General features: G+C 67.9%; 57 protein-coding genes (1 of these 57 only partly in view). 19 read left to right on the forward strand and 38 right to left on the reverse strand.

Annotated elements, in window-relative coordinates; translation table 11 throughout:
- Positions 1–175 precede the first annotated feature (175 nt).
- From EV652_RS13395 to EV652_RS13415, 5 genes are all read right to left on the reverse strand, one after another.
- Complete coding sequence (locus tag EV652_RS13395) at positions 176–883, reverse strand: VOC family protein (RefSeq protein WP_132209418.1); 708 nt, start codon at positions 881–883, stop codon at positions 176–178.
- Between the two features lie 96 nt (positions 884–979).
- The gene (locus EV652_RS13400; RefSeq protein WP_132209419.1) at positions 980–1,333 is read right to left on the reverse strand and encodes a GntR family transcriptional regulator; all 354 of its coding nucleotides are present in this window, start codon (positions 1,331–1,333) and stop codon (positions 980–982) included.
- A complete protein-coding gene (locus tag EV652_RS13405; protein WP_132209420.1) occupies positions 1,330–1,548 on the reverse strand; it encodes a hypothetical protein in 219 nt (72 codons plus the stop codon). Before EV652_RS13405 ends, EV652_RS13400 begins: the two co-directional genes overlap by 4 nt.
- Positions 1,549–1,614: 66 nt before the next feature.
- Positions 1,615–2,040 carry a VOC family protein gene (locus EV652_RS13410; RefSeq protein WP_132209421.1) on the reverse strand — a complete coding sequence of 142 codons (426 nt, stop codon included), beginning with the start codon at positions 2,038–2,040 and terminating at the stop codon, positions 1,615–1,617.
- Entirely contained in the window at positions 2,037–2,504 is a 468-nt protein-coding gene (locus tag EV652_RS13415; RefSeq protein WP_132209422.1) for a helix-turn-helix transcriptional regulator, read from the reverse strand. The genes EV652_RS13410 and EV652_RS13415 overlap by 4 nt, the downstream gene beginning before the upstream one ends.
- Before the next feature lie 69 nt (positions 2,505–2,573).
- Between EV652_RS13415 and EV652_RS13420 the strand changes: the two genes are divergently transcribed.
- From EV652_RS13420 to EV652_RS13435, 4 genes are read left to right on the forward strand one after another with little or no spacing between them, the layout of a single operon-like run.
- A complete protein-coding gene (locus EV652_RS13420; RefSeq protein ID WP_132209423.1) occupies positions 2,574–3,887 on the forward strand; it encodes a DUF2254 domain-containing protein in 1,314 nt (437 codons plus the stop codon).
- Positions 3,888–3,931: 44 nt separating this feature from the next.
- Complete coding sequence (locus EV652_RS13425; RefSeq protein WP_132209424.1) at positions 3,932–4,603, forward strand: class I SAM-dependent methyltransferase; 672 nt, start codon at positions 3,932–3,934, stop codon at positions 4,601–4,603.
- 39 nt (positions 4,604–4,642) lie between these two features.
- Entirely contained in the window at positions 4,643–5,239 is a 597-nt protein-coding gene (locus tag EV652_RS13430) for an RNA polymerase sigma factor (protein ID WP_242001738.1), read from the forward strand.
- Positions 5,236–6,096, forward strand: a complete 861-nt coding sequence (locus EV652_RS13435; RefSeq protein WP_132209425.1) for a hypothetical protein — start codon at positions 5,236–5,238, stop codon at positions 6,094–6,096. Before EV652_RS13430 ends, EV652_RS13435 begins: the two co-directional genes overlap by 4 nt.
- A 48-nt stretch (positions 6,097–6,144) precedes the next feature.
- Here EV652_RS13435 and EV652_RS13440 read toward each other — a convergent pair whose 3' ends face one another.
- From EV652_RS13440 to EV652_RS13455, 4 genes are all read right to left on the reverse strand, one after another.
- Positions 6,145–7,089 (reverse strand): glycoside hydrolase family 19 protein, encoded by a 945-nt coding sequence (locus EV652_RS13440; protein WP_199238163.1) that lies wholly within the window; start codon positions 7,087–7,089, stop codon positions 6,145–6,147.
- A 119-nt stretch (positions 7,090–7,208) separates the two neighbouring features.
- Positions 7,209–8,984, reverse strand: a complete 1,776-nt coding sequence (aspS, locus tag EV652_RS13445) for an aspartate--tRNA ligase (protein ID WP_132209427.1) — start codon at positions 8,982–8,984, stop codon at positions 7,209–7,211.
- Positions 8,981–10,312 (reverse strand): histidine--tRNA ligase, encoded by a 1,332-nt coding sequence (gene hisS, locus EV652_RS13450; protein WP_132209428.1) that lies wholly within the window; start codon positions 10,310–10,312, stop codon positions 8,981–8,983. The genes aspS and hisS overlap by 4 nt, the downstream gene beginning before the upstream one ends.
- Complete coding sequence (locus EV652_RS13455; protein WP_132209429.1) at positions 10,309–10,998, reverse strand: MBL fold metallo-hydrolase; 690 nt, start codon at positions 10,996–10,998, stop codon at positions 10,309–10,311. Before EV652_RS13455 ends, hisS begins: the two co-directional genes overlap by 4 nt.
- Positions 10,999–11,192: 194 nt before the next feature.
- Between EV652_RS13455 and EV652_RS13460 the strand changes: the two genes are divergently transcribed.
- On the forward strand, positions 11,193–12,461 hold the full coding sequence (locus EV652_RS13460) for a DUF349 domain-containing protein (protein ID WP_199238164.1): 1,269 nt from the start codon (positions 11,193–11,195) through the stop codon (positions 12,459–12,461).
- 55 nt (positions 12,462–12,516) lie between these two features.
- Positions 12,517–12,666, forward strand: a complete 150-nt coding sequence (locus EV652_RS44020; RefSeq protein ID WP_158441156.1) for a hypothetical protein — start codon at positions 12,517–12,519, stop codon at positions 12,664–12,666.
- Positions 12,667–12,683: 17 nt separating this feature from the next.
- Here EV652_RS44020 and EV652_RS13465 read toward each other — a convergent pair whose 3' ends face one another.
- The 14 genes from EV652_RS13465 to EV652_RS13525 all read right to left on the reverse strand — a co-directional run bounded on the left by EV652_RS13465 (position 12,684) and on the right by EV652_RS13525 (position 27,256).
- A complete protein-coding gene (locus EV652_RS13465; protein WP_132209431.1) occupies positions 12,684–13,157 on the reverse strand; it encodes a hypothetical protein in 474 nt (157 codons plus the stop codon).
- Between the two features lie 5 nt (positions 13,158–13,162).
- The gene (locus tag EV652_RS13470; protein WP_439649056.1) at positions 13,163–15,532 is read right to left on the reverse strand and encodes a RelA/SpoT family protein; all 2,370 of its coding nucleotides are present in this window, start codon (positions 15,530–15,532) and stop codon (positions 13,163–13,165) included.
- Between the two features lie 151 nt (positions 15,533–15,683).
- Complete coding sequence (locus EV652_RS13475; protein WP_132209432.1) at positions 15,684–16,223, reverse strand: adenine phosphoribosyltransferase; 540 nt, start codon at positions 16,221–16,223, stop codon at positions 15,684–15,686.
- Positions 16,223–17,401, reverse strand: a complete 1,179-nt coding sequence (gene secF / locus EV652_RS13480; RefSeq protein WP_132209433.1) for a protein translocase subunit SecF — start codon at positions 17,399–17,401, stop codon at positions 16,223–16,225. Before secF ends, EV652_RS13475 begins: the two co-directional genes overlap by 1 nt.
- Positions 17,401–19,143 (reverse strand): protein translocase subunit SecD, encoded by a 1,743-nt coding sequence (secD, locus tag EV652_RS13485; RefSeq protein ID WP_132209434.1) that lies wholly within the window; start codon positions 19,141–19,143, stop codon positions 17,401–17,403. The genes secF and secD overlap by 1 nt, the downstream gene beginning before the upstream one ends.
- 86 nt (positions 19,144–19,229) lie before the next feature.
- Complete coding sequence (gene yajC, locus EV652_RS13490) at positions 19,230–19,718, reverse strand: preprotein translocase subunit YajC (protein ID WP_132209435.1); 489 nt, start codon at positions 19,716–19,718, stop codon at positions 19,230–19,232.
- Positions 19,719–19,888: 170 nt separating this feature from the next.
- The gene (gene ruvB / locus EV652_RS13495; RefSeq protein ID WP_132209436.1) at positions 19,889–20,935 is read right to left on the reverse strand and encodes a Holliday junction branch migration DNA helicase RuvB; all 1,047 of its coding nucleotides are present in this window, start codon (positions 20,933–20,935) and stop codon (positions 19,889–19,891) included.
- 3 nt (positions 20,936–20,938) lie between these two features.
- On the reverse strand, positions 20,939–21,541 hold the full coding sequence (ruvA, locus tag EV652_RS13500) for a Holliday junction branch migration protein RuvA (protein WP_132209437.1): 603 nt from the start codon (positions 21,539–21,541) through the stop codon (positions 20,939–20,941).
- A gap of 37 nt (positions 21,542–21,578) precedes the next feature.
- Positions 21,579–22,175 (reverse strand): crossover junction endodeoxyribonuclease RuvC, encoded by a 597-nt coding sequence (gene ruvC, locus EV652_RS13505; RefSeq protein WP_132209438.1) that lies wholly within the window; start codon positions 22,173–22,175, stop codon positions 21,579–21,581.
- 75 nt (positions 22,176–22,250) lie between these two features.
- Entirely contained in the window at positions 22,251–23,420 is a 1,170-nt protein-coding gene (locus EV652_RS13510) for a GNAT family N-acetyltransferase (protein WP_132209439.1), read from the reverse strand.
- Positions 23,421–23,479: 59 nt separating this feature from the next.
- Positions 23,480–23,644: a hypothetical protein gene (locus tag EV652_RS44595; protein WP_199238165.1), complete on the reverse strand. Its 165-nt coding sequence runs from the start codon at positions 23,642–23,644 to the stop codon at positions 23,480–23,482.
- Positions 23,641–23,820: a hypothetical protein gene (locus tag EV652_RS44600; RefSeq protein ID WP_199238166.1), complete on the reverse strand. Its 180-nt coding sequence runs from the start codon at positions 23,818–23,820 to the stop codon at positions 23,641–23,643. The genes EV652_RS44595 and EV652_RS44600 overlap by 4 nt, the downstream gene beginning before the upstream one ends.
- 359 nt (positions 23,821–24,179) lie before the next feature.
- Positions 24,180–24,641, reverse strand: a complete 462-nt coding sequence (locus tag EV652_RS13520; RefSeq protein ID WP_132209440.1) for a hotdog fold domain-containing protein — start codon at positions 24,639–24,641, stop codon at positions 24,180–24,182.
- A 767-nt stretch (positions 24,642–25,408) separates the two neighbouring features.
- Positions 25,409–27,256, reverse strand: coding sequence for a DUF222 domain-containing protein (locus EV652_RS13525; protein ID WP_132209441.1), 1,848 nt, complete (start codon positions 27,254–27,256; stop codon positions 25,409–25,411).
- 1,035 nt (positions 27,257–28,291) lie between these two features.
- On the opposite strand from EV652_RS13525, the gene EV652_RS13530 reads away from it, so the two are divergent.
- From EV652_RS13530 to EV652_RS13575, 10 genes are all read left to right on the forward strand, one after another.
- Positions 28,292–29,305 (forward strand): LacI family DNA-binding transcriptional regulator, encoded by a 1,014-nt coding sequence (locus EV652_RS13530; RefSeq protein ID WP_132209442.1) that lies wholly within the window; start codon positions 28,292–28,294, stop codon positions 29,303–29,305.
- Positions 29,286–29,957 carry a DUF1961 family protein gene (locus tag EV652_RS13535; protein ID WP_132209443.1) on the forward strand — a complete coding sequence of 224 codons (672 nt, stop codon included), beginning with the start codon at positions 29,286–29,288 and terminating at the stop codon, positions 29,955–29,957. The genes EV652_RS13530 and EV652_RS13535 overlap by 20 nt, the downstream gene beginning before the upstream one ends.
- Positions 29,958–30,158: 201 nt before the next feature.
- A complete protein-coding gene (locus tag EV652_RS13540; protein ID WP_132209444.1) occupies positions 30,159–30,788 on the forward strand; it encodes a YesL family protein in 630 nt (209 codons plus the stop codon).
- Complete coding sequence (locus tag EV652_RS13545; RefSeq protein ID WP_132209445.1) at positions 30,785–32,332, forward strand: extracellular solute-binding protein; 1,548 nt, start codon at positions 30,785–30,787, stop codon at positions 32,330–32,332. The genes EV652_RS13540 and EV652_RS13545 overlap by 4 nt, the downstream gene beginning before the upstream one ends.
- A 103-nt stretch (positions 32,333–32,435) precedes the next feature.
- Positions 32,436–33,431 carry an ABC transporter permease gene (locus EV652_RS13550; protein ID WP_132209446.1) on the forward strand — a complete coding sequence of 332 codons (996 nt, stop codon included), beginning with the start codon at positions 32,436–32,438 and terminating at the stop codon, positions 33,429–33,431.
- An 8-nt stretch (positions 33,432–33,439) separates the two neighbouring features.
- The gene (locus EV652_RS13555; RefSeq protein ID WP_242001739.1) at positions 33,440–34,339 is read left to right on the forward strand and encodes a carbohydrate ABC transporter permease; all 900 of its coding nucleotides are present in this window, start codon (positions 33,440–33,442) and stop codon (positions 34,337–34,339) included.
- Entirely contained in the window at positions 34,336–36,918 is a 2,583-nt protein-coding gene (locus EV652_RS13560; RefSeq protein WP_132209447.1) for an exo-rhamnogalacturonan lyase family protein, read from the forward strand. The genes EV652_RS13555 and EV652_RS13560 overlap by 4 nt, the downstream gene beginning before the upstream one ends.
- Positions 36,891–39,593: an exo-rhamnogalacturonan lyase family protein gene (locus EV652_RS13565; RefSeq protein WP_199238167.1), complete on the forward strand. Its 2,703-nt coding sequence runs from the start codon at positions 36,891–36,893 to the stop codon at positions 39,591–39,593. The genes EV652_RS13560 and EV652_RS13565 overlap by 28 nt, the downstream gene beginning before the upstream one ends.
- The gene (locus EV652_RS13570; RefSeq protein ID WP_132209448.1) at positions 39,590–40,537 is read left to right on the forward strand and encodes a GDSL-type esterase/lipase family protein; all 948 of its coding nucleotides are present in this window, start codon (positions 39,590–39,592) and stop codon (positions 40,535–40,537) included. Before EV652_RS13565 ends, EV652_RS13570 begins: the two co-directional genes overlap by 4 nt.
- Positions 40,538–40,627: 90 nt before the next feature.
- A complete protein-coding gene (locus tag EV652_RS13575) occupies positions 40,628–41,587 on the forward strand; it encodes a PrsW family glutamic-type intramembrane protease (protein ID WP_132209449.1) in 960 nt (319 codons plus the stop codon).
- A gap of 28 nt (positions 41,588–41,615) precedes the next feature.
- Here EV652_RS13575 and EV652_RS13580 read toward each other — a convergent pair whose 3' ends face one another.
- From EV652_RS13580 to EV652_RS13610, 7 genes are all read right to left on the reverse strand, one after another.
- Positions 41,616–42,290, reverse strand: a complete 675-nt coding sequence (locus EV652_RS13580) for a YrhK family protein (RefSeq protein WP_132209450.1) — start codon at positions 42,288–42,290, stop codon at positions 41,616–41,618.
- A 65-nt stretch (positions 42,291–42,355) separates the two neighbouring features.
- Complete coding sequence (locus tag EV652_RS13585) at positions 42,356–43,072, reverse strand: alpha/beta fold hydrolase (RefSeq protein WP_132209451.1); 717 nt, start codon at positions 43,070–43,072, stop codon at positions 42,356–42,358.
- Positions 43,073–43,266: 194 nt separating this feature from the next.
- Complete coding sequence (locus EV652_RS13590; protein ID WP_132209452.1) at positions 43,267–44,031, reverse strand: YebC/PmpR family DNA-binding transcriptional regulator; 765 nt, start codon at positions 44,029–44,031, stop codon at positions 43,267–43,269.
- Between the two features lie 33 nt (positions 44,032–44,064).
- Complete coding sequence (gene pdxT / locus EV652_RS13595) at positions 44,065–44,658, reverse strand: pyridoxal 5'-phosphate synthase glutaminase subunit PdxT (protein ID WP_132209453.1); 594 nt, start codon at positions 44,656–44,658, stop codon at positions 44,065–44,067.
- Complete coding sequence (locus EV652_RS13600; protein WP_242001740.1) at positions 44,655–45,227, reverse strand: DUF6891 domain-containing protein; 573 nt, start codon at positions 45,225–45,227, stop codon at positions 44,655–44,657. The genes pdxT and EV652_RS13600 overlap by 4 nt, the downstream gene beginning before the upstream one ends.
- Positions 45,224–46,147 (reverse strand): pyridoxal 5'-phosphate synthase lyase subunit PdxS, encoded by a 924-nt coding sequence (gene pdxS / locus EV652_RS13605; RefSeq protein ID WP_132209454.1) that lies wholly within the window; start codon positions 46,145–46,147, stop codon positions 45,224–45,226. The genes EV652_RS13600 and pdxS overlap by 4 nt, the downstream gene beginning before the upstream one ends.
- A gap of 72 nt (positions 46,148–46,219) precedes the next feature.
- On the reverse strand, positions 46,220–47,575 hold the full coding sequence (locus EV652_RS13610) for an aminotransferase-like domain-containing protein (RefSeq protein ID WP_132209455.1): 1,356 nt from the start codon (positions 47,573–47,575) through the stop codon (positions 46,220–46,222).
- A gap of 113 nt (positions 47,576–47,688) precedes the next feature.
- Between EV652_RS13610 and EV652_RS13615 the strand changes: the two genes are divergently transcribed.
- The gene (locus tag EV652_RS13615) at positions 47,689–49,344 is read left to right on the forward strand and encodes a bifunctional 3'-5' exonuclease/DNA polymerase (protein WP_132209456.1); all 1,656 of its coding nucleotides are present in this window, start codon (positions 47,689–47,691) and stop codon (positions 49,342–49,344) included.
- A 12-nt stretch (positions 49,345–49,356) separates the two neighbouring features.
- Here EV652_RS13615 and EV652_RS13620 read toward each other — a convergent pair whose 3' ends face one another.
- Genes EV652_RS13620 through EV652_RS13640 form a run of 5 tightly spaced genes read right to left on the reverse strand, consistent with a single transcriptional unit; the run spans position 49,357 to position 52,952 of the window.
- Positions 49,357–49,641 (reverse strand): hypothetical protein, encoded by a 285-nt coding sequence (locus EV652_RS13620; RefSeq protein ID WP_132209457.1) that lies wholly within the window; start codon positions 49,639–49,641, stop codon positions 49,357–49,359.
- Between the two features lie 5 nt (positions 49,642–49,646).
- Positions 49,647–50,624 carry an RNA polymerase subunit sigma-70 gene (locus EV652_RS13625; RefSeq protein ID WP_242001741.1) on the reverse strand — a complete coding sequence of 326 codons (978 nt, stop codon included), beginning with the start codon at positions 50,622–50,624 and terminating at the stop codon, positions 49,647–49,649.
- Positions 50,621–51,091: a hypothetical protein gene (locus tag EV652_RS13630; RefSeq protein WP_242001742.1), complete on the reverse strand. Its 471-nt coding sequence runs from the start codon at positions 51,089–51,091 to the stop codon at positions 50,621–50,623. The genes EV652_RS13625 and EV652_RS13630 overlap by 4 nt, the downstream gene beginning before the upstream one ends.
- An 11-nt stretch (positions 51,092–51,102) precedes the next feature.
- Positions 51,103–52,239 carry a sensor histidine kinase gene (locus tag EV652_RS13635; protein ID WP_132209459.1) on the reverse strand — a complete coding sequence of 379 codons (1,137 nt, stop codon included), beginning with the start codon at positions 52,237–52,239 and terminating at the stop codon, positions 51,103–51,105.
- The gene (locus EV652_RS13640) at positions 52,236–52,952 is read right to left on the reverse strand and encodes a response regulator transcription factor (protein ID WP_132209460.1); all 717 of its coding nucleotides are present in this window, start codon (positions 52,950–52,952) and stop codon (positions 52,236–52,238) included. The genes EV652_RS13635 and EV652_RS13640 overlap by 4 nt, the downstream gene beginning before the upstream one ends.
- A 101-nt stretch (positions 52,953–53,053) precedes the next feature.
- Here EV652_RS13640 and EV652_RS13645 point away from each other — a divergent pair, with 101 nt between their 5' ends.
- Positions 53,054–53,902, forward strand: a complete 849-nt coding sequence (locus EV652_RS13645; RefSeq protein ID WP_132209461.1) for an ATP-grasp domain-containing protein — start codon at positions 53,054–53,056, stop codon at positions 53,900–53,902.
- Here EV652_RS13645 and EV652_RS13650 read toward each other — a convergent pair.
- Positions 53,899–54,159 (reverse strand): WhiB family transcriptional regulator, encoded by a 261-nt coding sequence (locus EV652_RS13650; protein WP_132209462.1) that lies wholly within the window; start codon positions 54,157–54,159, stop codon positions 53,899–53,901. The genes EV652_RS13645 and EV652_RS13650 overlap by 4 nt on opposite strands.
- A 94-nt stretch (positions 54,160–54,253) precedes the next feature.
- Between EV652_RS13650 and EV652_RS13655 the strand changes: the two genes are divergently transcribed.
- Positions 54,254–55,183, forward strand: coding sequence for a threonine ammonia-lyase (locus EV652_RS13655; RefSeq protein WP_132209463.1), 930 nt, complete (start codon positions 54,254–54,256; stop codon positions 55,181–55,183).
- Here EV652_RS13655 and EV652_RS13660 read toward each other — a convergent pair.
- Both EV652_RS13660 and EV652_RS13665 read right to left on the reverse strand, forming a co-directional pair.
- Positions 55,180–56,631, reverse strand: coding sequence for a glycosyltransferase family 87 protein (locus tag EV652_RS13660; RefSeq protein WP_132209692.1), 1,452 nt, complete (start codon positions 56,629–56,631; stop codon positions 55,180–55,182). The genes EV652_RS13655 and EV652_RS13660 overlap by 4 nt on opposite strands.
- A gap of 43 nt (positions 56,632–56,674) precedes the next feature.
- Positions 56,675–57,302: the 3' portion of a LacI family DNA-binding transcriptional regulator gene (locus tag EV652_RS13665; protein WP_132209464.1), read on the reverse strand. The gene runs 386 nt beyond the window's last position; the window shows 628 of its 1,014 coding nt (coding positions 387–1,014); the start codon falls outside the window, past its right edge; it ends in the stop codon at positions 56,675–56,677.

Consider the following 57,302-nt stretch of genomic DNA (forward strand, 5'->3'; position numbering starts at 1 on the left):
CAGCGTGTACATAGCTCGTTACAACGATGACCCAAGCAATCTGGAATCGTTTCCGGGGACAAGTGATTCCGGGGGCTGGGGGTTGTCCTCCCCACGCGTGCTACGCAGTCACCGTCGCGCCAGCTACGCGCGCTCCCGCCCACCCACCGGACCGCCGGTCAACCGAGTCGGCGTTTCACTTCTTCTTCGCAGCAGACACGTCGACGCAGACGATTCCCTTGTTGCCGTCCTGGTCGGCGATCACGGTGAGCGAGGGCGCGTTGCTGTCATCGACGACGGTCCCACCCGCGGCGACGGCCGCGGCGATCCGTTGCTCGGCCACTTCGGGCGCCACATAGACCTCGAGGTGGAACCGCTGACGCGGGGTCTCGTGCTCGTCGGCGTCCCCGAACCACAGATTCGGTACCCGTGCCGTGGCGTCTCGGATTTCGTCGCTGGGGGTTCCGCGGCCCTGGGCCTCAGCGCTCCCGGTCAGCAGGACGGCCCACACCGGGGCGATGGTCGCAGAGTGCGCCGTGTCGAGGCCGAGCTCGATATCGCTGACCGAGGCCGGGTCGGCGTCGAACTGGTGGTCGGCGGCGATCTCGGTGATCCGTCGCGCGAGGTCGACGTCCTGCTGGGTCACCCATTCGACGACGTGTTCGGTGCCCTCGTCGTCGCGGTAGATGGCGTCGTCGGTGACCAGCTTGAGGTCGACGTACCCATTGCCCATCGACACGCGCGGGTGGTGGCCGAGCGCGTCGCCCGCCTCGCCCACCGCGGCGACGAACCGTGCGCCGGCGCCGAAGTCGTCGACCACGTACCGGGCGTGCAGTCCCTGGGCGAGCTTACGCCAGTCGGTCAGGTTGGCCTCGGCGATCTGTTCGCCCTTCAGCATGTCCATACACGGGGACCCTAGCTCTGATTCAGCCGCAGCGCCCGAGCTCATCGCTTCACCTATCCTGCGCCGGCGGTGAGCCGGTGGGTGTGCGGGGGGAGATCACCAGGCTCGGTGGAGGATTTCTGTGGCTTCGGCGCGGCTGAGGCCGGCTCGGTGGGCTGCTCGGGCGAATACCGTTGCGGCCGCGCGGGTCTCCTCGTCGTCGACGCGGCTGCGTGACGCCAGGACGAACGTCCCGTTCCGGCCCCGCGTCTCCACCAGCCGGTCGGCCTCCAGTTCCTTGTACGCGCGGGCGACGGTGTTCACCGCCAGGCCCAGCTCCCCCGCCAGTTGGCGCACCGTCGGAAGCCGGGTGCCCTGCGCCAGCTCACCACGCCGGATCAGTCCGTCGATCTGATCTTTCACCTGCTCGTACGGCGGTTTGGCCGCACCCGGGTCGACCGAGATGATCACGCGGCCACCCGCCGCAGCCCGAGCTTGCTCACCGAAACCACGCCGCCCACCATCATCCCGATCCGGACACCGACGACCAGAGTCGCCTGGCGGCGCTGGAACCAGGTCTGCGCTGGACCCACCGGCCCACCTCGGCCCGCGCGGTCGACTTCCGGGAGGAACCACGCCCAGACCATCGCGGCCGTCATCCCCAGCATCCAACCCACGACATCCACCAGAACCACGTCCCCTTCGACTCTTTGTAGCAAATGTATTGATACAAAGAGTCGCAGTCAAGTGGGTCAGGCGAAGTCCTCCGGGCTGTACGGCTTCTCCTCGACCAGGACGAGCCAGTTGCCGGAGTTGTCGCGCAGTACCGCCTCCACGCCGTACGGGCGGTCGGACGGCTCCTGGATGTACTCGACCCCGTTGGCGACCAGTTCCTGGAAGGTCTTGTGGCAGTCGTCGGTGGCGATCCCGAACCCGTGCATCGATCCCTTCGCCAGACTCCGCCGGATCACGTCCGCGGCCTCCTCGTCCAGCGGCGGCCCGGGCAGCATCAGCGCCAGCCGCAGTTCGGGGTGGTCGGCCTGGTACACGGTGCACCAGCGGAATTCGCCGAGGTTAATGTCCTCCTTGAGCACGAAGCCCAGCTTGTCGGTGTAGAACGCCTTCGCCTCGTCGATGTCGTTGACGTAGACGGTCACCAGACTGACGTTGCTGATCACGGCCCCTCCTCGATTGTGTCGTCGTCGGTACGACGGTAGGCCCCGGCCGGCTCCGATGGCTTCTCCGGAATTGCGGAGTTCAGCCCGAGCATGAACACGAAGCACCCCGGGATCCGCGCGCCCGCCTGGGTTCGCTGATACTCCGACGGGCTCATGCCGACCAACTCGGTGAACCGCTGCGAGAACGACCCGAGACTGCTGTACCCGACCAGCCCGCACACCTCGGTGACGGTCAGGTTCGTCGCCCGGAGCAGGTCGGTGGCCCGCTCGATCCGGCGCCGGGTCACGTACTGCATCGGCGTCTCGCCGTACTCGGCCGCGAAACACCGCAGGAAGTGGTACTTCGACACTCCGGCCGCGGCCGCCAGCCCGGCCAGGTCGAGCGGCTCCGCATAGTTGCGATCAGCAACATCCCGCGCACGCCGCAGATGCGCCAGCAACTCCACCGGAACGCTGCCCGCCACCCTCCGAGCCTAGACCGTTGACCGGTGCCGGGGCTCGGGCGACCCTGACCTCAGGGAGGGGAGGTCGGCGTGCGGCGGGAAGCGGTGAGCGAGTACCTGCGGGGAGCCCTCTGGGCGATGCCGTCGGTGGCGGTGGTGATCGCGCTGATCGCCGGCTCGGGTCTGTCGTACGTCGAGATCGAGCCGGGGTCATGGCGGGATCGCTTCCTGTTCCAGGGCACCGCCGACGACGCCCGCACCCTGCTGATCGCGATCGCCAGCACGATGGCCACCGTGATCGCCCTGGTGCTCGGCCTCACCGTGGTGGCGCTCCAGCTCGCCTCCACCCAGTTCTCCCCCAGACTGCTGCGCAACTTCCTGCGTGACCGGGTCAACCAGTTCGTCCTGAGCGTCTTCGTCGCGACCTTCGTCTACAGCAGCGCCGGCCTCTACACGGTCGGTGTGAAGGCCGGCGTACGGACCGACCAGTACCCGAGACTGGCGGTCACCGTCGCGCTGCTGCTGCTCTTCGTCAGCCTGCTGATGCTGGTGTTCTTCGTCCATCACCTGACCCACTCGATCCAGATCGACGAAGTCATGCGCAAGGTCGAAAGCACCACGCTCCAGGTCATCGATCGCGACCTGCCGACGGTCGGCGTGACCACCGAGCCCCGGCCGGTACCACCCGAGTGGGCTGTCGACGTACCGGCGTACCGCTCCGGCTATCTGCAGACCATCCATCCCGAGGCGCTGGTCGCCGCCGCGACCGCCACCGGTGTGACCGCGTCGATCACGCGCATGGTCGGCGAGCACGTCATCGCCGGCTCCGCGCTCGTGCAGGTCTGGCAGGACCCGCCCGGCCCGCCACGTGCACTGGACCGGCTCGCGGCAGCCGCTCGGGACTCCATCCGGATCGGCTTCGAGCGGACCGCTGAACAGGACGTCGCATTCGGCGTCCGGCAGCTCGCGGACATTGCGGTCAAGGCGCTGTCGGCCGCCATCAACGATCCCTACACCTCGATCCAGGCGATCGAGCACCTGTCGGTCGTCCTCGCCTCGCTGGCCAGGCGTGAGCTCGGCAGCCAGTTCCTGCGCGACCAGGCAGGCGTGCTGCGGGTCGTCGTACCCGGCCGGGATCTCGAGTACTACCTCGATCTGGCCTGTGGTCAGGTACGGCGGTATGGCAAGGCCGAGCCGAGAGTCGTCCGCGCGCAGCTCCGCACCCTGCACAGCACCGGGCAGTTCTGCCGCGACGACAACGGCCGGCGTCTCGTCATCGACCAGCTGAGGCTGCTGATGACCGACGCCGAACACGCCATCGCCCAGCCCGCCGACTTCGTCGTCGTCCGCGAGCACGCCGACCGGGTCCTGCGAGAGCTCACCGCTCGAGGTCTTTCGGTGTGAACCGAAAGCTTGGCGACCGCGCCATCAGCCGGGAAGCTGTCGGGATGAGAGTCGGACAGGGTGGAAGTGGACCAGGGCCGCACACGCCGGACGGCAGCGCTGTCGAGCTGTACGAACGCGCGCCGGTCACCGGCGAGGACCAGTTGATCAACGCGGCGATCGATCCGGGCAGCAGCATCCTCGAGCTCGGCTGCGGAACCGGCCGGATCACCCGGCCACTGCTTGCCCTCGGCCACCAGATCGTCGCGGTCGACGAGTCGCCGGAGATGACTGCTCGCGTCCACGAGACCGAGACCATCTGCTCGACGATCGGCGATCTCCGGCTGGATCGCCGCTTCGACGTCGTCCTGATGATGTCGTACCTGATCAACGTCGCCGACGACGAGGAACGGCTGCGGCTGTTGCGGACCTGCGCCCACCACGTCCGTCCCGGCGGCTCAGTGCTGCTCCAGCAGCAGATGCCCGGGATGATCCATGCTCCGGCCGTGCGCGAGAAGGAAGGCCGCCGGTTCGAAGTCTCCGACGTCGAGCACCTGCCCGGCAACCGCCAGGCGGCGACCCTGACCCACACCGTCGACGGCCGCTCCTGGTCACAGCGGATCCTGACCCAGAACCTCACCGACGAGCAGTTGACGGCCCAGCTGGCCGAAGCCGGCCTGACGTTGACGGACTACCTCACCCCTGACCAAACCTGGGTGCGTGCCCGGCTCAGCTGATCGCGGCAACCCGACAGGGGCCTGCGGACCCTGTTAGGTATGACCATGACTTCGAGCCGGCAGGACAAGCCGCCCCCTGCCGCGCGCGACGACGACCTGTGGGACGCCCTGCGCCGACAGGAGCCGGCGGCCATCGGCGAACTGTTCAGCCGCTACGCCGACGTCGTCCACGCGTATGCGGTCCGGCACACCGGCTCCTACGCGTACGCCGATGACGCCGTACAGGCGACGTTTGTCACCGCGTGGCGCGTGTTCAGCCGGTCCGATCCTGGTCCGCTACAGCACGACAGTGCACGACCCTGGCTCCTCGCCATCGCACGCAACGAGCTGCGGAACATCACACGGGCCCGCCGACGACTGACGGCCTTCCTGCTCCGGCAGCCGGCGCCACTGCACCAACCGGACCACGCCGAAGCAGTCGCCGCGCGGGTGGACTCGGAGAAGCACATCCAGTCCGTGCGGGCAGCGCTGTCTGCCCTTCCGGCCCACGAACGCGAGACCGTCGAGCTCGTCTATTGGGCAGAGCTTTCACTGGCCGACGCCGCCGCCGTACTGGGTGTTGCCGAAGGCACCGTCAAGTCGCGTCTCTCCCGGGCACGCCGCCGCCTGCCCACCCTGCTGGAGGACAACCGATGAACCTCACCAAGCCCCCACCGGTCGAGAAGCTCGACCCGTCGTACGCCGACGAGATCCGCCGCAACCTGGTCCGCGGCGCCTCCAAAGCCCGACGACCTCCGAAGTGGATCCCAGTCGTCGCCGCCGCCTGCGGAATCGCCATCATCACCACCGGAGTCGTTGTGCTGAGCCAAACCGGCGACGACTCGGGCGCGCCGGCTGCCACGACGTCCCCCACGCCGAGTCCGACAGCCACGGTCGTGCAGGTCCCACCTGCACAGTCGGCCCGCGTCTCCCTCGACCTCGGCCAGGCCACAACAAGTGAGGCGAGAGTGGAAGCCCGCAAGTGCCTGGCCAACCTGAGCACAGGTGGCGGCAACACGCCGGCGAAACCGGAGGACGCCGACACGGCGACCGTGCGCCAGGCCCGCTGGATCAAGACGATGGCCCGGCCCGGCACTACGCCTGCGCCACGGATCCTGATGCAGACCTTCACCACGGCGAACGGCAACTGGTTCCAGTGTCTGGGAGACGAACTGGTGCGGTCTTCGCCGACCAGGGAGTCAGGCATGGCAGGCCTCAACCCGGCTGATCCCGTCTACGGAGAGTGGAGGCTCCAGCAGGGCACCGAGGCAGGCCGCCCGCTGCTGCTGGCTGACTACTCCTTCGTGACCCTGCCGACCGTCGTCCGGATGGAGCTGCGGATCCGGTGGACCGGCGGCGCCTCACCCTGGTACGGCGTGACGTTCTCGGACGGGGCCGGGTACATCGCGGCCTCGCAACTCGGTGCTGTCTTCAAGCGCGGCGAGATGGAGGTCGACGTCCGCGCCTTCGACACCGCGGGCAAGCAGGTCTACAGCGACATCGAGTACGGGTGAGGATCCGGGGCCGGCCGGACCATCGGGGGTTCCGGCCGGCCCTGCTCGTCAGCCGAGACCGCCGCCGTTCTTGGCGAGGGTGTCGAACTGGGTGCGAGTCAGCTGGCTGGTGTCCCCGGCGAGCGGGGCCGGGCGGGTGCAGATGATCCCGCTCGGGACGGACCCGGTGAAGTAGCGGATCGCGTTCTTGAACGAGTCGCAGCGCCGCTGGTCCTCGGTGCCGGCCGGGTAGCCGATCGCCGCGTTGACCCGGCCCATGTCGAGGGCGTCGGCGTACGGATTGATGTTGCGGGCAACGGTCCAGTACCAGCGGGCGATCGGCGCGCTCCACTGCAGCGACATCGCCAGGTCCGGATTGCCGAGCAGGTCGATGCCGAAGTACTGGCCGGCCGGGCCGTAGTTGAAGTCGCCGGTCAGCTGGATGAAGCCGCGGCCGCCGTACGGCCGGGTGTCACCGATCTCGCGGATGTTGTACTCCAGCCGCGACTCGTGCACCAGCGTGGCAAGGAAGGCGGCCTTGCGGTACGGCGTGTTGATGTTCGCGTCCCGCATCGCCTGGTTCAGCGACGGCAGGCCGGTCTGGACGATCGACGGGTTCACGATCCGGCTGCCGAACATGGCCTGGACGTCGGCCAGCGTGACGTCCTCGCCCGGTGGCTCGGGGTCGTCACACTCGGGTACGCCGGGCAGCTTGTCCTCGGGGATGGCGACGTACACGACCGTCACGTAACCGCCGAGTGCGGGCACATGTGCCCACCACCGGCTGGACCCGTCGGAGTTGCTGACCAGGTCGCCCTCCTTCTGGCAGTCGACGTCGACGGACGTCGGGCCGGGAAGGGTGGTGACGACGGGCGACGACAGGTAGGCGTCGGCGCGGACGTTCACGCCACTTCCGTAGGTCTGGAACACGGTCGCGTACGCCGGTGACGCGGCGACCAGGGCGGTGGCGATGATGCCTATACAGGCGAGAAGGGCAGTGAGAAGACGGCGCATGAGCACTCCCGGGGCGGAGAGAGGGGCGGGCGCCGTGAAAACCTGCCGAAGCAGACCCACGACGCCGCCAGTTTCCTCCGAACGCCGGTCGAGCTCAAGCCCTTCGACCGCGGTGCAACTTAGTCGCCCTTCGGCTGGGGCTTGGCGTCGACGCCGGCCTCCTTGCGCTGCTCCGGCGTGATCGGCGCCGGCGCGGCCGTCAGCGGGTCGAAACCGCCGCCGGACTTCGGGAAGGCGATCACGTCGCGGATCGACTCGGTCCCGGCCAGCAGTGCGGTGATCCGGTCCCAGCCGAACGCGATTCCGCCGTGCGGCGGCGCGCCGAACTTGAACGCGTCGAGCAGGAAGCCGAACTTCTCGGTCGCCTCCTCGTCGGTCAGCCCCATCACCTGGAACACGCGCTTCTGCACGTCCTCGCGGTGGATACGGATCGACCCGCCGCCGATCTCGTTGCCGTTGCAGACGATGTCGTACGCGTACGCCAGCGCCGATCCCGGGTCGGTGTCGAACGTGTCCAGCGAGTCCGGCTTCGGCGACGTGAAGGCGTGGTGTACGGCGGTCCAGGCGCCGGAACCGACCGCGACGTCACCGGCGGCGGTCGCCTCATCGGCCGGCTCGAACAGCGGTGCGTCGACGACCCACACGAACGACCAGGTCGACTCGTCGATCAGTCCGCCGCGACGGCCGATCTCCAGCCGGGCCGCACCGAGCAGCCCCCGGGACGACTTGACCGGACCCGCGGCGAAGAAGATGCAGTCACCCGGCTTCGCGCCGACGTGGTCGGCGATCCCCGCGCGCTCCTCCTCGGACAGGTTCTTCGCGACCGGGCCGCCGAGCTCGCCGTCCTGACCGACCAGCACGTACGCCAGACCGCGCGCGCCCCGCTGCTTGGCCCAGTCCTGCCACGCGTCCAACTGCTTGCGCGGCTGGTCCGCGCCACCCGGCATCACGACCGCACCGACGTAAGGCGCCTGGAACACCCGGAACGGCGTGTTCTTGAAGTACTCCGTGCACTCGACCAGCTCCAGGCCCATCCGCAGGTCCGGCTTGTCGCTGCCGAACCGCGCCATCGCCTCGGCGTACGTCATCCGCGGGATCGGGGTCTGGACGTCGTACCCGACGAGCTTCCAGAGCGCGGTCAGGATCTCCTCGGACAGCGCGATCACGTCGTCCTGGTCGACGAAGCTCATCTCGACGTCGAGCTGGGTGAACTCCGGCTGCCGGTCGGCGCGGAAGTCCTCGTCCCGGTAGCAGCGGGCGATCTGGTAGTACCGCTCCATCCCGGCCACCATCAGCAACTGCTTGAACAGCTGCGGCGACTGCGGCAGCGCGTACCACGAGCCCGGCTGCAGGCGGGCCGGCACCAGGAAGTCGCGGGCGCCTTCCGGCGTCGACTTGGTCAGCGTCGGCGTCTCGATCTCGACGAAGTCATGGTTGGCGAGCACCTCGCGGGCCGCCTTGTTGACCTCACTGCGCAGGCGGAGCGCCGTACCCGGGCCCTGGCGGCGCAGGTCGAGGTACCGGTACTTCAGCCGGATCTCCTCGTTCACCGGGGTCGCGTGGTGCTCCTCGACCGGGAACGGCAGCGGCGCAGCCTCGTTGAGGACCTCGACGTCCGATGCGATCACCTCGATCTCGCCGGTCGGCAGGTTCGGGTTCGCGTTGCCCTCCGGGCGGGCGCTCACCTCACCGGTGATCTTCAAGCAGAACTCGGCGCGCAGCGGGTGCGCGACCTCCTCGTCCCGGATGACCACCTGGACGGTGCCGCTGGAGTCGCGCAGGTCGATGAACGCCACGCCGCCGTGATCACGCCGCCGCGCCACCCAGCCGGCCAGGGTGACGGTCTGCCCGGTGTGCTCTGCGCGCAACGAGCCTGCGGAATGGGTACGGATCACTGGTTCTCCTGAGGTGTGTCGATACGGGGAAGAAGGTCTGTGGCCGGCGGCGTCCAGGTGGCGGGATCGGCGGGCACCTGCTCGCCGCTGCGGATGTCCTTCACCTCGGGACCGTTGTCGGTGCTGAACCATACGAACGGGATGCCGCGCCGGTCCGCGAACCGGATCTGCTTCCCGAACTTCGCCGCCGCCGGCGCCACCTCCACCGGAATCCCGCGGCCGCGCAGCTGTGCCGCTGTCCGCATGGCCTCGGCCCGGTCCTCTTCGGCGGTGAGCGCCACGAGGACGGCGGTAGGCGTACTGCGGGAGCCCTTCAGCAACCCCTGGCTCACCAGGCGGTGTACCAGCCGCGAGACCCCGATGGAGATCCCGACACCCGGGTACGTCGTCTTGCCGTCGGACGCGAGCGAGTCGTACCGGCCGCCGCCACCGACCGACCCGAACGACTCCTGGCCGACGAGGTAGATCTCGTAGACCGCGCCGGTGTAGTAGTCGAGCCCGCGCGCGATCCGCAGATCGGCCATCAACAGACCGGGAGCGTGCTCACCGGCCGCGGCCATCACCTGACTGAGCTGCTCGAGCCCCTCGTCGAGGATCTCGTGCTCCACGCCGAGCGCCCGGACCTTCTCCACGAACGACGTGTCCGTGCTGGAGATGCCCGCCAGCTGCACGGCCAGCCGCGCCTGCTTGTCGGTGGCGCCCGCCTGCACGAGGCGCTCGACCACCTTCTCCGGGCCGATCTTGTCGATCTTGTCGACGATCCGCAGCACCGTGGTGACGTCGTCCAGCCCGAGCCCCCGGTAGAAGCCCTCCGGGATCTTGCGGTTGTTCACCTTGATCACGAACTCGGGCACCGGCAGTTTGCGCAGCGCGTCCGCGATCACCAGCGGCAGCTCGACCTCGTAGTGCGTCGGCAGCTCGCCGCTGTCGACGATGTCGATGTCGGCCTGGGTGAACTCGCGGTAGCGCCCCTCCTGCGGACGCTCACCACGCCACACCTTCTGGATCTGGTAGCGGCGGAACGGGAACACCAGCTTGCCGCTGTGCTCCAGCACGTAGCGGGCGAACGGCACGGTCAGGTCGAAGTGCAGCCCGAGCGCCGCATCCTCGTCGCTGTCCGCGGCCAGCCGCCGGACGCCGTAGATCTCCTTGTCGGCGTCCTCGCCCTGATTGGACAGCCGCTCGACCGGCTCCACGGCGCGCGTCTCGATCGACGCGAACCCGTGCAGCTCGAACGTCTCCCGGATCACGTCGAGGAACGTCTGCTCGACGATCCGGTCCTGCGGAAGGAATTCGGGGAACCCGCTCAGCGGGGTCACCTTGCTCATGGTTTCGGTATCTCCAGGTCCTGCAAGTAGGGGTTGGTCGCCTTCTCCCGGCCGATCGTGGTCTGGCCACCATGACCCGGCAGGACGACGATCTCGTCGCGCATCGGCAGGATCTTGGTGGCCAACGTATGCAGCATGGCCGGATGGTCGCCGCCTGGCAGATCCGTCCGGCCGATCGACCCGGCGAACAACACGTCACCGGAGAACAGAACCGCGGGCACGTCTTCCGGCCCGTCGTACGGCGTGGTGAACGTGACCGAACCCCGCGTGTGCCCGGGGGTGTGGTCGACGGTGAAGCTGAGGCCGGCCAACTCCAGGCTCAGGCCGTCCTTGAGTTCGGCGACGTCGTCGGGCTCGGCGAACTCGTGGTTGCCGCCGAGCAGCATCCGGGCCGACTCCGGGCTGATCCCGGCCAACGGGTCGCTGAGCAGGTACCGGTCGTCGGGGTGGATCCAGGCGGTCGCGTCGTACGTCCCGCAGACCGGAAGTACCGAAAACATGTGGTCGATGTGACCGTGCGTGAGCAGGACCGCGACCGGCTTCAGCTTGTTCTCCCGGAGCACCTGCTCGACGCCCTCGGTCGCGTCCTGACCGGGGTCGATGACGAGGCATTCCGCGCCCTGGCCGGTGGCGACGACGTAGCAGTTCGTACCCCACGACCCCGCGGGGAACCCGGCGATGAGCACGACTGACCTTCCTGGAACGGTTCGGGACCACCCAAGGCTACCGGTGCCGGACCGGTGAGTTCGAACCGGATTGTGACGCAACACCGTTGCGTCCGCGCTGTGAGTTTGTGATTGTTCAGGGATAAGCGTCGAGACAGCGGCTCGACGCGCCCGGACAGGCCCTGTACGCGCGGTTGAACCAGGGACTGACCAGAATGGGCAACGAGCGCAGTACATACCGCCGGAAGGGGCGAGTTGTGGCCGGAGAGAGCTGGGGCCGGGTAGCCGAGGACGGAACGGTCTTCGTACGGACCAAGGACGGTGAGCGGGCAGTCGGCCAGTGGCCGGACGCGAACCCAGAGGAGGCCCTCGCCTTCTACACCCGCCGGTACGACGCACTGGCGTTCGAGGTGGACCTGCTGGAGAAGCGCGTTCAGGCGGGCACCGTGTCCCCCGACGACGCCCGCGCCGCGGTGAAGAAGGTGACCAGCACGATCGAGGAGGCCCAGGCGGTCGGCGACCTCGACGGCCTGCAGGCCCGGCTCGCGGCACTCACCCCGCTGGTCGCCCAGCAGCGGGAGAAGCGCAAGGCCGAACGCGCCGCGAAGGTCGAGGAGGCGCGCTCCGCCAAGACGAAGATCGCCACCGAGGCCGAGACGATCGCGGCCGGCACCGACTGGCGCCACGGCGTCACCCGGCTGCGCGAGCTGCTGGACGAGTGGAAGGCGCTGCCGCGACTCGACAAGTCCAGCGACGACGAGCTGTGGCACCGGTTCTCCTCGGCGCGTACGACGTACACCCGGCACCGCAAGCAGCACTTCGCCGAGCTCTCCTCGAAGCGCGAGGAAGCCGCGGTGGTGAAGGAGCGGCTGGCGGCCGAGGCCGAGACGCTCGCATCTTCCACCGACTGGGGCCCGACGTCCGGGCGCTTCCGCGACCTGATGCGGCAGTGGAAGGCCGCCGGCCCCGCGCCACGCGAGGTCGACGACAAGCTGTGGGCCCGCTTCCGCGCCGCCCAGGACACCTTCTTCGGCGCCCGCGACGCGATTCAGGCCGAGGAGAACGCCGAGCAGGTGGAGAACCTGCAGGCCAAGGAGGCCCTGCTGGTCGAGATCGAGGCGATCCTGCCGGTCGAGGACGCCAAGGCGGCCCGCGAGCAACTCCGCGACCTGCTCGACCGCTGGGATCAGATCGGCAAGGTCCCGCGCGACTCGATGCGCGCCATCGACTCCCGCCTGCGCGCCGTCGAGCAGGCCGTCAAGGCCGCCGAGGACGAGGTCTGGAACCGCAGCAACCCCGAAGCCCGCGCCCGCGCCGAGGCCACGGTCAAGCAACTCCAGTCCCTCATCGCCGACCTCGAGAAGCAGGCCGTCAAAGCCGAGTCGCAGGGCAACACCCGCAAGGCCAACGAGGCCCGCGAAGCCATCGCAGCCCGCCGCGAATGGCTGACCCAAGCCCAGAACGCCCTCTCCGACTTCAGCTAGCACACCTGTGGACAACGCCCAGCAGGACTAGGCCTACATCGGCCATCCTGCTGGGATGTTCGAGTACGACCTGCCGTACTACTTCGCCGGCCTGCCCTTCACTAGCCGACAAGTCCCCCGCAAACTCACCTGGCTGCTGGCCCGCGGCGAAATCCGCCAAGTCCTCGTTCTCTGCCAACATCCCTGGCTGCCGAGGCGATGGTGACTACCCAGGCGACCAGCTCACGAGCACAGGCGGCAGTCCGTGTAGTCGCCGAGGTACAACCCGTGCTTGGGGCAACGAGTGAAGGCGGCGTCGACCGGAGTCGGATCCCACATCCGTGGCAGGTCCACCGCCTCCGCAGGCGGCCGATAGGAACGGACTACCTCGGCGTAATCGGCCAGATACCGATCCGCGTACGGCGGTTCGTAGCTGAGCAACTCCCAGTGGAAATGCGCCTGCGCCGACTCGATCACCCGCAGCAGGAATACACGCTCAGCCTCCCAGTCGGCCGACCACGGCAACTCGTCCAGGTCGAAGCCCTCGTTGCCCAGCCCGATCCGCGAGTTGCACAGCAACAACGCGAACCCGCGCTCGAACGGCGTCTCCGCCAGGTCACAAGCAGGCAACGCGAGCACGTCCAGGAACACTTCCGACCCACCGTTGGACAGCTTCAGCCGCGGCCCGGAGGCCGAGCCGCCGAACCAGTTGCCCACCGCCCCTACTGGGTCACGCGGTAGACGTCGAACACACCCTCGACCGAGCGCACCGCCTTGAGTACGTGCCCCAGATGCGTCGGGTCACCCATCTCGAAGGTGAAGCGGGACTTCGCGATCCGGTCGCGAGTCGTGGTCAGCGCCGCCGACAGGATGTTGACGTGGTAGTCGGAGAGCACCCGGGTGATGTCCGACAGCAGCCGCGCCCGGTCCAGAGCCTCGACCTGGATGGCGACCAGGAACACGGACTGGGCGGTCGGGGCCCACTCGACCTCGACGATCCGCTCCGGCTGGGTCTGCAGGTTCTCGACGTTCGCACAGTCGGCGCGGTGCACGGACACGCCGGCACCACGGGTGATCCAGCCGATGATCTCGTCGCCGGGGACCGGCGTACAGCACCGCGCCAGCTTCGACAGGATGTCCGTCGCACCCTTGACGATGACACCGGCGTCGCCGCGAGCGGCCCGCTTCCGGCGCTCCTTCGAGGCCGGCAGTCGCAGACCCTCGGCCAGGTCCTCGGCCGCGCCCTCCTCACCGCCGTACGTCTCGATCAGGCGCCGTACGACGGCCTGCGCGCTCACGTGGCTCTCGCCGACCGCGGCGTACAGACCGGTCACATCCGGGTAGCGCAGTGAGTTCGCGACCGCGGTCAGGGTCTCGTGCGACAGCAGGCGCTGCAGCGGCAGGCCCTCCTTGCGGAGCTGCTTGGCGATCGCGTCCTTACCGTGCTCGATCGCCTCGTCGCGGCGCTCCTTGGAGAACCAGTGCTTGATCTTGTTCCGCGCCCGCGGGCTCTTGACGAACGAGAGCCAGTCCCGCGACGGACCCGCGCCCTGCGCCTTCGAGGTGAAGACCTCGACCACGTCACCGTTCTCGAGGGTGCTCTCCAGCGGGACGAGCCGGCCATTGACCCGGGCGCCGATACAGCGGTGCCCGACCTCGGTGTGGATCGCGTAGGCGAAGTCGACCGGTGACGACCCGGTCGGCAGCGACATCACGTCACCGCGCGGGGTGAAGACGTACACCTCGGAGTTGTTGATCTCGAACCGCAGTGAGTCGAGGAACTCCGACGGGTCGGAGGTCTCCCGCTGCCAGTCGACCAACTGGCGGACCCACGGCATCTCGTTCGGGCCGCCGATCTCGGTGGTCGGCGGGCCGGCCACCTCGGGTGCCGCCGTGGTCGGGTCCTCCTTGTACTTCCAGTGCGCGGCGATGCCGTACTCCGCCCGGCGGTGCATCGCGAACGACCGGATCTGCAGCTCCACCGGCTTGCCCTGCGGGCCGATGACGGTGGTGTGCAGCGACTGGTACATGTTGAACTTCGGCATCGCGATGTAGTCCTTGAACCGGCCGGGCACCGGATTCCATCGCGCATGCAGGATGCCGAGCGCCGCGTAGCAGTCGCGGACCGACTCGACCAGGACGCGGATACCGACCAGGTCGTAGATGTCGCCGAACTCGCGGCCGCGGACGATCATCTTCTGGTAGATCGAGTAGTAGTGCTTCGGCCGGCCGGTGACGGTCGCCTTCACCTTGGCGGCGCGCAGGTCCTCGTGGACCTGGTCGATCACGGAGGCGAGGTACTCATCCCGCGACGGGGCCCGCTCGGCGACCAGGCGGACGATCTCGTCGTACACCTTCGGGTGCAGGGTCGAGAAGGACAGGTCCTCGAGCTCCCACTTGATCGTGTTCATACCGAGCCGGTGGGCCAGCGGGGCGTAGATCTCCAGCGTCTCGCGGGCGATCCGCTCCTGCTTCTCCTGCCGCAGGAAGCCGAGCGTGCGCATGTTGTGCAACCGGTCGGCGAGCTTGATCACCAGCACCCGGATGTCCTTGGCCATCGCGACGACCATCTTGCGGATCGTCTCGGCCTGCGCGGACTCGCCGTACTTGACCTTGTCCAGCTTGGTCACGCCGTCGACCAGCATGGCGATCTCTTCGCCGAACTCGCCGGTCAGTTCCTCGACCGTGTACGGCGTGTCCTCGACCGTGTCGTGCAGCAGCGCGGCGCACAGGGTCGGCGCGGTCATACCGAGCTCGGCCAGGATGGTGGCGACGGCGAGCGGATGGGTGATGTAGGCGTCACCGCTCTTGCGCAACTGGCCGGTGTGGTACTTCTCCGCGGTCCGGTAGGCGCGCTCGATCATGCCGAGGTCGGCCTTGGGGTGGGTGGCCCGGACGACCCGGAACAGCGGCTCCAGCATCGGCGCGCGGTTCGGGTGCCTGGTGCCGCCGAGCCGGGCGAGCCGGGCACGGACCCGGGCCGGCGCGATCCGGGGAGGCTGGGCGGCAGGCGGTGACGCGGGCGCCGGGCGCGCCGGTGCCGGCGCGCGCGGAGGCTCGGGCGGCACCACGTTCGGTACCGCTGACGTCATCGCCGGGTCTTCGCCCACGTTTGTGTCCCTCCGCCGACAGACCACCAGTCTAGGGGGAACCGTCCAACGAGGTTGAAACGGCCTGTGGACAACACGCCGGGCCAGGCTCCGATCGCGGAGAGTTATCCGATTTCAGACACGCCGTACACGCTCAGACGGTGAGGAGCGACGTGACCTGCTCACCGGCCAGCCGCTCCCGGCCAGGCAGGAAGGACAGCTCGAGCAGGACCGCCGTACCCGTGACTTCGGCTCCACAACGACGAATCAGCCGCAGACACGCCTCGACCGTCCCGCCGGTGGCGAGTACGTCGTCGATCACCAGCACCCGGTCCCCCGGCGCGAACGCGTCCTGATGCACCTCGATGGTCGCCTCGCCGTACTCCAGCGCGTACGACTCCTCGTACGTCGCCGCCGGCAGCTTCCCCTGCTTCCGCACCGGCACGAACCCGGCGCCGAGGGCGAGCGCGACCGGGGCGGCGAGGATGAACCCGCGCGCCTCGATCCCGACCACCTTGTCGACCACCGGGTTGCCGTCGTCGTCCGTACCGGCCGCGGCCAGCGCCTGGACCACCAGCGCGAAGCCGTCGTGGTCGGCCAGCAGCGGGGTGATGTCCTTGAACACCACCCCCGGCTGCGGGTAGTCCGGGATGTCGCGGATCCCGTCCTTCAGCACCTGCTCGAGTGAGCGCATCACTTACCGCGCTTCGATCGGGGCTTGCGCGACGGCTGCGGCCGTCCAGCACCGGTCGCCTTCATCGGGCGAGCAGCCGGCGTGGGCGCCGTACCGGAGGGCCGGTCCTGCTTCCGGGGCTCGGCCTTGACCGCACCGGCTCCCACCGCGACCGGCGCACCGCCGGCCGGAGCCGGAGCCGACGCCGCGGCCGCAGCCGCGGCCCGCTTGGCCATGACGCGACGGCGCAGTGCCTGCATGCCCGGCTCACGCTCCTTGAACGCCGCGAGCAGCGCAGGCGCGATGAAGACCGAGGAGTACGCACCGACGGCGATACCGACGAACAGCGCCAGCGACAGGTCCTTCAGCGGCCCGGTGCCCAGTACGACGGTGCCGACGACGAGGATCGATCCGACCGGCATCAGCGCGATCAGTGTGGTGTTGATCGACCGTACGACGGTCTGGTTGACCGCGAGGTTGGTCGCGTCCGAGTAGGTGTACCGGTTGGACCCGGTGATACCCCGGGTGTTCTCCCGGATCTTGTCGAACACCACGACCGTGTCGTACAGCGAGTAACCCAGGATCGTCAGTACGCCGATCACGGTCGCCGGCGTGACGTCGAAGCCGATCAGCGCGTACACACCGACCGTGATCAGCACGTCGTGCAGCAGCGCGATGATGGCGGCCATCGAGGCTTTGGGTTCTCGGAAATAGGCCCAGATGACCAGGAAGACCAGGCCGAGGAAGACGATCAGCGCGAGGATCGCCTTGTTCGCGATCTGCTTGCCCCAGGAGGCGCCGATCTGCTGCGACGTCACCTGATCGACCGAGACCCCGGCCTCGGCTGCGATCGCGGCGCGGACCTTGGTGATGTCGTCCTGGCTCAGCGGCTTGGTCTGCACCCGCACCTTGTCGGCGCCGATGGTGGTGACGACCGGGTCGCCCAGATCCTTGGCGTTGGTCGCGGTCACCACGTCGGTGAAGTCCTGGACCGTGCTGTCGGTGACCTTGACGTTGGTCTGGTACTCGACACCGCCCTTGAACTCGATGCCGAGTGCGAGGCCGCGGGTGAGCAACCCGATCAGCGACACGGCGACCAGCACCAGGGAGACAGTGAACCAGAGCTTGCGCTTGCCGATGAAGTCGTACGAGACCTCACCGCGGTGCAGCTTGGCACCGAGCTGTCCGAGCTTCGACATCAGACCTCCCCTCCCACCGGCTTGCGCGTCGATGACGGCTTGGCCGGCCGCGCGGTCGGCTTCATCTGACCCGGAAGCCGCTCCACCCCGAGATGCTCAGGATCCAGGCCGGACAGCTTGTGGCCGTGGCCGAAGAAGTCGGTCCGGGCCAGTAGCGTGACGAGCGGCTTGGTGAAGATGAACACCACGAGCAGGTCGATCAGCGTGGTCAGGCCGAGCGTGAACGCGAAGCCCCGGACACTGCCGATCGCCAGGATGTACAGCACCACCGCGGCGAGCAGCGAGATCGAGTCGGCCGCGATGATCGTGTGCTTGGCCCGGGCCCAGCCGGTCTCCACCGACGACCGCAGGCTGCGGCCCTCCCGGACCTCGTCTCGGAGTCGTTCGAAGTAGATGACGAACGAGTCCGCGGTGATACCGATGGCCACGATCAGACCGGCGATACCGGCCAGCGTCAGGGTGAACCCGATCGCCTTGCCGAGCAGAACGACGGACGCATACGTCAGTACGGCGGCCACCCCGAGCGACAGCACCACGACGATTCCCAGGCCGCGGTAGTACAGGAAGGAGAACAGCACAACCAGGGCGAGGCCGATGAGACCGGCCCAGATGCCCGCGGAGAGCTGGTCGCCACCGAGCTGCGGTGACACCGTCTCAACCGAGGAGATGTCGAACGACACTGGCAGCGCACCGTACTTCAGCACGTTCGCCAGGTCCCGCGCCTCCGCCTCGGTGAAGGTACCGGTGATCTGCGCCTGACCACCCGGGATCGGCTGATCGACGCTCGGGGTGGAGATGGTTTCGCCGTCCAGCACGATCGCGAACAGGTTCTGGCCCTGACCGCGGGCGGAGATGTTCTGCGTCGCCTTGAGGAACTTGTCGCCGCCCTCGCCGGTGAACTTCAGGTTCACCTGCCACTGGAACCCGCTCTGCGGGATCCCCGCGCTGGCGTCGGCCAGGTCGGTGCCCTTCATGATCGCGGGACCGAGCAGGTACCGGTACTGGCCGTTGCGGTCGCAGGAGAACAGCGGCTTGCTCGGGTCGTCGGTCTGCTTGTCACCGCACTTGAACGCCGCGAAGGCGGTCTGCGTGGCCGCGTCCGGGACGTACTGCAGCGGGTCCGCATTGGCCGCCGGCGTCGACGGAGTCGCCGCCGGGGTGCTCGGCTTGGCGGTCGGCGTCGGGGTCGGCGTCGGGTCGGCGTCAGCCAGCGCGCTGCTCCAGGCCCGGCCGTTCGGCGTGCTGGTCGGCTTCGCGGTCGCGGTCGCACTCGGCTTGACCGTGGTGCTGGGCTTCGGCGTCGTACTGGACTTGGCCGTCGGTGTCCCGCTCGGCGTCGGCGACGGTGTCGCCGGCGGCGCGGCCGCCTGGGCGTCGTACACGATCCGGAAGTAGAGCAGGGCGGTCTGGCCGACCTGCTTCACCAGGGCGTCCTGCGTGGCACCCGGAACGGCCACGTTGATGTGGTTCGCTCCGGAGGTGGTGATGTCAGCCTCCGCGACACCCGCACCGTTGACCCGCTGAGAGATGATGTTCTTCGCCTCGTTCAGCTGGTCGGCGGTCACCGAACCGCCGCCGGCCAGGGAATTGGCGGTCAGCGTGATGGTGGTGCCACCGCGCAGGTCCAGGCCGAGCTTGGGCTTCCAGGTCTTGGTCAGCCCCATGATCCCGAACAGCAGGACCACGATGACTCCCAGGACGATCAGTAGCCGCCCGGGCCGGGATGTTGTCGTCGTTGCCACGTCAGATTCAACCTTCGTACTTCTGGGCGCGGCGCATCGTCTGGTGGACGCCGGTCGGCGCGCCGCAGGCCGCTAGGAGGGGTAAGTCAGTTCTCGGTGTGCGTCGGCGGCAGCTTCGGCGCGTCCTGCGTCTTGCCGTCGGCCTTGTCGCCGGCCTTGTCACGACCCGCGTCCGGTACGTCGACCGGGTCCTTGGCGGGCTCCTCCTCGGCGACCGGCTCGTCCGCGTCGGCCTTGTCCTCGACCACCGGCTCGGCCGGGGTCTCGACGGCGGCGTCCTCGTCCGGGATGACCCGGCCGATCGACGCCTTGACCACCTGCACCAGGACGCCCTCGGAGATCTCCAGCGTCACGTAGTCGTCGTCGGTCTCCTCGACGATGCCGACCAGCCCACTGGTGGTGATCACCTTGGTGCCGGGGCTGAGGGAGGCGACGGTCTCGGCCTGCCGCTGGCGCTGCTTGCGCTGCGTGCGGCTCATGAACCAGATCATCCCGACGATCAGGATCAGCGGCAGCAGCAGCGTGAAGCCAGAGCCACCCCCGGAAGAGGCCAAAGGTACGGCGATCAGTTGCATCGGGACTCAGAATCCTTCGTCGTCGGGAGTACGGGGCATCCGGCACGCTCTGCTCAAGCGCGCAGGTCGCAACGGAATGACCTGAGGTCAGGCCACCGGGGAGTCTAACCCTGCGTGGCAACAATCACCTCATGACACCGGGTCACGTTTGCGTTACTCGGGCCTTGTGTTCACTCTGTGTCGAAGAGCGTGTCCGCGAACGTGGCGCCCTTCGGGACTTTCAGCCCGATATGCCGCCAAGCCGCGGGCGTGGCAACGCGGCCGCGCGGCGTACGAGCCAGATAGCCGGACCGGACCAGGAATGGTTCGGCCACTTCCTCCACAGTCTCACGTTCCTCGCCGACCGCAACCGCCAGCGTCGAAAGACCCACCGGTCCGCCGCCGAAACGGCGGCACAACGCGTCCAGGACGGACCGGTCCAGCCGGTCCAGGCCCATCTTGTCCACCTCGTACAGCTCCAGCGCCGCCCTGGACAGCGCGAGCGTGATGATCCCGTCGGCGCGGACCTCGGCGTAGTCGCGGACCCGGCGCAGCAGCCGGTTCGCGATCCGCGGCGTACCGCGGGACCGGGACGCAATCTCGGCCGCGCCCTCAGGAGTGATGTCGACCTCGAGCAGCGCGGCCGACCGGTTCACGATCTTCTCCAGCTCGGCGGACTCGTAGAACTCCAGATGCCCGGTGAACCCGAACCGGTCCCGCAGCGGCCCCGGCAGCAGTCCGGCCCGCGTGGTCGCGCCGACCAATGTGAACGGCGGGATCTCCAACGGGATCGCGGTCGCACCGGGACCCTTGCCGACGATCACGTCGACCCGGAAGTCCTCCATCGCCATGTAGAGCAGTTCCTCGGCGGGCCGGGACATCCGATGGATCTCGTCGAGGAACAGCACCTCGCCCTCGCTCAGCCCGGACAGGATCGCGGCCAGGTCGCCGGCGTGCTGGATCGCCGGACCGCTGGTGATCCGCAGCGGCGCCGACATCTCGCTGGCGATGATCATCGCCAGGGTGGTCTTGCCCAGGCCGGGCGGACCGGACAGCAGCACGTGGTCAGGCGCCCGGTTGCGGCCGCGGGCAGCGTGCAGGACCAACTCGAGCTGCTCGCTGACCCGTCGTTGCCCGCCGAACTCGGCCAGCGTGCGCGGCCGCAGCGCGGACTCGATCTTGCGTTCCTCGAGATCCACCGCGTCCGCGGAGACCAAGGGCCGGACGTTGTCCTCCATCTGCTACGCCTTCGACAGCACGCGCAGCGCGGCGCGGAGCAGGTCGGGAACGGACGGGTTCGCGTTGTCGGCGGCGAGCGGTGAGACCGCGGTGACCGCGTCCTCCGCATCGCGAGTGGACCAGCCGAGCCCGACCAGACCGGCGTGCACCTGCTCCCGCCAAGCCTCCTGCGTCTGCAGTGGCCGGCCGGTCACTGTCCTCGACGGCGCACCGATCTTGTCCTTCAGCTCCAGCACGATTCGCTGCGCGCCCTTCTTCCCGATACCGGGCACCTTCACCAGCAGGTTGAGATCCTCGGTCGCGACAGCCTGCCGCAACTGATCCGGACTCAGTACGGCGAGCGCCGCCTGCGCCAGCTTCGGCCCAACCCCGGACGCCGTCTGCAGCAACTCGAACAGACTCTTCTCGTCGTCGTCGGAGAAGCCGTACAGCGTCAGCGAGTCCTCCCGCACCACCATGGAGGTGGACACCCGCGCCTCCTGCCCAGGCCGCAGCCCGGCCAGCGTGCCGGGATGGCAGAACACCTGCAGGCCGACTCCCCCGACCTCGATCACGGCACTGTCCACCCCGATGGCCGCCACCGGCCCCCGCACGAACGCGATCATCGCCAACCTCCCGACGACCGGACCTGTCCGACCGCCCTCATCGCTTGCTCTCCTGTGCTGCCACCGCGGCACGCAGTCGTGCCACCTGCAGGCGGGACTGCGCCTGCGCCAACGCCTCGAGGTTCGCGCGGCTCCCGGCCGCCTCTTGCAGGCGTGACGTCGTACCGCCACGCCAGACCTGACAAATCGCGAGCGCCAGCGCGTCCGCGGCGTCGGCGGGCGTCGGCCGCTCGGCCAGCTTCAGGATCCGCATGACCATCGTGCTGACCTGCTCCTTGCCGGCCCGACCAGAGCCGGTGACAGCGGCCTTCACCTCGCTCGGCGTGTGCAACGCGACCGGCAGACCCCGCCTGGCCGCAACGACCATCGCTACCCCGGACGCCTGGGCCGTGCCCATCACCGTCCGCACGTTGTGCTGCGCGAACACCCGCTCCACGGCGACCGCATCCGGCCGGTGCTTGTCTATCCACTCCTCCAGCTCGGCCTCGATCCGGACCAGTCGCTTGGACACGTCCAGGTCGGCCGGTGTCCGGATCACCCCGACGGCGACCAGCGCCGGCGGCTTGCCGGGTGAGCCCTCGACAATGCCGAGGCCGCACCGGGTCAGCCCCGGGTCGACGCCGAGCACCCGCATGGATCACCTCCGAACGTTTGTTCGACAACCCTAACGGCCGCCGAGGACAGCTCGGAAATCGACGCGCGGGACGGCTCAGAAGTAGTCGAGCATGTACGCCGTCGGGCCCGCGAACACCGGATCGAGCGAGGCATCCGCCGTACTCGATCCACCTGATGCCAGGCCCGATCCACGGAGCGTGGCAAGCGGCGTACCGGAGTACAACGCAGCAAGCCCGCGTGGCCCGAGCTGCAGGACGTCACCGGACGCCTGGGTCGGCGTGAGCTCTCCAGCCCCGTCTGCGACCGACAGGTGCCAGTCACCGCCGTTGCCAGGTACGTCGGGGTCCTCGAGTCGCAGGTCGATCTCTACAGCGGCGTCAGGCGCGAACCCACGTGCGGCGATCGCAGCAGGCGCGTCGAGCAACCGCAGCATCCAACGCTGATGCTGTACGTCCTTGTAGGCCTCATGCTCGACCATCAGGTGCACCGGGTCGTCCGGAGAGATGTACGCCTGCACAGTGCTGGCGATCGACGAGCCGGAGCCGACTGTGGCCCACAGAGCCCGAGCGGTCGCCTCGGACCCGGCCACGATCTCGTCGATGCACAGGTCGGAGCCGGACCAGCTGTAGACGACAAAGCCGTCGTCAGCGAGGTACGCGAAGTTGTCCTCGTCCGCGAGCCACTCAGTCACTTCCTTGAGCGGCCAAACGAGCGGACCGCTGGTCCGTCGCCGCTCATGCGACTGTCCTACCAGCTGCAGGACCCGCTCAGCGTCCTCCGGACCAGCACGCCGTACGCCGACCTCCTTGCCACCCAGCGCCCGCAGATCGGCCGCAGCGAAGGAGAACCGGTAGCGGCCACCGCCGAACTCGTACCCGAGATGCCGATAGATCACCGTGGTCGCCGGGTAGAGCGCGGTCAGCGGGAACCCCCTGTCCACCGCGCGCTGCAGCAGACCCCGCATCAGCTTGCTGCCCACACCACGGCCCCGGTACTCCGGTGCCACGACAACTCCCGCGACACCCGCCACCGGCACGCGTCGACCGCTCCACCACTGCTCGAAGTCCCAGAACCGGGCCGCCGCGACCACCTCGTCACCGTCGGCCACACCGACGTACCGGCCGTCCTGGATGAACACCCGGGCGTCCTTGAGCCACTGCTCCCGATCACCGGCCGCCATCACCCCGAACGACCGAGCCCGCACCCGCATCACCGCGTCGAGCTGGTCCTCGGTGATGTCCACAAACCGCAACGCGTCACTCACGCGGAAGACCCTACGTCCTGCCACTCACCCGAGCGACACCAATACCGGTACGACGCCGGTCACGCCATCCACCGTGACCAACGACCACATCCGGCGGTAACGACTCCAGCAACTGCTGCCACCTCGTCTGCAGCCAGCGACGAGTAGAAGTACTCCTCCAACACGCTGCTGGCCAGGACGCCGACCAGCATGGCCAGCGCGAGCTCCAGCGCCGGCAGCGTCACTCCCCTTCAGGAGCCAACGGAGCCTCGCAGCTCAGCACCAGCCACACTGCGACCGGGATAACCGACTCCCACCGCACAGTGGCCGGCCAGTTGACTGTCGGCTTTGCCTCCAATCGTGGCGGCAGGAACCGGATCAGCGAGATGCCGACACCGGCCAGGATCCAGCGGAGCCACATCGACTCGGTGCTGTCGTGATCCGCCAGCTACCGGACCTACGTGTTGCCCGCGGCAACCAACACGACGGCGGCAGTGAGCAGGCGTGGACGCCACAGGCGAGGACCAGGCGCCGCGGACGGCGAGCGCGGACAACTGACGGCGAGCGCAGACAACTGACGGCGAGTGCGGACTGCTGACGGCGAGCGCGGACAACTGACGGCGAGCGCAGACAACTGACGGCGAGTGCGGACTGCTGACGGCGAGTGCGGACTGCTGACGGCGAGTGCGGGCAACTGACGGCGAGTGCGGACGGCGGACGGCGGACGGCGGACGGCGGACGGCGGACGGCGGGATGATGCTGCTTCATCACGCGGCCGTGCTATTTCCGGTCGGTCACCCAGAGGTGGATAGTCCCCTCGACCACCACGGTCCCGTCATCACGAGTCGCCTTCACGCGGACAGGGACATCGGGGCCGGCAGTCCAGGCCCGCGGGTCCGTCTCGGCCGAACAGGTGAGGTCAGTGGTGGACTTGGCCAGATAAGCAACCTCCATCCCCTTCGGCAGCCAGCGCTTCCCGGACGGAATGGTTGCCTCAGCCAACGCACCCATCGCTGCCTCCAAACCGTTGCACACAGCAATCGCATGCACGGTCCCGATGTGGTTCTGCACTGCCCGCCGCTTCGGCAGCACCAGCGCGGCGTAGTTAGGACTCACCTGGACGAAGCGCGGCCGAATCGACCGAAAGTACGGTGCCTTCCAGGTGAACCCCCGCGAGAACACCCGATCCCCACCCGGAACCGCCCGCAACCTCTCCCACGTCCCCAACACCTGATTAGCCATACCCCAAATGTTACTCACCAGTCACTTACCCGTCGAGCCCCAGACACCCAAACATCACCGCTTCGCGGCGACTGTTCTTTCGGCCACCTCCGGCGCAATCGCGCACCGGCGGTGCAGGCGGAGGTACTCGGCAAACGAACGTCCTCCGCGGACGAGTCACGCCGACCCGGCCGCCGAATGGGCCGAGCCAGGGGCACGACGACCGTCGGCATCTTTGGTCGGTCCAACCTGAGCAAGGACGCCGCGGGCGCGAGGTGAGGACCTTCTCTCCCGCGCGGCAAGTCCCCGGACACCGCCGCACGCCAGGGCCTACTTGGTCACGAGCAAGACTCGTCGAACGCTGCTAGACCCATGTCGCGGTCTGCGACGGCGGCGACTCGAGTGAACCAGCGAGGCCGGTGCCTTTCGCAAGGCGATGCGGCCGAAATGTCGTCGTCTGGCCGCCGGGAGCGCGGAGAGGCTAGGCCAGCCCATCCCCCGCAGACATGACCGAGCGCACATCGTACGTTGGCACATCAGTTCACTGATCGCCGAACAGGAAACACATGCCGCTCAGTGACCCGTTGGCCGATGCATCGATACTCGGCCGCGCGTGAAGGTTGCTCCAGTGGGCAGCGACTCGGGATGAGCGACTCGGGATGAGCGACTCGGGATGAGCGACTCGGGATGTCTGACGCTAGACACACATCGAAGGAGCAGCGAAGCGAGCACGACGGGACTCCACCGTGCCCCACTTCGCGAACCGTCTGCGCCGCGGCCTTGACCGTTCATGCGTCTCGGTTTGGTTGTGGAGCACGGTGGGTGCCGGTGGGGTCGACGTGAAAGGCGAACCCGTTGGGCGTGAGCCACTCGAGCGTCCTGGGATCGAGTCGGCGCACCTTCCAGCGACCGTGGGTCTTCACCCTGTGCGGGAAACGGCGCAGGGGTGCGAGGTTTGCCGGGGTGGTTTGGCCGGGCGGGCCGAGGGGGTCGTAGGGCTCGATGTGGTCCAGATCCATGGCGGCGTGGGTTTCGCGGGTGCCGTACGGGAACAGCTCGACCGGGTGGATCAGCTTGACGCGTTCGCGGATCCGGTCGGGGATCTCGTAGGCGTCGACGCTGACCGCGTCGTTGAGGTCGATGACCGGCTTCACCACGTACGGCCCGTGGCCGACGAGCTCGCTCAACTGGCCGGCGAGCAGTGGGCCGAGGTCTTCGACCCGGAGGACGCCGGTGCCGGTGGCCAGGGTGTGGTCGGTGAGGTGCACGTAGATCTCGGTCTGCCCAGGCCGCAACGGCCGGCCCGATCGCGGGTCGGTGTGCGCGTCGCGCCTGATCTGGGCGAGCCGGGCGTCCAGCGCACGCCGTGCCTCGGCGTCGACGGTCGCGGTGTCGAGGGCCTCGCCGTCGTCGTCGTGGTCGAGCCGCAGGCCGGGGTCGAACGGCTCGACCGGGTCCTTGAACGGGGCGTCGAGCGGGTCGGGGAGATCGCTGTGGCTGGGGTGCGGCGCGTCGCGGTCGGCTTCGTCGTCCAGACCAGGTTCTGCCCAGTCCTCCAGCAACCCCTCATCCCCCGAGTAGGCACCGCAGTCCTCGCCTGCTCGCGCACGCCCACCGCACTCAGCACCACGCTCCGGCTCGGCTGTTGACGCCGTGTCCCGAGTAGAGGCCGGGACGGCGGTCGACACATCACCGCGCTCGGACTCGTCCTTGGTCGCGGTGGCGTCTGGCGCTGCGTCCGGGCCGGTGGCTGCGGCGATGGCTCGCGCGGCGGCGTTGGTGGCCGCGCCAGCTGTATGGGTGCCGTTGTCGGTGGGCGCGGGCGGTTCTGGTGGGTTGTTACGGAGGTATTGGTGGGCTTGGTGGAGGAGTTCTTCGGTGTAGCGGGGGTCGGCGATGATGCCGACCGCGTCGGCGCGGCGGGACTGCAGCGGGTTGGTGTCGCCGAGGACCTTCAGGGCCTCGGCGATGCTGCCGATGCGGGCGTTGAACCGGATCGCGTGACCGGAGCCGGTGCGGATGTGGATCCGTTTGGTGCCGTGTTCGTCGGAGCGGGCCAGGTAGACGCCGCGTTCGCGGGCCTTCTCGGCGGCCTTCTTCCTCGCGGCGTCGGGGTCGGCGTGGTGCTTGGCGGCGTCGACGATCTTGTCCAGCCGGATCGGGGTGAGCGAATCGACCACCCGGCAGACTCGCCGGTCGACGGACCGGGCGGCGTCTTCGGACAGGTCGAGGCAGGCGGTGGCGATCTTGCGCGCCTTCCACGGGGTCGCCTGCCCGGCCTGGACGCGGGCCCAGGTGAGCGGGAGGCGGTGGCGCAGTGCGAGTGCTTGGCCGATGAAGTCCGCGGCCGCACCGGCCGAGATGCCGAGCATGACGCCGAACTCGGCCGGGGCGAACTCGGCGATCTCGGGGCAGCCGTCGCCGCCCAGGACGATGGCGCGTTCGCGGCCGTCGCTGGTGGAGCGGCCGGGGCGGTGTTCGGGGCGGGTGGGGCTGGTGTCGGGGTGGTGGCGGTCGGCGTAGGTCTGGGCGTGTTCGAGGAGTCGGGTGTCGAGGCGGTTGGCCTCGGCGCGGTGTTCGGCGGCCGACTCCAGCAGGTCGGGCGTCGACAGCGTGGTCAGATCTCCTTCGAACATGTGTTTGATTCTACGCCATCTAGAGCGGCGATCCAAACCCCGCAGAAACCCCAAAGTCCTTATTCACAAGGGGAAACGTCACACTCCCGGCCGCACGAGGAACGGGTATGCATCAGCACAGAGGCTGAGTCACTGGTTGACGGCAGCGGCAGCTCGGCGGACGAGTCGACGGCCCGCTCGGCGGACGGGCCGACGGGAGGACGCGTGGACGGGGGTAGACGCGTGGACCGGTAGACGGGTGGACGCGTGGACGGGGGTAGACGCGTGGACCGGTAGACGGGTGGACGCGTGGACGGGGGTAGACGCGTGGACCGGTAGACGGGTGGACGCGTGGACGGGGATAGACGCGTGGACCGGTAGACGGGTGGACGCGTGGACGGGGATAGACGCGTGGACCGGTAGACGGGTAGACGGGATGAACGGGTGGACGGGTGGGTGGCCGCGTGGACGGGGTGGACGGGTGGACGGCGCCGGTGTGTGACAACGCTGCTGGCAGCGAGCGCGGGCGAACGCGGTGGCGCTCGGGAGCGATGGCGGACGGCAGAGAGTCACGGTCGTGGCACTCAGCGGATGTCTTCGGCTGGCTTCGCTATCGGCGTGCAGACGTCATATGCCAGCGCTGATGGTCACTGCGTGGCTCCGGAACGATCTCTTGACCCGCCGTGCCGATCGGATGACCTCGTGGTCGGGCCTCTTGTCGCACCAGGCTTGCAAGCACTGGTAGTTCATCGGGCTGACCGGCACGCCGCTTGCCGTGCTGAGGAGCGCGGTCGTCATTGCCGTAGGCACCGCAAGCCTCCAACGCACCCATGCTTGAAGCAAGGAACTCGGACACCGGATCGTCGCCTCGGCTCCGTCGACGGGTGTTGTAAGAAGTCCGATCCGATCACCTCCCACCGTTCGACAGTGCGCGAGCGCCGCCGGACGAGACCAGGAGGGACCCCAACCCCCCGCAGAAGCGTCCGATTTAGACGATTCAATTGGGGCGGATAAACTGGGGGTCCTTGACGGCCCGCGACCGCTTCACGAGGGACGATGGCAACGCCCAGCATCAAAGAGGTCGCGCACCGCGCCGGCGTCTCGGTCGGCACGGTCAGCAATGTGCTCAACCGGCCATGGATCGTGGCCCCGGCCACCCGGCAGCGGGTGCAGGACAGCATCAGCGCGCTCGGTTTCGTCCGCAACGAGGCCGCCCGCCATCTCCGCGCCGGCCGCAGCCGGACCGTCGGCCTGGTGGTGCTCGACGTCGCGAACCCGTTCTTCACCGACCTCGCCGAGGGCGCCGAGTCGCTGGCCTACGAGCACGACACCGTGGTCATGCTCTGCAACAGCAAGACTGACCCGGTCCGCGAAGGCCATCACCTCGACCAGCTCGAGCAGCAACGGGTGCTCGGCATACTGATCACGCCGTTCGACAGCAACGATCCACGGCTGACTGCGTTGGTTGCCCGCGGTACGCCGGTCGTTCTCGTCGACCGCGCCGCGGACCGCGGACTGTGCTCGGTGTCGGTCGACGATCAGCTCGGCGGACGACTGGCCGGGAGTCACCTGATCGAGTCCGGTCATCGCCGGATCGCCTTCGTCGGCGGGCCGTTCACCATGCAGCAGGTGTCCGACCGGATGGCCGGCATCACCACGGTCGTCGAGCAGGCGGGCGACGTCGACCTGCAACTGTTCGAGGTGGACGTGATGGGCGTGGTCGAGGGTCGCACGATCGGCGAGAGGATCGCCGCCATGCCGCCGCAGACCCGGCCGACCGCGGCGTTCATCGCGAATGACCTGCTGGCATTGGGTTTCCTGCAGGCGATGTCCGTCGCCGGGCTGCACGTCCCCCGGGACATGGCGATCGTCGGGTACGACGACATCGACTTCGCCCGCGCGGCCGCCGTACCGCTGTCATCGGTTCGCCAGCCGGCCGAACTGCTCGGGCGGTCGGCGATGGAGTTGCTGCAGGAGGAGGTCGAGTCGGCCGACCGGCATCGCCATCGGCAGGTGATCTTCCAGCCGGACCTGATCGTCAGGGAGTCGAGTGCCTACAAACGCTCCTGAAGACGCAGCATCCGCCGCTGAGCCGCTGTACGAGAACCCGTTGGCCTCGCCCGACGACATCGAGGGCTTCCGCCTCGAGGGTGACGGCGCCGTCTCGTTCCCGCTCGGCCGGCTCAGGCTCGAGAGCGTGCGCCCGCCGGAGGACGGTCAGGACGCGAACGTGGTGCTGTGGTGCCCCGAGGACTTCCCGCCGAACATCACCGTCGAGTGGGACTTCTGGCCGATCCGCGAGCCCGGGCTGTGCATCCTGTTCTTCCACGCCAAGGGACGTGCCGGCGAGGATCTCTTCGACCTGGCGCCGCGGACCGGGCCGTACGAGCAGTATCACCACGGCGACCTGGACACCTATCACGTCTCGTACTTCCGCCGCCGCTGGCCGGCCGAGCGCGCCTTCCACACCTGCAACCTGCGCAAGAGCTACGGCTTCCACCTCGTCGCGCAGGGACCGGACCCACTCCCCTCGGTCCTGGACGCCCAAGGTCCTTACAAACTAAGGCTTACCGTCGACCAGGGGCACATCACCTTCGCCATCAACGACGTGACCAGCTTCCAGTGGTACGACGACCAGCCGCTGACGGGCGGCCGGATCGGCTTCCGCCAGATGGCGCCCCTGATCGGCGAGTACGCGGACTTGCGAATTTCGCAGCCGTAGACGCTACTTCGGGCAGTCCGCGGACCGACGGACGCGACTTCGTGACCAGTCTCTGACAAACGCTTTCCAAGGCGTTGACATTGAGACGATTCAACCATATGGTCACAACACTTTTCGCCCGAAACGCATCTGTCACAAGGCAGGGACTCCCGTGAAATACTGCCGCTCCACCGCAGTCCGCCCGCCGGCCGAAGGCTCCTGATGAGCTCGCCCGGTTGGTCCATCAAGCTTTACGACGCCGCGGACGAAGTCGTCTGGGTGATGAAGTTGAACGCCCTGTGGATCGTCTTCACGCTCCTCGGCGGTGTCGCGCTGGGTGTCGGCCCGGCCACGCTCGCAGCCTATTCACTGGCCAGACGCAGGTCATCCGGTGAATCGTTTCATGCTCTGCCTGCCTTCCGCGTCGCGTTCCGGCGCGAGTTCCGCCGCGGCTCGATCGTCGTCCTGCCCCTGGTGGGGGCCGCGGTAGTGCTGATCGGCAACTATCTGTACTTCGCGTCGCTCGGCGCGAGTGCGTCGGTCCCCCGGCTGGCCAGCCTTGTCGCGCTGGTCGTCCTCGGGGTGATCGCCGCCTACCTGCTCCCGATGGCCGTGCACTACGACCTCCGGGTCCGCGAGTTGTTGCCCAAGGCATCGTTGGTCGCGCTCGCGCGGCCGGCGTCGTCCCTTGTCCTGCTCTTCGTCGCGGTGTCCATCGCCTACGTGTCCGGCAAGTTCCCCGTCCTGGGGATCGTGCTGGCCGGCGGCGGCTGGATTCAGATCGACACCTGGCTCTGCCTGCGCTTCTTCGCCGAGAACGAGGCGCGCCTGCACCTGAAAGGGAACTCATGACCATCTTCTCCCGACGGCGGATCGCCGTCGCCGTCGCCGCCTCGACGGCACTGCTCGCCTCCGCCTGTTCCGGCGGCGGCGACGACAACGGGGACCAGGCGGCCAGTAACGAACTGACCGTGATGGCACCGCTGTTCGGCACCGCTCCGGATCCGAACGGCGAACTGCAGCAGGCGGTCGAGAAGCACATCGGCAAGAAGCTCAAGGTCACCTGGGTGCCGAACGCCGAGTACGGCGACAAGTCCAACGTGACGCTTGCCTCCGACAACATCCCCGACGTGATGGTGGTGAACGAGAAGGGCCCGTCGTTCGTCAAGGCGGCCGAGGCCGGCGCGTTCTGGGACCTGACCGGCAAGCTGGACAAGTACCCGAACCTGAAGCCTGCCAACGAGCAGACCGCCAAGAACACGATGACCAACGGCAAGACCTACGGCATCTACCGGGTCCGGCCGCTGCTGCGCTCCGGCATCGTGATCCGCAAGGACTGGCTGGCCAAGCTCGGCCTGAAGGAACCGCAGACCGTCGAGGAGCTCTACGCGATCGCCAAGGCGTTCACCGAGCAGGACCCGGACGGCAACGGTAAGAAGGACACCTACGGCCTGATCATCCCCAAGTGGCCAGGCAACTACGCCAGCGCCAGCCCGTACGACGTCGTCGAGACCTGGTTCGGCGCACCGAACGGCTGGGGTGAGCGCGACGGCAAGCTGGTGCCGGGCTTCGACACCCCGGAGTTCCTCGAGGCCAACCGCTGGCTGCGCAAGTGGGTCACCGAGGGCCTGGTCAACCGCGACTTCGCCACCTTGGACAGCGCGAACTGGAACGACCCGTTCGTGCAGGGCAAGGGCGGCATGATCATCGACGTGAACGTGCGGGCGACGCAGTTGCTCGACCTGTTCAAGGAGAAGAACCCGAAGGACTTCGACAAGGTCACCCTGGTCGGGAACCTGAAGGGCCCGGACGGTGAGAAGCACTCCTACCCGTTCACTGGCTACAACATGGTGATGGCGGTCTCCAAGCAGCACATCCGCACCGAGGAGCAACTCGACCAGGTGCTGCAGACGCTGGACAAGCTGCAGTCGAAGGAAGGCTCGATCCTGCTCACCAACGGCATCGAGGGCCGCAACTTCAAGGCCGACGGGAAGTACGCCGTACCGATCAACCAGGACGACCCGAAGGTCAAGGCGATCCAGAACGACGTCGACAAGGCCTTCATCCAGCTCGGTACCCGGGCCAGCGTCGGCCTGGGAGCTTACGCCCTGCGGCCGAACGACGCGGCCAGCCGCCAGATGCGGGAGAAGTTCGACGTCCTGATGAACGAGGACCTCAAGACCGCCGTGTTCAACCCGGCCCTCGGCGTGATCGCCCCGACGGCGGTCTCGAAGGGCCAGACGCTGGACACGATCGTCCCGGACGCCCGGATCAAGTACCTGTCCGGCGCGATCACCGAGGACCAGCTGAAGGCGCAGATCAAGCGCTGGTACGACAGCGGCGGCACTCAGATCGCCCAGGAGGTCAACGACCTGGCCGCCAAGGTCGGCGGCTGACCCCTCCAGGTACCGCACAGCCGGTACGACGTCCGTGCGGTCACAGCACGGACGTCGTACCACCGCCCCTGTCCCCCATCTCCTAGCCCGAAGGGAGGCCACCGTGGCCACCGATCTGGTGCCGAACCAGGTGGTACCCCCAGCCGCCGAGGCCGCACCGCAGACTCCGAAGCGCAGACGCAGCGGCCGGCCGGTGCCGCTCTGGCGCGACCTGCTGCGGTACCGCTGGCTGTACCTGCTGTTGTTGCCCGGCCTCGTGTACTTCATCGTCTTCAAGTACCTGCCGATGTACGGCCTGACCATCGCGTTCAAGGACTACGTGCCGTTCCTCGGCTACTCGGGCAGTGAATGGGTCGGTCTCAAGCACTTCCAGGAGTTGTTCACCGGCCCGGACTTCGGCCGCCTGATGTTCAACACGCTGCTGCTCGCGCTGCTCACGATCGTGTTCGTCTTCCCGGCGCCGATCGTCGTCGCGCTGATGCTGAACGAGCTGCGGATCAACGTTCTGAAGCGGTCGGTGCAGTCGCTGATCTACATCCCGCACTTCCTGTCCTGGACGATCGTCGCGTCGCTGACCTACCTGTTGTTCTCGGTCGACTTCGGCGTGATCGCGAACTGGATCCACGGCCTGCTGGGCGGTCAGAAGACCGACTACGTCGCGCAGGCGGAGTGGTTCCGGCCGCTGATCGTGCTGCAGTTGCTGTGGAAGCAGACCGGCTGGGGCACGATCATCTACCTGGCCGCGCTGGCCGGTGTCGACTCGCAGCTCTACGAGGCGTCCCGGGTGGATGGCGCCGGCCGGTGGCGGCAGTTCTGGCACATCACTCTGCCGGCGATCCGGCCGACCATCGTGGTGATGGCGATCCTGACGTCGGGCAACCTGTTGGACTCAGGGTTCGAGCAGATCTGGCTGATGACCACCTCACTCAACCGCGACGTCGCGGACGTGTTCGACACGTTCGTCTACTACATCGGCATCACGCAGGGCGCGTTCAGTTACGCGACCGCCGTCGGCCTGTTCAAGGGCCTGGTCGGTGTCCTGCTGATCTTCGGCTCGAACTGGCTGGCCAAGCGCCTCGGCCAGCGCGGCCTGTTCTGAGGAGGCTGATGATGCTGAAGAGAAAAGAATCCGTCCGGTACTACGACTCGGCCGGCAGCCGGGCGTTCGACGTACTGAACCTCGTGCTGCTGACCGGTCTGGGGCTCGTCACCGTCCTGCCGCTGGTGTACGTGCTGGCCGGGTCGTTCGCGACCGAGTCGGAGATCAGTTCGCGGCCGTTCTTCCTGTGGCCGGAGAAGTTCGTCACCGACACGTACCGGTACATCTTCTCCACCGACACGTTTGTCCGGGCGTTGCTGACGACGATCTGTGTCACCGCGGTCGGCACGGTGGTGCAGTTGCTGCTCACGTTGACGATGGCGTACCCGTTGGCCAAGCGGTTCCTGCCGGGCCGGGCGCTGGTGCTGAACCTGGTGGTGTTCACGCTGGTGTTCAGCGGCGGCATGATCCCGACCTACCTGGTGGTGCGCGACCTCGGGCTGCTGGACAGCTACTGGGCGCTGATCCTGCCGCTGGCGATCAACCCGTTCTACCTGATCGTGGTGAAGAGCTTCTTCCAGGAGTTGCCGGAGGCACTCGAGGAGGCGGCCCGGATCGACGGCTGCAACGAGCTGAACGTGTTCCTGCGGATCGTGCTGCCGTTGTCGAAGCCGATCATCGCGACGTTCTCGCTGTTCTACGCGGTCGGGATCTGGAACGACTACATGTCGCCACTGCTCTACATCGACGACAGCAAGAAGTGGACGCTGCAGATGATCGTCCGCCAGCTGACCGCGGCGAACGCTGACTCGGCGAACGTCCTGCAGCAGCTGGAGACGGTGAGCTTCCCGGAGCAGGGGCTGAAGTTCGCGGTCGTGGTGGTCGCAACGCTGCCGATCCTGTTCTTCTACCCGTTCCTGCAGAAGCACTTCGCGAAGGGCGTCCTGATCGGATCGGTGAAGGAATGACAACGCTTCAATGGCTCGAAACACCTTGCAAACAAGGCGTTACCTGGGGCGTCCCCTGGCCTCGCGGAACAGTTGCCGAAGGCACCACGTTCGCCCTGGCCGACGGTACGCCGGTGCAGAGCTGGACGACCGCGACCTGGCCGGACGGTTCGATCAAGTGGTCCGCCCACGCGATCGGCCCGTCCGAGCAGCCGGAATCGTCGTACGAGCTGGTCACCGGCTCCCCCGCGACGCCGGCCGCGCCTGTGCAGGTCGTGCAGACCGACGACGAGGTCCGGGTGACGTCAGGCGAGGTCACCTGGGTGCTCAAGGCACCACACCTGATCTTGTCTATCAAGTACTACGACCAGACCGTCGTACAAGACGTTCGACTTGTCAGTCTGCGGCAGGACGGTCCGGATGAGGACCTGGGCCGCGGACGGCAGCAGACGACCGCGACGGTGGAGACGATCACCGTCGAGCAGGACGGGCCGGTGCGGGCTGTCGTGAAGCTGGACGGCAAGCACGGCGACTGGCTGCCGTTCAGTGTCCGGCTCTACTTCTACGCGGGTGCGACCGACGTACGGATCGTGCACAGCTTCATCTGGGACGGCGATCCGGACCGCGACTTCCTCGCCGGCCTGGGCCTCAGCGCCGACGTGGTGATGCGCGACGAACCACACAACCGGCACATCCGGTTGGCCGGCCCGGCCGGCTTCCTCACCGAGGCAGTCCGCGGTCTGACAGGTCTGCGTCGCGATCCAGGTGAACATGTAAGACAAGCGCAGGTGGCTGGCGATGCGGTCGAGGAGATCCCCAACCCCGAGGTGTCCACCCGGCTGCGCCTGATCCCGCAGTGGAACGACTACACCCTCGACCAAAGCAGTGTGGATGGCTTCACCCTGCGCAAGCGGACCGGGCCTGGCCACGCCTGGGTGACCATCCCAGCCGGCACCAGGTCGCCCGGCTACGGGTACGTCGGTGGTGTCAGCGGCGGACTCGGCTTCGGCCTGCGTGACTTCTGGAAGCTGCACCCAACTCGGCTGGACATCCGCAACGCGGCCACGGACTTTGCCACCGCCACCGTGTGGATGTGGTCGCCGAGTGCACCGGCCATGGATGTGCGCTACTGGCACGACGGTATGGATCAGGACAGCCATGCCGAACAGCTCGAAGGCCTCGAGATCACGTACGAGGACTACGAGCCTGGCTTCGGCAACGCACACGGCATCGCCCGCACCCATGAGCTGACGTTGAGAGTCCACGACAGCACACCGTCGGCGGACGAGCTGGCAGAGCACGCAGCCCTGCTCAACTCCCCCGGCCTGCTTGCTGTTGCTCCAGCCCGTCTGCTGGAGGCGGGTGTGTTCGGCAGCTGGAGTCTGCCCACTGCCGACGACCAGGACATCGAGGCCCGGCTGAACTTCCTCTTCCAGTACTACGTCGGCCAACGCGAGCAGCGTCGTTGGTACGGGTTCTGGGACTACGGCGACGTCATGCACACCTACGACCGTGACCGGCACACCTGGCGGTACGACGTCGGCGGCTACGCCTGGGACAACTCGGAGCTGTCTCCGGACCTGTGGCTCTGGTACCAGTACCTGCGGACCGGGCGTGCCGATGTGTTCCGGTTCGCCGAGTCGATGACACGTCATACCAGTGAGGTCGACATACACCACCTCGGCCGGTGGAAGGGCCTTGGGTCGCGGCACAACGTGCAGCATTGGGGCTGCAGTTGCAAGCAGGTCCGCATCTCCAACGCGATCTACCGGCGCTTCTTCTACTACCTGACCGCCGACGAACGGACCGGCGATGTGATGGACGAGGTGGCGAGCGTCGAGGAGACGTTCCTGGTCGTCGATCCTCAGCGCAAGGTGCGGCCTGATGTCTACTCCGTCGACCCGCATGCACTGTCGATCGAACTGGGAGTGGACTGGGGTGCACTCGCCGCGGCCTGGCTGACGCGGTGGGAGCGGCACGGGGACGAGCGGGCCCGTGCGCGGCTGGTCGGAACGATGACCGACGTCGCAGCACTGCGTTATGGCTTCCTCACCGGCAATGCGCGGCTGGACCTGTCCACCGGGCGCTTCGACACCAGCCGCCGGAGCATCGCGGTGTCACACCTGTCCTCACTCTTCGGGCTACCCGAGATCTGCTCCGAGCTCATCGACCTGGACCTCGACGTACCCGGGTTCGAGAAGGCGTGGCTGGACTACTGCCGGCTGTACCTGCTGCCACCCGAGCAGCAGGCGGCTGAGGTCGGCCAGCCGCTGCAGGGCATCTCACTCGTCCAGGCTCACAGCCGGCTCGCCGCGTACGCCGCCGCACGCACAGGCGACGCGGAGCTGGCCCGACTGGCCTGGCGCAAGTTCTTCATCGACGACGGCGACCAGCTCAATCGCAATGCCTTGCAGCGCGAGGCGGACTGGAAGACGACCACGATCGACGGCGGCCTCATGCCCATCGAGGAAGCCGCTTTCGTCAGCACCAACGGCGCATCGCAGTACGCGCTGGCAGCGATCCAGAACCTGTCCCTGATTCCTGAACACCGAAATGACAGAGGTGGAACGGCATGGAGGTCTCCCGACGCACCGTCCTAGCAGGTATGGCCGCCGTACCGGCGGTGTCCCTGCTGGACTCCCCCGCCGCTGCGGCTTTCACGCAGCAGGCCGAAGCAGAAGAAGTGAAGCTCACCTGGCTGGAAGGCAAGCCGACCACGGCGGCCGTCACGACGTGGGGTACGCCGTGGCCGAAGGGCGCCGTACCGGCGAACCAGTCCTTTGCGCTGAAGGCTGCCGACGGCAGCGCTGTACCGCTGCAGAGCTGGCCGACGGCGTACTGGCCGGACGGGTCGCTCAAGTGGAGTGCGCACGCCATCGCGGTGGACGCACCGGCCGAGTCCTACACCCTCGGCCCTGGTACGGCGGCCGCCCCGACGCAGGCCGTCACGGTCAAGCAGGAGACGACCTACATCGACGTCGACACCGGCGTGATCAAGGCGCGGATCCGGAAGAGCGGGTCGGAGCTGATCAGCCAGATCTGGCGTGGTGACGTGGTGATCGCCCGGAAGGGCCAGTTGGTCAATCTCAAGCAGGACAAGATCGCCGAGGACGAGGAAGGCGGCGGCGTCCGGGAACGCTACGAGAGCGACATCCAGAAGGTCACCGTCGAGCAGGCCGGTCCGGTACGTGCTGTGGTGCGCATCGAGGGCCGGCACAAGTCCCGCAAGGGAAAGACGTGGTTGCCGTTATCGGTCCGGCTGTACTTCGCTGCGGGCGCCGAGAACGTGCGGATGGTGCACACGTTCGTGTACGACCGCGATGGCCAGCAGGACTACATCGCAGGGCTCGGTGTCCGCTTCCGGGTGCCGCTGCGCGATGCGGCGTACGACCGTCACGTCCGGTTCGTCGGTGAGGGCCACGGCATGCTTGCCGAGGCGGTGAAGGGCATCACCGGGTTGCGGCGTGACCCGGGTGCCGTCGTACGGGCTGCACAGGTCGCTGGGACCAAGTTGCCCGACCCGTCGACGTGGGACCAGCGGGTGACGACCCGGCTGCGGTACATCCCCGAGTGGGGTGACTACTCGCTGAGCCAGCTGACCGCGGACGGCTTCACGGTGAAGAAGCGGACCAAGAAGGGGTACGGCTGGATCCCGGTCGACCAGGGCAAACGCGCATCCGGCCTCGGGTACGTCGGTGGGGTCAGTGGTGGCTTCGCCTTTGGATTAAGGGACTTCTGGCAGCGGCACCCCACCCAGCTCGACATCCGGGGCGCTGCGACTGAGGAGGCCGAGGTCACGGTGTGGCTGTGGTCGCCGGAGGCCGGTCCGATGGATACGCGGTTCTACCACGACGGCATGGGCCAGGACACGTACCCGGAACAGCTAGAGGGCCTCAACATCACCTATGAGGACTACGAGCCGGCGTTCGGTACGCCGTACGGAATCGCGAGGACCAGTGAGCTGACGTTCTGGGCGCTGGCGGCGACACCGTCGGCTGATCGCCTGGGTGACATGGCTGACCAGGTGCGGACTCCCCCGCAGCTGATCAACCCGGTGGACCAGTTGGTTTCCACGAAGGTGTTCGGTGGCCTCGTCACGCCGGTGGACCGGTCGGTGCCGGCGAAGAAGTCGATCGAGGACCATCTGGACTTCTTGTTCGACTTCTACCGGGGTCAGGTCGAGTCGCGGCACTGGTACGGGTTCTGGGACTACGGCGACATCATGCACACGTTCGACGAGGACCGACTGGTCTGGCGGTACGACGTGGGCGGGTACGCGTGGGACAACTCGGAGCTGTCGCCGGACCTGTGGCTCTGGTACGCGTTCCTGCGATCCGGCCGGGCCGACATCTTCCGGTTCGCCGAGGCGATGACGCGACACACTGGTGAGGTCGACGTCTACCACCTCGGGCAGTGGGCCGGTCTGGGTACGCGGCACGGCGTACAGCACTGGGCTGACAGTGCCAAGCAGCAACGCATCAGTACGGCGATCTACCGGCGCTTCTACTACTACCTGACGGCTGACGAGCGTACTGGCGACCTGCTGTCCGAGCTGGTCGACTCCGACCGCACGTTCCTGGTGCTGGACCCGCTGCGGAAGATCAGGACCGAGCCGTACGAGCCGGACCCGCATGCACTCGCCATCGGCCTCGGCACGGACTGGAGTGGTCTGGCTGCTGCCTGGCTGACCGAGTGGGAGCGTCAGGGTCCCAAGGCTGCGACGGCGAAGGCCAAGCTGCTCGGAACCATGGAGACGATCGGTGCGATGCCGAACGGCTTCGTCACCGGCGGCGGGCTCTACGACCTGGACACCGGGCGGTTCGCACCGGTCACGGAGAAGACGGTCAGTGTGTCGCACCTGAGTGCGATGTTCGGCCAGGTGGAGATCTGCGCCGAGCTCATCGACTTGGTCGACATGCCGGCGTTCGAGGCGGCGTGGCTGCAGTACTGCCGCCTCTTCAACGCCACCCGCGCCGAGCAGACCGAGGAGTGCGGTGCGTACTTCGGCAACCTCATCCTCCGCCAGGGTCACAGCCGTCTCACCGCGTACGCCGCTGTCCGCCTGGACCGGGACGACCTGGCCGCCCGAGCCTGGAAGGAGTTCTACACCGGCGACGGCTACGCCCCGAGCCTCCCGTGGACCGCTGAGGACGTGGAGTCGACCCTCAACCCGACACAGGCCGCCAAGTGGGTCTCCACCAACACCACAGCGTTGTACGGCCTGGCCGCCATCCAGACCCTGGCCCTGGTCGGCGACCAGATCGTGAACCCATGATGCTGACGGCAGGAGTCGCCGGCCTCGCGTTGCTCATGCCAACCACCTACACCTACGACGTACCACCTGGCGACTACGACGTGAAGGTTGTCCTAGGCAATATCCAGGAACCTGCCGAGGTACTCGCGGAAGCGCGGCGGCTGATGGTGTCGAACAGCTCTGATCATGTCCTGCGCTTCACCGTCAACGTCCGTGATCCAGAAGGTCAGCAGAACGGGTTCGGTGGTCCGGGTACGCCCGGCCTCCAGCTCACCGCTACCGGAGCTGAACGGATCACGGTGACACCGGCGTCGCGTCGTACTCAACGGCTCTTCCTGGCCGGGGACTCCACGGTCACCGATCAGGAGACCGCGCCGTACACCGGCTGGGGGCAACGACTCCCCCGGCACTTCCGGCAAGGGTTGTCCGTGGTGAACCACTCGGGCTCGGGTGAGAGCTCGGGGTCGTTCCTGGAGAAGCCGGAGCTGTGGGGTGCGATGCGACCACAGTTGCGGCCGGGTGACGTCGTACTGGTGCAGTTCGGCCACAACGACAAGCAGACGACGGCTGAGCAGTTCCGGGCCAACCTCATCGAGATCGTCTCCGGTATCCGCACCACCGGGGCGACGCCGGTGCTGGTCACGCCGATCGTCCGCCGCTGGTTCACCGGGACCAAGCTCAACTCGACCGGACTGATCGTCAACGGCCTCGGCGTCGATCTACCGGCCGAGATGCGCGCGGTCGCCGCGTCCGAGTGCACGCAGCTGATCGACCTCACCGCACGCACACAGGCCGTCGTCGAAGGCCTCGGCCCGGAAGAGGCCGAGGCCCTCTACCTGACCCGGGAGAAGCGCGACGACACCGACACCTCGGAGTACGGCGCCACAGTCTTCTCCGACTTGGTCGCAACCGACCTGCGCGGGCTTGGCCTGGTCACCAACCGTTACTGGAGGTCTACGGCGTAGTACGCAGCCGCCGGGGCGGGCGAATCACCCTCTCGGGAGGAGGCTACGTAGCTTTTTGCCTGTCAGGGTCTGATCGTGGCCAATCAATCAATGAGGTTCCCTGTTGGCGCTGGGAAGCGCGCGTGGGTCGCGGTGCTGCTGACCGGCGTGCTGGTCTGGCTGCTGGCGGCCGGAGTGACGGCGATCACCGACGACCTGATCCTGATTCCGACCCTGTTCCTGATCGGGAGCTTTCTGGTGCCGGTCACGGTCGTGACCTTCGCGCTGGCTCGTCTGGACGACTGCCGCCTGACCAGCAACGTGGTCCTCAAAGGTTTCCTCGCGGCCGGGACGATCGGGGTCGTCGTGTCCGCGGTGACGGAGATCTACCTGCTGCCGACCGGGGCCGGGCCGGTCGGGAATGCGCTCGGGTTCTTCGGCGTCGGCCTGATCGAAGAAGTCTCGAAGGGTGCGGTGCTCGTGGCGGTCGCTTGGCGGGTCGCCGAGCGTACGGTGCACGGAGGAATGGTCCTGGGGGCCACGGTCGGCGCCGGCTTCGCCGCCTTCGAGAGCACGGGATACGCGTTCTGGGCGTATGTCCAGCACACCAATGACCACCCCGAGATGAGCATTCTGCAAACCGAGGTGTCGCGAGCCATGCTCGCCCCCTTCGGCCACCTGACCTGGACCGCGCTGCTCGGTGGTGCGCTGTTCGCAGCTGCCGCGCCGGCCAGGGGCGGGTTCCGCGTCACTCCGCGGGTGATTTGGACGTTCTTGGGGGTCTCGGCACTCCACGGAGCGTGGGACGCGTCGTACGGCTGGGGCATCTGGGTCACCCAGGGAATCACCGGCAACGGATGGATCGCCGACTGGCCGGACGGCACCTACTGGGAGGGTGTCCCGACCCAACGAGAGCAGTGGACCTTCCAGGGGATGTACGACGGCGCCCTCGTCGTCATCGCCCTCGTCGGTATCCTCTGGGTCGTCCACAGCTGGCGCCACGGCAGACATGCCGCCACCAGCGCACCCGCGGCATCCCCACCGGTCAACGCGCCGCCTCGCCAACCATGAGCGCTGCCGCGATGCCAGGGAACTGCACCTAGCTCGCCACGGCCGGGTGGGCGTCAGGCGAAGGGAACAGGCTCAGGACAGCACCGATGAAGAAGCACAGGGCGCCGAGCGCAGTGCACCAGTTCGCGGCGGCCAGGTCGAGTATCGTACCGGTGGATGGGACGACGAATGAGGCGACGGCCGAGATCCCGAACAGCACGCATCCGAGCAGATTCACGGCGGAGGTCGTCCACGCCCGGTCCATCCGCCCCGGGCGGAGGCCCGGTCCGGCCGTGACTCGGTAGGCCAGCGCGCCGGACACGAGAAAGCATGCTGAGCCGAACACATCGGGCGTCCAGATCAGCCGGTTCTCCTGCTGCGTCGACAGGCTTTCCTGCAGGGCGGAGAACGTACTGAGGTTGAACAGCAGAGTGCCGGCGAACTGAATCGCTGCACTCCACCAGGACGGGTCACGACCCCAGCGATGCCCGCGCCGGACGGTTCCCTCCCGCAGTTCCATGGCGGCGGCGAGGGTGAAGAAGACGGAGCCGACGAAGAAGACCATGCCGTCGGCCGCGGCACCCACCAGCTGGACGAACCCGGGGAACGGCCCGATGAAGAAGCAGGCCGACCCGACCGCGAACCCCACGGCGATCGAGCGGTCCCAACCGATCCGGGTGGCCGGCCTCGGGACGGAAACCAGCGCGTGACCTATCACGTGCACACCACCCCCACGCGCCGACCGTAATGGCAGTCCCCGGCCGCGCTCTTCCCCCGGTGTGGATGAACTCAGGCCTTGAGGAGGGCTTCGGCCAGTTCGGCCGGGCGGGTGAAGCACGCCTCGTGGCTGCCCGGTACCGGCACGGGAGCTACTCCGAGCCGGTCGGCGAAACGGCCCCAGCCGAACTCGCCGGGCGGCAGCGCGACATCGTCCTCACCCAGCAGGAAGGCAACCGGTACGCCGAGGGTCTCGCGATCCAGCGGTACGACGGTCTCGGTGAAGTACTGCATCGGCTGCGGCACGAGCAGGCCGTGCGCCATCCGCTGCACGTCCTCCGACGCGTCCGGCATGAACGCGGCCTGCCACACCTCGAAGGGCATCGCGACCGAGTTGTTCCCCGACGCCTGCGCTTGCCCGTCGAACAACGCCTGGTAGTTCGGCGGCACCTCGTCGTACAGGCTCCTGCCCTCGGCCGGCACGAACGCGCTCCAGAACACCAGCTTGCGCAACCGCGCCGCGAGCCGCGGCGCCGCGCCGGTGATCACGTAACCACCCCAGCTGTGCCCGACCAGCGTGACGTCCCGCAGATCCTCGCCCTCGACGAGATCGACGACCGAGTCGACGACATCGGTCAGCGTGTACGGCGTGGGGTCCGCACCGTCCCGCAGTCCGGGCAGGGTCGGAGTCAGTACCCGATGACCCGCGGCTCGGAGCTGCTCGGCGACGGGCCGCCAGGCCCACCCGCCATGCCAGGCACCGGTGATGAGGACAAACGTTCCAGCCATGGCGCACTCCTTCGCGGGGCCCGAGATGCCACGAATCGTGCCACTAGCTCCGACGCCCGTCAATAATTTGACACGCTTTATCGAAGACCGGACGCTCGCATCCTGTGCCTCGGCCTCGGGGAGTCCGGCCAGGACATCGCGTGGCTCGACGCAGGCACCGCGCGGCTGATCCAGCTGGATCAGCCGGGGGTGACTCAGGCGTTGGCGGCTTCCATGATCTCGTCGCTCACGTCGAAGTTGGCGTAGACGTTCTGGACGTCGTCGCTGTCCTCGAGTGCGTCGATCAGCCGGAAGATCTTGCTGGCGCCGTCCGCGTCCAGCTCGACCGTCATCGACGGGACGAACTGCACCTCGGCCGACTCGTAGTCGATCCCGGCGTCCTGCAGTGCGGTCCGGGCCACGACCACGTCGGTGGCCTCGGTGATGACCTCCCAGGACTCACCGAGATCGTTCACCTCGTCGGCACCGGCCTCGAGCACGGCCTCCATCACGTCGTCCTCGGACAGCGACTTCCCGTCCTGCTCCTTGACCAGCACGATGACGCCCTTGCGGTTGAACATGTAGGCGACCGAGTTCGGGTCGGCCAGTGAACCGCCGTTACGGGTCATCGCCGTCCGCACGTCGGCTGCCGCCCGGTTGCGGTTGTCGGTCAGGCACTCGACCAGCATCGCGACACCGTTCGGGCCGTAGCCCTCGTACATGATCGTCTGGTACTCGGCGCCACCGGCTTCGGCGCCGGAGCCACGCTTGACCGCGCGGTCGATGTTGTCGTTCGGGACCGACGACTTCTTCGCCTTCTGGATGGCGTCGTACAGGGTCGGGTTCCCGCCAGGGTCGCCACCGCCCATCCGGGCGGCCACCTCGATGTTCTTGATCAGCTTCGCGAAGAGCTTGCCGCGCCTCGCGTCGATGACGGCCTTCTTGTGCTTCGTGGTGGCCCACTTGGAGTGGCCTGACATGGCGAAACCAACCCTTCTACCGCTTCCAGCGTCTCAGAGTTCGCGCACCAGCTCAGCGAAGTAGCCGTGCAGCCTGGCGTCCCTGGTCATCTCCGGATGGAACGACGTGGCCAGCAGCCGATCGTGGCGAACCGCGACGATCCTACCCGCGGCCGGGCCCGAGCTCACCGTCGAGAGTACCTCGACGTCCCGGCCGACCCGCTCCACCCACGGTGCCCGGATGAACACGGCGTGGTACGGCGTGTCGAACGCGGCGAAATCCAGGTCGGCCTCGAACGAGTCCACCTGCCGCCCGAACGCGTTCCGCCGTACCGTCACATCCAGTCCGCCGAGGGTCTCCTGGCCGTCGATCCCGCCGGTGATCTCGTTCGCCAGCATGATCATCCCGGCGCAGGTGCCGAACACCGGCATCCCGTCCGCGATCCGCTTCTGCAGCGGCTCGAACAGCTCGAACGCGCGGGCCAGCTTGTCCATCGTGGTCGACTCGCCACCCGGCAGCACCAGCGCGTCCACCTGCTCGAGCTCAGCAGGCCGCCGTACCGGCCGGGCCTCGACGCCGACCTGGTTCAGCATGGCCACGTGCTCACGCACGTTGCCCTGCAATGCGAACACACCGATCACGGTCACAAGGTCACCCTTCGCTGCCAGTCGAGCGTTACCTCGATCCGGCCTTCGTCGAAAACGGCTGGGAGGTCGTTGTCGTTGAGGAGCGCGAGTACGTCGTCCAGCAACGGCTCACCCGGAGCGACGTTGGCGGTGTCGGGATGCCAAAGCTTGAGCTCGAGCATCCCGAAGTCCACGGCGTGCCAGACGTCGGTGTCGGTGAAGAACACCAGGCCCTTCGGATCCGCGGCAGCCACGAGCGCCTTCTTGGCCGCGTGGTGGTCCGACGTGTAGCGGACCACCACCACTCCCCGCTTCTCGAGCTCGTCCAGTACGGCGTCCAACCGGTCGGGATCCGTGGTCGCCGGCCACGCCTTGGCGTCCGCGTCGAGGTCGATCACCGCTTCACCGATCAGCAGCGGCACCAGGGCGGTCGCTTCGATCGACGGCGCATCCTCCTGGACGGCCTCGGTCAACGCAGCCGTGATGGCGGCATGATCGGCGTACCCGGACCGCACCAGGACGCGGGCCAGACCCCGCAGCTCCCGGGCGGTCCGCTCGTCCACCGCCAGCAGACCTTCCGGCGTCGTCACCAGCCGCGCTCGGCGAGACGGTGCGGCTGCGGGATCTCGTCGACGTTGATGCCGACCATCGCCTCACCCAGGCCGCGGGACACCTTGGCGAGCACGTCCGGGTCGTCGTAGAAGGTGGTCGCCTTGACGATCGCCTCGGCGCGCTGGGCCGGGTTGCCCGACTTGAAGATGCCGGAGCCGACGAACACACCCTCGGCGCCGAGCTGCATCATCATCGCGGCGTCGGCCGGGGTGGCGATACCGCCGGCGGTGAACAGCACGACCGGGAGCTTGCCCGCCTGCGCGACCTCCTTGACCAGCTCGTACGGCGCCTGCAGCTCCTTGGCCGCGACGTACAGCTCGTCCTCGGGGAGGCCCTGCAGCTTGCGGATCTCCTGCCGGATCTGGCGCATGTGGGTGGTCGCGTTGGAGACGTCACCGGTGCCGGCCTCGCCCTTGGAGCGGATCATCGCCGCACCCTCGGTGATCCGGCGCAGCGCCTCGCCCAGGTTGGTCGCACCACACACGAATGGCACGGTGAACTGCCACTTGTCGATGTGGTTGGCGTAGTCGGCCGGGGTGAGCACCTCGGACTCGTCGATGTAGTCGACCCCGAGGCTCTGCAGCACCTGCGCCTCGACGAAGTGACCGATCCGGGCCTTGGCCATCACCGGGATCGAGACGGTGCTGATGATGCCGTCGATCATGTCCGGGTCGCTCATCCGGGAGACGCCGCCCTGCGCACGGATGTCGGCCGGGACCCGCTCCAGCGCCATCACCGCGACGGCACCGGCGTCCTCGGCGATCTTGGCCTGCTCAGGGGTGACCACGTCCATGATCACGCCGCCCTTGAGCATCTCGGCCATACCGCGCTTGACCTTCGCGGTGCCGGTCTGAGGGCCGGTCTGAGGGCCGGTCTGGGGGGTCTGGTTCTCGCTCACTACATCCTCCTGGTCGTGGGGCTCAGTTCCAGGTTAGGGGGCAGGAGGCACCAATCTTCAGTCCACCTCAGATCAAGTGGACTGAGTGATGGCCTCCGACAGCCGGGCGACGACCAGCCTGAGCGTGGCCGGCGGTGCGGTGAACGGGATCCTGATGTGCCGGCGGTCCGTCCCGTCCGGTGTGAACAGGTCCCCGGCACCCAGCAGCAGCCCGTGTTCACGGGCCTTCTCCAGCACTCGCCGCGACCTGGTCTCCGTCAACTCCAGCCACAACGTCATGCCACCTGTCGGCGTGGGCCACGCCACACCGTCGAGTGTCTTGAGTCCAGTCTCCAGGGCGGCCAGGTTGGCCCGCAGCCGGGTCCGGCGCCGACCGATCACCCGGTCGAGGCGGCCGAGGATCGCCTGTGCGAGGAGGTCGTCCAACGCGCTGGGCGACGCCACACTGAGCTGTGCGGCGGTGTTGATGCGTCTCCTGAGCTGTTTGCCGGTGCGAACCCAGCCGACGCGCAGTCCACCCCACACCGTCTTCGAGAGTGACCCAACACTCACAGTCCGCGGGTAGCGACTCAGTGGCTCGGCCTGCTCGCCACTGGCCAGCCAGAGTGGCCTCATGGTCTCGTCACTGATCAGAGCAGCGCCGTACCTGCGAGCGATCTCTACCACCGCCGTACGACGGTCAGCCGGGAGGCTGAGACCGGTGGGGTTGTGGTTGTCCGCCTGGAGGTAGATGACCTTGGGGCGGTGCCGTCTGCAGAGGTGCGTGAGTTGGTCCGTGTCCCACACACCGGCAGGCCAGCCGGCCACGTCCAGGCGGTGTTTGCGGAGTAGGTCGAAAGCAGCCGGGTACGTCGGAGTCTCGGTGATCGCTACACCCGGTCCTAGGTCCAGACCGGCCAGTGCGGCGTTGAGGCCTGCTGCGGCTCCCACGGTCAGGGTGAGCTGGTCCGGCTCGGTCGGTACGCCTTCTGTGGTGAGTCGCTCGGCTAGCGCCGTACGGAGGTCCAATGAACCGCCGGGCGGTGGTCCGTCGCCACCCATGGCCTGCGGCAGGCTGTCCTCGACGATCTGCGCGGCCACCTCGGCCACGTCGTGCGGCGCAGCGGTCGTCGCGAACCGCAGGTCCAGCAGCGGCTGGTCCCCCGCTGTCACGGTCGACGCCGGCGCGATCGGGTCCAGCAGCCGGTCGAGCGGTCGCACGACTGTCCCGGAACCGCGTTTGGTCTCCAGTACGCCGTCCGCCCGCAAGTGATCCAACGCCCGTACGACGGTCACCCGACTGAGCCCGAGCCGCTCCGCCAACACCCGCTCCGACGGCAACCGCGAACCGATCGACAGGTCGCCACGCTCGATCCGCCGCAGCACGAGCGCCTCGACCTGCTCGGTCTTGGTCCCGTCCACCGGATCGAGATCACCCTCGCGCCACATAAGTCCAGTCTGACACAACTGGCCTGACACCCAGGGCGCATGAGGTCACTCTCACGACTCCAGGAGGTGCTGTGCGCGGTGGGACTGTCGGTGGTGGGTGTGAAGATCTAGGCATGGACGAGCGGTGGGCGATTGCGCCGGAGGAGGGTGGCGGGGCGGTGCTCGTCGCCCTGCAGCCGGACGGTCAGCCCGCCGGTCCTCTACTGCATGAGCCGGACCTGGCGGCCGCCGTAGGTTCACGTCCGCAGGTGACCCGATGGGTCTGGCGGTCGACCTCGGAGATCTACCCACGCTTGCTGCAGAGCGGCGTACGCGTGGAGCGCTGCTACGACATCGAGAACAGCGAAGGCCTCCTCCTCGGCCACGAAGGCCGGCTGGGTGAGCCACGCTCGGCGGCCGCAGCGTGGGCACGGCTGAGCGGCGCGCCGGTGCCACCAGATCCGCCGTTGCGCGCCGTCGTACCAGGTGAGCAGTCGTCGCTCTTCGAGATTCAGGGGGAGCCGGTCTCCTTCGAAGGCTTGTTGAAGGTGTACGCCGACCAGCTGCGGCGGCATCACCTCACTGAGCACCCGGATCGAATGCGGTTGCTGACGGCATCGGAATCGTCCGGGATGCTGATCGCCGCGGAGATGGATCGGGCCGGGTTGCCGTGGAGCGCATCGGCGCACCGTGAAGTGTTGGCCGAGTTGCTCGGCGAACGGTTCGGCGGGACTGGGGAGCCGCGACGGTTGACCGAGTTGGCGGACGAGGTGTCGGCCGCCTTTGGTCGGCGGGTGCGTCCTGACCTGCCGGCCGACGTACTGAAGGCGTTCAAGTCGGCCGGGTACCAACTGAAGTCGACTCGGCGCTGGGAGTTGGAGACGATCGACCATCCGGCGGTCGCGCCACTGGTCGAGTACAAGAAGCTCTATCGCATCTACACCGCGAACGGCTGGTCCTGGCTGCATGACTGGGTCCACGACGGCCGCTTCCGGCCCGGCTTCCTCCCGGGCGGGACAGTCTCCGGCCGCTGGATCACGAACGGCGGTGGCGGTCTGCAGATCCCGAAGGTCATCCGCCGAGCGGTCGTCGCCGACCCGGGCTGGCGCCTCGTCGTCGCGGACGCCTCCCAACTCGAGCCACGCATCCTCGCCGCGATCTCCCGCGACCAGGCCTTGATGGAGGTAGCGAGCTCAGCTGGCGATCTCTACAAATCGGTCTCGGACCAGGCGTTCTCCGGTGACCGTGCGATGGCGAAGCTCGCCGTACTCGGCGCCATCTACGGACAGACCTCCGGCGACGGCCTCAAGAACCTCGCCATGCTCCGCAAGCGATTCCCGCAAGCAGTCGCGTACGTCGACGATGCCGCCCGCGCCGGCGAAGAAGGCCGCCTCGTCCGCACCTGGCTGGGCCGCACCTGCCCACCCGCCGGCGCACCCCTGGACGACGCCCTGCTGGAAGGCCCACCAGCCGACGAACCTCAGACTGACGCCCGCCACGCCCGAGCCCGTGGCCGCTTCACCCGCAACTTCGTAGTCCAAGGCTCCGCCGCCGACTGGGCCCTCCTCCTCCTGGCCGCCCTCCGCCAATCAATTGCAGACATGAAAGCCGAGTTGGTCTTCTTCCAACACGACGAAGTCATCGTCCACTGCCCCGCCCAAGAAGCCGACCAGGTAGCCGCCGCAATCCAATCCGCCAGCAACCTCGCCGGCACCCTGACCTTCGGCCCCACCCCCACTCACTTCGCCTTCACCACCGCCACCGTCCAAAACTACGCCGACGCGAAGTAGCTGCCGCGGGTGTCAGTCGAGGTCGGCGAAGTCGGTTGCTGCCAACGCATTCAACGCAGTGGCGATCGCGTCTCGGGTGACCTCGGGGACCACCAGGAGGTTCGGCAGGGCGAAGTAGCCCGAGATGCGGAGCTCGTCTGCGACCTCCTGGCTCAGGCGGGTCGGATCGTAGACCGTCAGGTTCCACCGGCGCGGACCGCTGCGAACGACGAGGTCGACCAGGTACCCCTTGGCCTCGGTCTCCAGTTCATACCCATCGAGAGACGCCGGGTATTCAACCTCATAATCAGCGGACACCACATTCACCCTGTTTCTTTCGTCGGCAGGTGGGCCGGGAGGCCATAGGCGGGGAAGTCGGTGAGCTGGAAGGCGGTCATTTCGGCGATCAAGCCGCCTTCTATTCGGAAGACGTCGAAGCCGAAAGGGTGGTAGACGGTGTCGCCGGGGGTTTGTACGTAGGTGGCGAGGGTGGGTTGGTGGTTGAGGGTGGTGGGGAGGAAGCGCCAGTGGCCTCGGTAGGCGTTGCCGGTGGGGTCCAGGTTGGCGGCGAGCGAGCGGACGGCGTCGCGGCGGCCTTGGAACCAGAACGGGTACGGCGGCATCGTGATGCGGATGTCTTCGTGCATGAGGGCGGCCAAGGCGTCGGGGTCGGCTGCGTCCCAGGCGGCCATGTACTTGCGGAGCAACTCTTGCTCGACGGCGGTTGACGAGGTGGCTGACCACTCCAACCGGTGAGGTGGGAGGTGGTCGCGGAGGACCGGGCGGGCGCGTTGGAGGGCGGAGTTCACAGCTGCAACGGTCAGCGAGACGGCCTCGGCGGTTTCCCGGGCCGACCAGCCGAGGACGTCGCGGAAGATGAGTACGGCACGTTGGCGGGGCGGCAGGTGCTGGATCGCGATCAAGAACGCCAGCTCGATGGTTTCCCGTCGTACGACGACAGCGTCCGGCTCCTCCGAGCGATCCAGGAGTACGTCGGGGAACGGCTGCAGCCAAGGCACATCCTCGCGGGGTGGCAAGGCCGTGGCCGGGAAGGACGCAGGCTCGAGCTGATATGGGAGGACTCGTTGCGGACGTCGTACGTCGTCGATGCAAGCGTTGGTGGCGATGCGATACAGCCAGGCGCGCAGCGAAGAGCGGCCCTCGAACCTCTCCCGAGACTTCCAGGCACGGAGGAACGTCTCCTGGACCATCTCCTCGGCGTCGTCGTACGAGCCGAGCATCCGGTAGCAGTGCACCAGCAACTCGTGCCGATAGCGCTCAGCCAAGTCCTCGAAGTTCAACTCCCGTCCTCCAACTCGATCGTGCCGGGCATCGGCGCGTGACCCGCCAACCGCAACCAACTGACCAGCCGCCGCCGGCGCAGATCACGCGTCGACACCACGATGTCGTTGTGGAACCGACGCGCCAACTGGACCCGCCGCATCGCCAGACTCAGCTCCCCGGCCCACGGTTCCACCTCGGTGCTGGTCGCATTGATCGCCCGGGTCAGCGCGGACTCCCGCTGCTCACGCTCGTCCACCGACGCGGTCCGCGCCCGATGGGCAGCGTCCAGCAGCAACAGCGACGACGCCGGATCGAGAATCCCGGCACCCGCCAACTCCGCAACCAGCGCCGCCCGCCGAGCCAACTCCATCTCCAATGACGCCCGCGCACTCTCGACCCGGTGATGCAGCCGATCCAACCGCCCGGCCGTCCAACTCGCATACGCCCCGAGCAAAAGCAGCCCGACGGCAACCACGACCAGCACCCACGACAGACTCACGGCCGCGCGGCAGGGAGCTCGATCTGGAAGGTGCACCCGCCGGGAACGTTGCTGACAGCAATAGTTCCGTCATGGGACTCGACGATGCCGCGGGCAATGGCGAGGCCCAGACCGGCGCCGCCGTCGGTCGGGGTTCGGCCCGCGTCACCGCGCCAGCCGACGTCGAAGACCCGTTCCAGATCCTCGGCAGGTATGCCCCCGCAGGCGTCGGTGACCGCGAGACTGACGTCACCGTCCGCCGAGCGGTCAACGGACAAAGTGACCGTTTCCTCCGGCTTGGTGTGGCGGATCGCGTTGTCGACCAGGTTCGTCACCGCGCGGGTCAGCTCGTCCGGATCTCCTTGTACGGCGAGCCGATCGTCATCCGCCGGCGTCGACACGACGAGCCGAACACCCGAGACCCGCGCGTGCTCACCGCTCTCCCCCGCGACATCGTCCGCCAACTCTCGCAACGACACAGCCGCCCGCCGCCGGGGCGCCGGGGCCGACGACAATCGCGACAGCTCGAACAGGTCGTCCACCAGCCCGGTCATCCGATCGACCGTCGCGCGCATCTGCCGCAATGCCACCGGTACGTCGTCGATCACCCCGTCCTCGAGTCCCTCCGACACGGCCCGCAAACCGGCCAGCGGCGTACGCAGGTCATGAGACATGAAGGCGACCAACTCGCGCCGGCTGTCCTCCAACGCATGCTCACGTTCGCGCGACGCGGCCAGCCTCATCCGCGTCATCTCCAGCTCGTCCGTCAACGCCGCCAACTCGGCCGGCACAGTCCCGGTCGACGCAGCAGCAGGAGCGTCGTACGACGTACCAAGCTGACGCAACCGTCGTCCCACATCACGTGAGCCGGTGGTGATCCAGTGCCCGATCAGCACCGACAACGCCACCCCGAGCAGGGCCGAGAACGCCAATGTCCACAGCACCACGAGCGAGTCGTGGGCCGAGATGAACATCGCCCGCACGCTCTGCAGTACGGCGGCCAGCGCGGCGGCCATCGGCACCAGCGCCGCCACGATCATCGCCGTCCGCAACGAACGACGCCGGAACTGCCACAGGATCGCGGCCCCGATCGCCGCCACCACAAGAGTCCACAGGGTGGTCAGCGCGAGGATCGTGACGGTGTCGCGGTTCATCCCGATTCACCCGCGAGGCCGGGTTCACCGACGAAGCGATAGCCGGTCCGCGGGACCGTGAGCACCAGCCGGGGATCGGACGGATCGGCCTCGATCTTCTCCCGCAGCCGCCGGACGTGGACCGTCACGGTCGAGGAGTCACCGAAGTCCCAGCCCCAGACCCGGCGCAGCAGTTCGGCCTTCGTGTACGCCTTGCCTGGATGCGACACCAGATACGTCAGCAGATCGAATTCACGGTGCGTCAGCGACAACTCCCGACCGTCCAGGTAAGCGATCCGCGCCGCGGTGTCGATCGTGACCGGACCGGCGCTCAGCTTGGTCGGTCTCAGGTCGAGCCCGGCCAGCCGCTCCTCGCGCCGCAGCATCGCCTGCACCCGCAACGTCAGCTCCCGCGGACTGAACGGCTTGACCACATAGTCGTCGGCCCCGACCTCCAGCCCGACCAGCCGATCCTCCTCCTCGCCGCGCGCCGACAGCATGATCACCGCGGCACCGTCATCGGCCGCGCGCATCCGCCGCAGCACCTCCAGCCCGGACAGGCCGGGCAGCATCACGTCCAGCACGACGACCGACGGCTTCCACTGCTGCCACACCTCGACCGCCGCGACCCCGTCGGCGACCACGCGGGCGTCGTACCCGGCCTTGGTCAGGTACGCCGAGACGACGTTGGAAACGGTCGGGTCGTCGTCCACCACGAGCACTCGAGTAGCCACGGCTAGAGCGTAGATCGTCCGGGCGGAGATCACAGTGCGTCACGACCCGGTTGTGGATACCAGTTTGACGAGGCGGTGGACGCACACCAACACTGAGCGGCGTGACGAAACGCATCGCCCTCGCGACCTCGGCCGCCCACCCCGAGTTGCACGAGCACGACCTCCCACTCGTCGACGCGCTCCGCGCCACCGGTCTGGACCCGGTCGCCGAGGTGTGGACCGACCCGTCCGTCGACTGGTCGGCGTACGACGCAATCCTGCTGCGCTCGGTGTGGGACTACCACGTCCGGTACGACGAGTTCACCGAATGGCTGAGCCAGGTCGACAAGGCCGGCGTACCGGTGTTCAACGACAGCGGCCTGGTGCGCTGGAACGGTGACAAGCAGTATCTGGTCGAGATCCGCGAGCGCGGAGTGGCGATCGTGCCGTCGCAGATCGCGGCCGGCGCGTGCCTGCGGGAGGTGGTCGCCGGGCTGGACGGCCAGGAGATCGTCATCAAGCCCACGGTGGGCGCCGCCGCCCTGCACACCGTCCGCGGTGTCGCCGGCTCCGACGAGCTGAGCCGGGCGATGGACGACCTCCCGGACACGGTCTACCTGGTGCAGCCGTTCCTGTCCGAGATCCTGACCGACGGCGAGTGGTCGCTGATGTTCATCGACGGCGAGTTCACCCACGCCGTCGTCAAGCGCCCGGCAGCTGGTGACTACCGGGTCCAGGTGATGTTCGGCGGCGAGGCGACCGTGACCGACCCGTCGCCGGCCGTGCTCGAGAGCGCACGTACGGCACTGGCCGCGGCCGGCTCCCCGCCGCTGTACGCACGCGTCGATGGCGTGGTCGTCAATGGCCGCTTCCTGCTGATGGAGCTGGAACTCATCGAGCCCTACCTCTTCCTGCCGGAGTTCCCGGAAGCGACGGAGAAACTGGCCGCGGCGGTCGCCAAGCGCGTCTAACTTGCTGCCGTCTCCGGGTGCCCCCGGCGGCGGCCGTACAGGAGGGTCTCGCCGGCCGCGGTGCCGGTGAACTTGGTCCGGCGGGCCCACTCGCGGCACTCGGCCAGCACCGGGCACGAGGTCAGACAGAGCTGGCGGGCCTTGCGCTGCTCCCAGGGCGTCGCCGTCTCGTCGTAGGCAGGTGCCTGACCGATACAGGCGGCCCGGCTCATCCAGCGGTCGGCGGGATCAACGATCACTGTCAGGGTCGGCCTCATGACAAAACGGTAGGCGCCACCGCGACCGGTCTGGACCGCGTCTCGCCATATGAGAGTTTGTTGACTGATTTAATAGACAAATAGAGTCGGAACCATGCCGACGCTCGAGGACATCCAGCAGGCCGCCGACCAGCTCCAGGGCCGCATCCACCGCACCCCGATCCTGACCTCGAGCGCTCTCGACGAACGCTTCGGTGGCACGCTCCTGCTCAAGGCCGAACTGTTCCAGAAGACCGGCAGTTTCAAGGTCCGCGGACTGCTCACCAAGCTGCTCCGGCTCAGCCCCGAGGATCGCGACCGCGGTGTCGTCACCGTCTCGGCCGGGAACGCGGCCGGCGCCCTCGCCTGGGCTGCGCGGAATGCCGGCGTTCCGGCCACCGTGGTGATGGCGACGACCGCCGTACCGGCGAAGATCGACGCGGCCCGCGGGTACGGCGCCACGGTCGAACTCGTCGAGGGTGACCTGATGGCGCAGTACGAGTTGATCCGGGACGAGCGGAAGCTGACCGGTGTCCACCCGTTCGACGACGAGGACGTGATCACCGGTCACGGCAGCCTCGGCCTGGAACTGCTCGAAGAACGCCCGGACATCGACACGGTCCTGGTCCCGATCGGCGGCGGCGGACTCATCTCCGGCGTCGCGCTGGCGGTGAAGCTCGTGAAGCCCGAGATCCGCGTGATCGGCATCGAGCCGGAGCAGGCCGACGTCGTCAGCCGCAGCCTCGCGGCCGGCGAACCACAGAAGCTGCCGACCGCCCGATCGATCGCCGATGGCCTGGCCGCACCGGTCTGCGGCACGCGCAACTTCCCGCTCATCCAGCAGTACGTCGACACCGTCGTCCGCGTGAGTGAAGAGGCGCTCCTGGAAGCGACCCGACTCGTCATGTCCCGCACCAAGCTCGCCCTCGAGCCGGCCGCTGCCGCACCCTTCGCGGCGCTGCTCGAAGGCAGCATCCACTTGGAGGGCACGACCGCCTCCGTCGTCAGCGGCGGCAACCTCGACGTGTCGAAGCTGGTGCTCTAGGCAGGAGCCAGCGCACGTGCGTCGGACTTGACCCCGTCGCTCGGGTCGTCGATCACGTCGCCTTGGCGGACCGGGTCGTTCTCCGGCAGCAGGATGTCGCGTGACACCACCAGCATCAGCCAGAGCGTCCCGGCCATCCGCAGGATCACCGACAACCAGTAGATCCGGTCCGGCTGGTCCGGATTCCCGGGCGCCAGGAATTGGGCCAGATGCATCCAGACCAGCATCCAGTAGAAGCATTCGCACGCCTGCCAGATCAGCCAGTCCCGCAACCGCGGCCGGGCCAGCGCCACCAGCGGCAGCAGCCACAGCACGTACTGCGGTGAGTACACCTTGTTGACCAGCAGGAACGCCGCCACCACCAGGAACGCGAGCTGTGCGAACCGAGGCGGCCGCGGCGCCATCAGGCCGAGGATCGCGATCGACAGGCAGAGCCCGGCGAAGATCACGATGTTCAGCTGGTTCACGTCCGCGACCTCGTGCTTGGCCAGCTTCAGCACGTACCAGATCGAGCCGTAGTCGCTCTCCCGCTGATCGTTGAACGTCCAGAACGACATCCACTCGTTCTTCGCCAGCAGGTAGATCGGCGCGTTGACCAGACCCCAGGCGACGATTGTGGCCACAGTCGCCTGGAACCACGGCCACAGCTTCCGGCCCCGGATGCACACGATCAGCAGCGGCCCGAGCAGCAGGAACGGGTAGAACTTCGCCGCCGTCCCCAGCCCGAGCAGGATGCCGAACCAGATCGGCCGGCCCCGCGACCAGGCGAACATCGCACCGGACGTCAGCGCCACCGCGAACAGGTCCCAGTTGATCGTCGACGTCAGCGCGAGGACCGGCGCGGCGGCGACGTACAGCGCATCCAGCGGCTGCCCACGGGCCGCGCCGGGACGTGTCTCCACCCCGCGCGCGGTGGCCACGGTCAGGCCGACGATGAGCAGCGCGCACAGGAACAGCATGATCACGTTGACCAGGAAGAAGACGCCCGCGGTGTCGCGCTTCTCCTCGGCGGTCAGATCCTTCTTCGGGTCGCCGGTGATCACCCAGGTGGCCCGGGCCGCGACCTCCATGAACCCGCCGGTCAGCACCGGGTACTCGAGCACCGGGTAGTTGCCGGTGTCGAGGAACGGCCGGTTGCCCTCGGCGAACCCGCGCTCCTGGTACAGGAACCCGATGTCGGAGTAGCACAGCGCCTTGAACGGCCGCCAGCTCTGCCGGTCCCAGCCGGCGTCCATACACGGCGCCTTCTGCAGTACGCCGAGCGCGAAGGTGACCGTGCACACCGCCAGCGCGATCCGCAGCGGCGTCCACCAGGACGAGCTCAGCCGGGCGAACCGGCCCAACGGCCCACCGAGCCCCACTGTCAGGCCGGCAACGGACGGGTCGGCCTCCGACGGGGACAGCCGGTCCGGCGCGTCCTGGCTACGTGCTCCGGTCACGGGGGGCATCATCTCCTATCCGCTCGACCGACGACCAGGGCAGGCTACCGGATCACCCGGGAGGTGGGCCGGAGCTCTCGCGGGCCTGCAGTTTGGGGGTGGAGTAGAGGTGCGCGGCCGGCTCGGCGCCCTCGAGAAGATCGAACAGCCGGGTCGCCACTTCGGCGCCGTACCCGACGACGTCGTGGCTCATCGCGGTCAGGGTCGGGTGGGTGATCCGGCAGAGTGCCGAGTCGTCCCAGGCGATCAGCGTGACCTCGTCGGGGCAGCGGACGCCGAGGTTGCCGAGTGTCGACAGACCGGCCACCGCCATCAGGTCGTTGTCGTAGATGATCGCGGTCGGTGGCGTCGCGGACGACATCAACTGCCGGGTCGCGCTCGCGCCCTGATCGCCGGAGAAGTCCGTGTGCACGACTTCCGCGGAGAGCCCGGTACGACGGACTGCCGCGGCGTACGCCTGGTCGCGGATCCAGACGTGTCCGTGGTCGGGCGGTCCGGCGACCCGGGCGACGCGGTGGTGCCCGAGCTCGGCGACATGGTCGACCGCTTCCGACATGGCCGTCGTACTGTCGGTCCAGACGCACGTCAGTCCCTCGGCCAGGGACGGGTCGCCGACCAGGACGGTCGGCAGGCCGAGTTCCTTCAGCAGCGGAATGCGTGGGTCGTCGGCCTTGATGTCG

The organism is Kribbella steppae, assembly GCF_004342025.1.
Classification (GTDB): Bacteria; Actinomycetota; Actinomycetes; order Propionibacteriales; family Kribbellaceae; genus Kribbella; species Kribbella steppae.

Coding starts and splice junctions, on each gene's coding strand:
- EV652_RS13395 (WP_132209418.1), bottom strand. CDS start 883: ATGGACATGCTGAAGGGCGAACAGATCGCCGAGGCCAACCTGACCGAC.
- EV652_RS13425 (WP_132209424.1), top strand. CDS start 3,932: ATGAGAGTCGGACAGGGTGGAAGTGGACCAGGGCCGCACACGCCGGAC.
- EV652_RS13430 (WP_242001738.1), top strand. CDS start 4,643: ATGACCATGACTTCGAGCCGGCAGGACAAGCCGCCCCCTGCCGCGCGC.
- EV652_RS13435 (WP_132209425.1), top strand. CDS start 5,236: ATGAACCTCACCAAGCCCCCACCGGTCGAGAAGCTCGACCCGTCGTAC.
- EV652_RS13440 (WP_199238163.1), bottom strand. CDS start 7,089: ATGCGCCGTCTTCTCACTGCCCTTCTCGCCTGTATAGGCATCATCGCC.
- hisS (WP_132209428.1), bottom strand. CDS start 10,312: ATGAGCAAGGTGACCCCGCTGAGCGGGTTCCCCGAATTCCTTCCGCAG.
- EV652_RS13460 (WP_199238164.1), top strand. CDS start 11,193: ATGGGCAACGAGCGCAGTACATACCGCCGGAAGGGGCGAGTTGTGGCC.
- EV652_RS44020 (WP_158441156.1), top strand. CDS start 12,517: ATGTTCGAGTACGACCTGCCGTACTACTTCGCCGGCCTGCCCTTCACT.
- EV652_RS13470 (WP_439649056.1), bottom strand. CDS start 15,532: ATGACGTCAGCGGTACCGAACGTGGTGCCGCCCGAGCCTCCGCGCGCG.
- EV652_RS13475 (WP_132209432.1), bottom strand. CDS start 16,223: ATGCGCTCACTCGAGCAGGTGCTGAAGGACGGGATCCGCGACATCCCG.
- secF (WP_132209433.1), bottom strand. CDS start 17,401: ATGTCGAAGCTCGGACAGCTCGGTGCCAAGCTGCACCGCGGTGAGGTC.
- yajC (WP_132209435.1), bottom strand. CDS start 19,718: ATGCAACTGATCGCCGTACCTTTGGCCTCTTCCGGGGGTGGCTCTGGC.
- ruvB (WP_132209436.1), bottom strand. CDS start 20,935: ATGGAGGACAACGTCCGGCCCTTGGTCTCCGCGGACGCGGTGGATCTC.
- ruvA (WP_132209437.1), bottom strand. CDS start 21,541: ATGATCGCGTTCGTGCGGGGGCCGGTGGCGGCCATCGGGGTGGACAGT.
- ruvC (WP_132209438.1), bottom strand. CDS start 22,175: ATGCGGGTGCTCGGCGTCGACCCGGGGCTGACCCGGTGCGGCCTCGGC.
- EV652_RS44600 (WP_199238166.1), bottom strand. CDS start 23,820: ATGTGGCTCCGCTGGATCCTGGCCGGTGTCGGCATCTCGCTGATCCGG.
- EV652_RS13520 (WP_132209440.1), bottom strand. CDS start 24,641: ATGGCTAATCAGGTGTTGGGGACGTGGGAGAGGTTGCGGGCGGTTCCG.
- EV652_RS13525 (WP_132209441.1), bottom strand. CDS start 27,256: ATGTTCGAAGGAGATCTGACCACGCTGTCGACGCCCGACCTGCTGGAG.
- EV652_RS13530 (WP_132209442.1), top strand. CDS start 28,292: ATGGCAACGCCCAGCATCAAAGAGGTCGCGCACCGCGCCGGCGTCTCG.
- EV652_RS13540 (WP_132209444.1), top strand. CDS start 30,159: ATGAGCTCGCCCGGTTGGTCCATCAAGCTTTACGACGCCGCGGACGAA.
- EV652_RS13545 (WP_132209445.1), top strand. CDS start 30,785: ATGACCATCTTCTCCCGACGGCGGATCGCCGTCGCCGTCGCCGCCTCG.
- EV652_RS13555 (WP_242001739.1), top strand. CDS start 33,440: ATGATGCTGAAGAGAAAAGAATCCGTCCGGTACTACGACTCGGCCGGC.
- EV652_RS13560 (WP_132209447.1), top strand. CDS start 34,336: ATGACAACGCTTCAATGGCTCGAAACACCTTGCAAACAAGGCGTTACC.
- EV652_RS13565 (WP_199238167.1), top strand. CDS start 36,891: ATGGAGGTCTCCCGACGCACCGTCCTAGCAGGTATGGCCGCCGTACCG.
- EV652_RS13570 (WP_132209448.1), top strand. CDS start 39,590: ATGATGCTGACGGCAGGAGTCGCCGGCCTCGCGTTGCTCATGCCAACC.
- EV652_RS13575 (WP_132209449.1), top strand. CDS start 40,628: ATGAGGTTCCCTGTTGGCGCTGGGAAGCGCGCGTGGGTCGCGGTGCTG.
- EV652_RS13585 (WP_132209451.1), bottom strand. CDS start 43,072: ATGGCTGGAACGTTTGTCCTCATCACCGGTGCCTGGCATGGCGGGTGG.
- EV652_RS13590 (WP_132209452.1), bottom strand. CDS start 44,031: ATGTCAGGCCACTCCAAGTGGGCCACCACGAAGCACAAGAAGGCCGTC.
- EV652_RS13610 (WP_132209455.1), bottom strand. CDS start 47,575: ATGTGGCGCGAGGGTGATCTCGATCCGGTGGACGGGACCAAGACCGAG.
- EV652_RS13615 (WP_132209456.1), top strand. CDS start 47,689: ATGGACGAGCGGTGGGCGATTGCGCCGGAGGAGGGTGGCGGGGCGGTG.
- EV652_RS13635 (WP_132209459.1), bottom strand. CDS start 52,239: ATGAACCGCGACACCGTCACGATCCTCGCGCTGACCACCCTGTGGACT.
- EV652_RS13650 (WP_132209462.1), bottom strand. CDS start 54,159: ATGAGGCCGACCCTGACAGTGATCGTTGATCCCGCCGACCGCTGGATG.
- EV652_RS13655 (WP_132209463.1), top strand. CDS start 54,254: ATGCCGACGCTCGAGGACATCCAGCAGGCCGCCGACCAGCTCCAGGGC.
- EV652_RS13660 (WP_132209692.1), bottom strand. CDS start 56,631: ATGCCCCCCGTGACCGGAGCACGTAGCCAGGACGCGCCGGACCGGCTG.